The sequence below is a fragment of the Burkholderia sp. BCC1996 genome, assembly GCF_905339955.1.
Classification (GTDB): domain Bacteria; phylum Pseudomonadota; class Gammaproteobacteria; order Burkholderiales; family Burkholderiaceae; genus Burkholderia.
In genome coordinates this window covers 1-57,671 of sequence record NZ_CAJPHM010000002.1, presented here as the reverse complement: position 1 = coordinate 57,671, position 57,671 = coordinate 1, and the positions used below count along the sequence as shown (strand labels likewise).

Below are 57,671 nucleotides of genomic sequence, written 5' to 3'. Positions count from 1 at the left end.
CTGTTTCGTCCGGTCCGCAAGGCGAGCCATCATCGCGAACGACCAGAATTCGGGCGTTAGGTACGGCTTTCCCGATGGAATCGGGGCGACGATCGACCTCTGAGGGGTCGAGAAACGTGGAGCGAAATGCCTCGGTCAGGCCATACATTAGATAGGGTTTGGCCTGCGGAAACAATGCCCTGAGTCGCTGCAAGACGGGCGCCGGCAGCTTGCCGCCGGTATTCGCGAAGTAGCGCAGCTTCCGGCGTGCCGTTTCGGGCCAAGCCGCCCGGGCCAGTTGCATCCACAAGGGCGGTACGCCCGTGATCGCCGTAATGCGTTCGCTCGCGCAGGCATCGATGACGTCTTGCGGTGCCAGATAGTTGATGAGCACGGCGGTGGCTCCCGACGCCCAAGTCGATGTGAGCTGACTCAGGCCAGCATCGAAACTGAGCGGCAGGGCGGCGAGGATTCGATCGGATGAGACGTTGTTCAGATAGTGAGCAACGCTCCAGGCACCTTCGAGCAGGTTGCGGTGGCTCAGCATCACGCCTTTCGGCAATCCGGTCGAGCCTGATGTGTAGAGAATGGCAGCCAGATCCGTGTCGACATTGGCCGACGCCGGTGATTGCGGTGGATTGTCACCATCGCGTTCCGTGCGATTTCCGCTTGCGGACTCGGGCCAGCTTTGAACGTGCGTTGTTGTTCGGAGGTGTCGGCTTGCGGAGCCGGTATCGTCCACGATAATCGTGAAGGAAACGCCGGTAAGACCATGTTCGTCAAGGACCCGCGCGCGCAGCGCGCTGGTAATCAGGCAATCGGCACCGGAGTCGAGCAGGATGTGAGCGACCTGCTGGGGTTTGAGGAGCGGGTTGATGGGAACGAACACGCATTGCGCCGCGGCGGCACCCAGCATCGACACGACCGTCTCGACACGTTTGTCCAGATAAATCGCAATGCGCGCGCCGGCCGTGAACCCAAGTGCGTGGAGGGCGTCGCCCATACCGCGCGCGCGCAGAGCCAGATCTTGGTAGCTTATGCGGGCGGAACCGCAGACGAGTGCTTCCATATCAGGTGTGCGGTTTGCAGCCGCGTCCACGAGGTCGAGTATGTTTCTCATGACGGTATCCGGATCGAATGTCGAGCGTTGAAAGGAAATCGATGGGCTGATCAGTGGCGGACCACCATCGCACCAAAGCACCCTGCTAGGCCACATGAGAACAGCAGCGAGTAACCGCCCGGTTCCCGGTTCGAACATGTCTGGAAGTTAATGAAGGGATCGGCGCCAAAGACGTGGCCGATCGGCGCGAAGTTCGCCGTGAAGAGCCGCTCGCGAGGGATGGCTAGCATTGCCATCAGCCTGGACCAGCCCGGAAGATTGGCGTGGTGAGGCAGTACGTGCGTAATCTCGCGTGTCGTGATGCCCGCTTGCTGAATAGCGGCACGCATGGTCGTGAACGCAGACCAGTAGTATCGATCGTCGGGAACCGGCTGCAGATCCTCGTCCGTACCTCGGAACGATCGTCCGTCTGTATACAAGTGCAAGCCCGCGATGGCATTTTGGTGGCCGCCTCGTTCGAGCAGCAGCGCACAGGCACCGTCGCTATGGAGCGCAAGATCCTGGATTGCCCGCAGCCGGTCGCAGTGGGAACCGATCACGTCGGCGCAGACCACAATCGCTCGCCGGATGGTGAGTTGTCGCGAGGCGAGCGCCTGCAACACACGGATCGCGGCCATTGGTGAGACGCAGTGCTGTTGCATGATTGAAAATGCCAGCGCACGGTTCAGATTCATTTGGGACTGGATCTGTTGCGTAGTACTCGCGGGTGGTGCGATAACGCTGGTCTGAATCGTGTGCGTGTACACGAACGCATCGATCGTTTCGGGTGCTATTCGGGTGTTGCGCAGCAGGGACGATATGGCGTCGACGGCAAGTGTCACGGGCGATTCGCCAGCTGCGTCGTGGAACTGCGTTACGCCGTTTTCGATCAGTGCACGCGCACGAGTCGACGGCTGACCACAGCGCTCCGCCCAGCGATGCGCATCCACAGTCCGATCTGGCAGGCTGAACGCGATGCCAGACAGAGCGAGGGAGCTGGCTTGTTGCGACGCAATCATGATCCACCTCGACGAAATTCAAGGAGAGCGCAACCGGCCTGCCCTTGGAAACCGGCAGACCAAACGAGGGCATGTTGCCCCTCGTTAGGATTGGTCGCTTGCAGCAGCGCGTCGAGTCGCGCGGGCGTGTCGGCTGCGCAGAAATGGCCGGGCGCGTCCATGCATATATGGCAGGCACGTTCGGGCCGTAATCCACAGCGCGTGTGGATTTCGTGAGCCAGATGAGTGTCGATTGGCGCCGGAAGTACCCAGTCGACATTGCCAGGTTGAAAACCCGCGCTTGCGCACGTCTCGCCAATGACATCCGTGAGGGTCGATGTGTAGATGGGTTCGCGCTCGCTTGCCAGAGGTGGGATTCCTGGCGTCCGTACCGTGAGCCCGCGTACCCGCCATCCGGGGCTGGGGTGTCTCGCGATCAGGACGGCAGCGGCCCCGTCGCCCATGTCGACCAGTGCACCTATCCGACGTGAGAATGGCCGGCGCCAGCGCTCCGCGGCGACAATCACGACGGTATTCATTCGGATGTCAGCGGCCATCATCGCCACGGCAATTTCCAACGCCATCAGAAACGACACGCCTTGAAGCTGGCCGACCGCCAGCGGTGCTCGGCTTGATCCAAGTTCGCTGTGGAGACGGCAGGCGCACGACAATGCCAGATCATGCTCGAAGCTCGTTGTGCATACGATGATTTGATCGAGTGTGAGCGCCTCGACCTGAGATGACGAGTCAAGCAGCGTTCGCACAGTGGCAAGTGCCATGTCGGACAATGTCTGGTCGGATTCCGCAGCGACCCGGTTTTCAGTAGCCCGTGATGCTTGCGGCAACGGAATACCAACCACGCCGAATGGGGCACCACTGTCGCGCCACCGCAGCGTATCGGCATACACTGCTTGCATCACGTCCTCTCGCGCGGACCCACCGGAAACCATGAATGGTTCGGAATGTGCATCGGCCGGGACATCGTGCTGTGGGATATATCGCGCCGTGGCGACAATGCGCGGTTCGGCGCCAGTGAAGTTAGCCGAAGGACGCATGGGATTCGACGAAAGAGACGAGATTGCCGAAGCGCAGGAACAGATCGGCGGATAGATCCTCGGGGGCCAGCGTGAAACCGAAGCGCTGTTCGAGTTGCAGCAGCAAGTCCGTCATATTCATCGAATCCACACCGACATCGAAGAGGTTGGTGTCGTCTACGATGAGATCGGTGCTCAGGGTGCTGCCAAGTACCGATAGCAAGCAAGCTTTCACTGTCTCGGACACGCTGGCGGAGCTGGGGGAAACGGGATGGGTTGCCATGAACGATCTCCAGTGCGAAGTTTCGGATGGGTTCAGGATGGGTGCGCTTCTGTAGAGCGGTGCGGCGCGGGAGAGATGACCTCCCAGGGAAGAGAAGCCGAGCGGATTGTGGAGCGAGCAATCATGAGCCGCTGCAGGTCCCCGGTACCTTCCATGATGTCGAAGGCCTTTGCATCGCGATAGCTTTGCTCAAGCGACGGAAAGGCAGCGATACCATCAAGGCCGGCGAGATCGATTGCAGCTCGGGTGATGCGGGCGGCTACTTGTGACGCGTACGCCTTGGCCATTGACGCGTCCTCCGAAGTGGCCATTCCTTGATCTGTTTTCCACGCCGCGTGTCGGCAGAGCAACTGGGCTGTAGTGATTTGCCGATCGATATCGAGCAGAGCGTCGTTCACGTCGGCAGTGCGATGGCGTTGATTCACAGGATGTCCGCCTGCGTCGAAGTAGGCCGCGAGATCGTCGCGTACTCGTCGACATGCGCCCACCATGACTGCGGAAAGCAGGGGACGGAAGTAGTCCCATGCGTGTTGTGCGCCCGAGAATGCGTCGCTGAGGGGCTTTTCGTCACCGCGTCTGAGAAGCGCGTTGTCAGGTACTTCGCAGTCGTTGTAGGAGAGAACCGCGAGTTGACTGGCGCGCAGCCCCACCATTTGCTCGACGCGATCGACGGAGAAGCCCGGGGTATTGCGATCGACATGGAACGCTCGAACACCGAAGCGACCAGCGTGCCGATTGATGGTGGCGAACGTGATGACATCGTCCGCGCGTGCGCCATTGGTGATGAAGCACTTGGTGCCGTTCAGCACCCAGCCGCGAGCCGTCTTGCGAGCGGTGGTCCGCATCGCGGTCGCATCCGAGCCGCAGTCGGGTTCCGTAATGGCAAACGCACCCCAGCGCGGGGTGTCGCTGCGAAATCGTTCGAAGAAGCGGGTCTGTTGCTCGCCGCTGCCGAGTGCGAGGACGGGCGGCATTGCGAGGCCGGGGCCGGGCAGCGCGAGCGCGAGTGCCGCGTCGGCGTACCCGAGATATTCCATCAGTGTGGTGCGCGACATCAGGGATTGCACGTCCACGCAACCTCCATACGCGGCCGGAACGAGATTCAAGTTCAGCACAGGAACGTCCGAGGGTGCACAAACTGCATCTGGAATCTGCCGTGTCCGGTCGGCTTCGGGGCCGTGCAAACGCATGCGTGCAGCAAGCTGATCCAGTTCCAGCCCGTCGGCCGAGAGGTTGGCCCGGATGGTCGCAAGCGTGGATTGCATCTGAGACGACTTCACCGACTGTGACATGAGGGATTTCTCCAGATGGCTACCGACATCGAGTGACCGACGTGCAGGGAAGTGATGGGTACTCGGCGTATGGTGTTCGGATTGCAGCGTAGGACCTGGTCACTATCCCGGCTACTCCTAACCTTGGGAGGGAGGCTTGCATGGAACCGGAAATTTGTCCGTATCGGGCGCGGATGCCCGATAATGGCGCCGGAATACAGCAGTGAATGGCCAACGACGGACGTGACCGATATGGCAGGGCGAAAACCGACAACCGAAAAGAAGATGTCGCCGGCGCAGCCGGATAAACGAGGCTCGCGCGCAATCAAGCGCGGCGACCAAGTGGCCGAGCAGATCAAGCGTTGGATTAACGACGGGCAGGCACGGCCAGGAAAGCGCTTGAACAAGGAGGCCGAGTTACAGCAAATGTTCAACGTCAGCCGCGGCTCGATGCGCGATGCGCTCAAGGCACTGGAGATACAAGGACTCGTGAGCCTGAGTACCGGGCCGGATGGCGGGGCGACGATTACGCGAGTGCCACTGGCCCGAGCATTCCAGTCGCTGCAGAACTATCTGTTTTTCGAGAGCGTCACGCTCGAGGATATTTATGCGGTACGCCGCACGCTAGAACCCATGGTGGCGGCGGGTGCGGTTCCCCATCTGAGCGACGCGGATTTCGAAGCGCTCGAGCGCAGTGTGTCCGTTTGCGAGCCGTTCGAAGCACGTCACGCCGAGGCGCTTGACCAGCGCCATGAGGATATTCACTTCCACGATGTACTGGCTGCGGCGCATCCGAATGCGTTTCTGCGCAGCCTGTGCCAAATCATTAACCAGATGCTGCATACGCTGGTGATCGTGGCAGGAAACGTGACGCAGCAGGACTATCAGGCATTCGGGCGGCACACGGTTGCCGCGCACCGCGCGATACTGGACGCCGCGCGACGTCGGGATGCCGACGCAGTCGCGCAACTCATGACGGCGCACATGGACGAAGCGCATTCGCAGTTGCGCACAGTGCACGCTGCGCTGCAGCAGAAGCTGGTGCTGGATTCAGAGTTGGACCTGGATTCCGATCGTGATGCCGGCTAAAGCATTCAGACCGGATCCGGTCGACTTCTGCTCTTAGCTCATTAGGCAGGGGTTGCGCCGGCCGCGGAGGCGAAGAGCTCGCGTGTCAGCTCGGCGAACGGGGCGCGCCCAAATGCGCGTTCGAGCATATGACTCGCCCACAACACCAACGCATCGGCATGGCGACTGCCTACAATCTGGATGCCGACAGGCAGGCGCGTGGCAGTCATCCCGGCATAGAGGCTTGCCGCCGGCAGTCCCAGCTGATTGCACCATGCCGTGAAATGCGGAAACAAGGCTGTGCTTGAACTCACTTCGGCAAGTGACGGGGCCACGTCGGGATATACCGGGCAGATGAGGAGATCGTGCCGCTCAAAAAACGCATTGACGGCGGCGCCCAACTCTCCCCGTTCGATCAGCGCGCCCAATAGCTCCCCCCGCGAGATGCCGTTGCCGGCATGCGCGTATGCCTGCAGCGACGGGTCGAGTTCGGCCCACCTGTCGGTCATGCCGTCCGTGAGCTGACGGCAGCATGCACGCCAAAGTGTTGTGTGGACCGCATTGCACTGCGCGACGCCAGGCGGATCGGCGACGTGAACGAGTGCTCCAAGTTCGCGAAACATCGCTGCAGTTCGTACCACGGCATCGTGGATTTCAGCCTCGGCGATGACAGGCAATCCGAGCGTGGGACTGCACGCAATACGAATGCCGCCCGGAACGGGAATGCATGACAGCCCGCGCGCATAGTCTGCTCCCTCGAACGGTAAAGCGTACCAGTCGCGGCTGTCCGGGCGGGTGATGATCGTTAGGATCTGCGCGGCATCCGCGACGCAACGTGTCATCGGGCCGACATGACTGAGCAGACCGAAGGGACCGCGAGGTGCGTGGGGTACTCGCCCAAAACTGGGTTTGAATCCGAAGACGCCGGTGAAGGAGGCTGGGATGCGAATGGATCCGCCGCCGTCCGTGCCGATGGCCACCGGGCCCATTCCGAGCGCAACGGCGACGGCCGCACCTCCGCTGCTGCCACCCGGCGTACGCGAGCGGTCCCATGGATTGCGCGTGGTGCCGGTGAGGGGGCTGTCGGTGACGATCTTGTGTGCGAAATCCGGCATGGTCGTTTTGCCAAAGCAGATTGCCCCCGCCTCACGTAGGCGCGCAACGCTGGGACTGTCCGATGCGGCGGCTTCAGGCATCGTTGCCCGCGACCCGTATCGCGTGGGGAGTCCGGCAACGGCGATGTTGTCCTTGATGCTGACCGGGACGCCGTCGAGTTGGCTGAGGGGCGCGCCACGTTGCCAGCGCGCCTCGGACGCCCGCGCCAATTCGAGAGCTTCATCGGCGACTTGGCAGAATGCGTTGACCGTCGGATCCAAAGACTGGATCCGTTCCAAGGTGCTCTTCATCACATCGACGGGCGAAGTCCGTCCGTTCGCATATAGCCCGCTAAGTTCCCACGCAGTCAGTTCACACAGGTCGCTTCCCATGCCATCCTCCAATTAATTATAATAAATTAACGATAGGCGTGACCGTCCGCGTTTGTCAAGCTGCGAGGTATCATGCAAGCGGGAGAAATGCCGGGTAAACGCTTGGATGAGGCACGTTGACGAGTGACCGTGACGAGCGTAGATTTAATGATAATAAATAGGTGATGCGCCAAGCGTGATCCGCAGCAGAGACGCAGAATTCGTGACATGCCGCGTATTTCGGGGGTGCAAGTTGTCCAGTCACCGAAATCGGCGACGCGTCGTTTGCTCGAGAGAACTGGGGGCGTATTGGGAGGGTATGTGGTGTCGTTGCCGACACCGAGGGTGCTGCGATGCGCCCGGTGAGGAGCGACTTTGAGCGCTATTCCTGCGCGAGTGCTTCCGCGCTCGCAATGAGTGCTCTTTTCTTTTCCTTGCTCAGCCGGCCGGCGATGGCAAGAAGGTTTGCGAGCAGGTCGTCGTCCTCATAGAGGAAGCTGGTGGGAACGAGCATCGCGCGCGCCAGACGTTGGCTGGTTTGAAGCGTGGGCGTATGTTTGCCCTTTTCGTACTGATTGACGCGGGCGCTGGCGGAAAATTCGTCGATGCCCGCCTGAATGCCGAGCTGTTCCTGTGTAAGGCCCGAGCGTAATCGAGCCTGTTTCAGGCGCTTGGCAAACACGGAGGGAGAGGTGGCATCGCTGGACATTCACGGAGTGTCCGGGAAAGGCGTGCCGTTTTTACTAAGTAATTCTTAGTCTGCAGGCTAAAAACTACTTGGTCTTGGAGGTCAGGCCGATAGTCTGCGTCAACGCTTCAGCGCTCTTGAGGAGGGCCTTTCTCTTTTCGCGAGGCAACCTTGCAGCAGTTGCGAGAAGGCTCGCGAGCAGGTCGTCTTCTTCGTAAAGGTAACTGGTCGGAACCTGCAGTGCACTGGCCAGCCGTTGCCCCATCTGCAGCTTAGGTGTGTGCTTTCCGCTTTCGTATTGGTTCACGCGCGCGCTTGCGGAGAATTCGTCGATACCCGCTGCGATCCCAAGTTGCTCCTGGGTGAGGCGCGAGTGCAGACGGGCCTGTTTCAGGCGTTTGGGGAAAGCAGAGGATGTCGATGAGGGCCGAGGCATCCTAAGAGTTTCTTTAGTTATTGCAGGATTTTTACTAAGTATCTCTTAGCCTAAAAACTAAGAATGTCTTAGTCTGATGGCGGCGAAGTGATGACTTTTCCGCTTGGTGAAACGAGACTCCGCAGCTTCTCGAGTTGGACAGGATTGGCATGGCGGACATGACATGACGGACTTTTGACGATGGCGACAATCTTGAACATCCTCAGCTACGTGAGCATCCTCGCGCTAGTCGCGCTGGGTCTCGCGATCATCTTCGGTTTGATGGACATCGTGAACCTCGCACACGCGGAATGGGTGACGATCGGTGCCTACACGTTGGCAGTGGCGCAATCGTTGGGCGGGCCCCATGTGTTCTGGCTCGCGTTGTTTGTGGCGCCGGTGGTTGGTGCAGTGCTCGGGTGGTTCCTCGAGCGCCTCGTGATCCGACTGCTCTACGACCGTCCGCTCGACACGTTGCTCGCGACGTACGCGATTAGCTTGATCGTCCAGAAAGCCCTCGAACTGATTTTCGGCACACATCCAATGTTGGTGTACGCGCCCATAGATGGGGCGATTCCCGTGCCGGGGGGCAGCTATCCGGCGTATCGGCTGTTCGTGATTGGCGTTGCAGCGGTGGTGACGACCGGTTGCTGGCTGCTATTCACCTATACGCGCTTCGGAACTCAGCTGCGTGCGGTGATCCAGCACCCAGCGATGGCAGAGGCAGTCGGTATCGACACGCGACGGCTGAACCGATTGGCGTTCTGTGGCGGTGCCGCACTCGCATCGCTGGCCGGCGTACTAGTCGCGCCGATGATATCGGTGGAGTCTCATCTTGGCGTCGCCTACCTGGCCAAGGCGTTCTTCGTGATCGTGTTGGGCGGTATCGGTTCGATCGCCGGCAGTCTGCTGGGCAGCGCCTTCGTCGGCACGGCTGAAACGCTGCTCAGCTATCGCGTGGATCCGTCGCTCGCCTCGGCGATCGTGCTGATTCTGTCCATCGTTCTGATCCGTTTTCGGCCACAAGGCCTGTTGCCCGGTTTCAGCGCCGCCCATCAGCTCCACGGAAAAGGTTGAATCATGCTCCGACAACTTCTTGCGAGTACGCGCCGCTGGCTGTTTCAGCCAGCGATCGGTATCGAAGACATCTCTCCGATGGCAATCGGCGCCGCGATTGTTGCTGCCGCATTGATCTTGCCGTTTTGCCTGGGGAGTTATCCGCTATCGACCGTGCGGGATGCGCTGATCATGGGACTGCTGGCGCTGAGCTACGACCTGCTGTGGGGCAAGGCCGGTGTGCTCACGCTCGGACACACGACCTTCTTCGGACTCGGCGCGTACGGTTTCGCAATCGCCACCGTGCAATATGGACAGACGTCCACCGTCGGAGTGATCGTGGGACTGGTCTGTGCCGTGGTCGTCGCGGCCGTGTTGGGCTATTTCCTGTTGTTCGCCGGTGTGCGGTTGCACTTTTTCGCCATTATCAGCATGGCCGTGCTGATCGTCGTCCAGCAACTGGCGACAAGTTGGCAGTCGGTCACGGGCGGTGACACGGGCCTGCTCGGCATTCCGGGATTGTCCTTCTCACCGGTCGGGCAGACGCTAGATTTGAGCGGAGCGCGCGGATCCTGGTACACGGTCGTGACCGTGCTTGCCGTGCTGCTCGTCGCGACCTGGCTCGTATGCCGCAGCCGATACGGCAAAGTCCTGACCGCGATCGCGACGAACGAATGGCGCGCAAAGGCGTGCGGCTATCACACGTCCGGGCACCTTTTGCTGGTGTTCGTCGCATCGGCCGGACTTGCCGCTATCGCAGGAACGTTGATGGCCGCCTGTTCGGGGGTAGTGGCGCCCGATGTGTTCTCGCCGGTGCTGGCTACCGAAGTCATTCTATGGGTGGCGATCGGCGGTAAAGGCACGCTCGGTGGTCCGGTGCTCGCAGCCGTCGGGTTGACGCTGCTCAAGCAAACGGTATCGAGCGCAACTACTGACGGATGGCCGCTTCTGCTCGGCGCATTGTTCCTCTGCTGCGTGCTGTTCTTGCCCAACGGCGTACGACTCGGGGGCTTGATCGCCGGGGCACGTCGGATCGATCGAATTCGACGGGGACGTAGCCACTTACATCGTGCCGAACGCGTGGAAGGAGGCCGGTGATGGATACGCCGCTGATAAAGGGTGAAGGGTTGCAGCGCGCGTTCGGCGGCATTCATGCGGTCGACAACGTCGATGTGTCGATTGGCTCACGCGACCTGCTGTGCGTGATTGGCCCGAACGGCGCCGGCAAGAGCACTTTGGTCGGGCTGTTGTCCGGTGCGATCGCGCCGGGGGCCGGAGAGTTGTATCTCGCAGGTGTGCGCATGACGGGACGGCCGATGCACCGATTCTGCCGACGCGGCGTGGTTCGCAAGTTCCAAGGCACGAACACATTTCTTTCAATGAGCGTGCGCGAGAACCTCGTCGTCGCGGGCCTCGGTGTTGCGTCGTACCGGGACACGCCGATGCCGAACCCGGACGCCATTCTGGACGAGATAGGACTGTCGGACCAGGCCAACTTATGTGCGATGACCCTGCCGCATGGTGAACGCCAATGGCTGGAGATCGGTATGGCGATGATGTGTCAACCCGCGTTGCTCTTGCTCGATGAACCGGCCGCCGGCCTGTCGGCCGCCGATGCGCAACGGCTCGTACGCCTGATTCACCGTCTGCGCGAGCGCTGCGCGGTACTCGCGATCGAGCACGACCTGAGCTTTGTCGAGGCGCTGCAGTGCGAGACCTGGGTCATGCATCGCGGCCAGATCGTTCGGCGAGGCTCCTATGCGGACATCGCGCGCGATGAAGAAATCCGGCGCATCTATCTCGGTCAGGGAGCGGGTCATGCTACACATTGAGAATCTGTCTGCCGGGTATGGCGACGTCGCGGTGCTGCATCAACTCGACCTCGACGTCGGGCCAAACGAAGTTGTTGGCGTGCTCGGCTGTAACGGTGCGGGCAAGACGACCCTGGTCAAAGCGATCATGGGCTTGCTGCCACGCGTGACGGGCGACGTGCGGTTTCAGGGGCAATCCATCAACGGTTTGCGCACCCATGCGATCGCCCAACGCGGCATCGGATTGGTTCCTCAGGGGCGCTGGATTTTTCCCAAGCTGACCGTGCGCGAGAACCTCATGATGGGCACGCAGGCTGCGGGTGGTGGGGCGATTCTCGACGAGGTGTTCGAATATTTCCCTATTCTCAAGTCCAGACTCTCGCAGCATGGAGGCACGCTGTCCGGCGGTGAGCAACAGGTGCTCGCGATTGCCCGCGCGCTGTGCGGTCGGCCGAAACTGCTGGTGCTGGACGAACCGTCCGACGGAGTGCAGCCGAATCTGGTCGAGCTGATCGGCGAGGTCATCCCAACGTTGTGCCGCCGATCGCAGCTCGCCGTGCTCCTGGTCGAGCAGAACCTCGATCTCGTGCTGCGCAGCGCACAGCGCTGCATCGTGCTCAAGAACGGGCGACTTGCCCATGCCGGCCGCATCGAGCCGCGACGCGGTGCCGCGGGGGCTCATCCGTTGACGCAATACCTGTCGCCGGCCGCCGAGTCTGACACGTCTTCAATCTCTTCACCACATTCGACGCATTCCAACCTGAACTTCACCCAATGAAGAACATGATGAACCGCCGTGCCTTTACCCGAACCGCCTTATTCAGTACCGTCGGCGCACTCACCGCTTCCGCTATGCCATCGTTGGTACGGGCCACCACGCCGCTCAAGATTGGCTTGCTTGCACCGCTGAGCGGTCCACTTACCCGCGTGGGTGAGACCAACCGCAACTGCGCGCAGTTGGCCGTCGACGAAATCAACGCCGCAGGTGGATTGCTGGGACGCCCGTTGCAACTGAGCGTCGAGGATACCCAGATGTCCACCGCTGTGACGCTGCAGAAGGCCCGACAACTGTTGATGCGCGATGAGGTCGCGGTCCTGACCGGCATGGTGCTACCGTCCGAGCGCGAAGCGGCGTTGCAGGCCGCCAAGTCCACTGGGCGGCTCGTGATCTACCCGAACTTCGACGAGGGGCGCTGCGATCCGAATTTGTTCACTACGGGCCTGACTGTCAACCAACGCATCGATCCACTGATTGAGTGGCTGATGCGCAACGGTGGTCGCACGGTGTGCGCGGTGGTCTCGGACATCGGCAGCAACCGCAAGGTGCTGGTGCCCAGACTGCAGGCAGCGGTGAAACGTTACGGCGGGCAGTTTCTCAACGTGTATTGGTTGCCGTTCGGCACGCGCGATTATGGTGCGGTGCTGCAGCAGATCGCCAGCCAGCGCCCACAGATTGTCTGGCACAGCATCGGCGACGACCCGGTCACCTTCGTCAAACAGTACCGCTCGTTCGGCATGAAACCGCAACTGGTGACTGACATTGCGCACGAGTCGCTGTCGATTGCGACCACGGGCGCGTCGACCGGGATCATTGGCGTTTCCTCGTATTTCATGAGTGTCGACAACCCGGAGAACCGGGACTTTCTCGCGCGCTACACGGCACATGAAGCTGGCCCACACGACCCTCGGTTAGGGCAGTTGGCCGTGGTGCTCCCGCACGGCGAGTGCACGTATGCCGGACTTCGCCTGTTTGCAGCGGCTGTCAAGGCGGCCGGCAGCGTCGACGTTGCCCGCGTGAAAGTCGCGCTGCCGGGTGTTTCGTTGAATCTGCCGCGGGGGAAGGCGGGCGTGAGCCAGGACGGCGACCATGTGTTGTGCCAAACCCGTATCGGCAGGGCACTGTCGGACAATAGTTTCGCGGTGTTGGACTCGGCCGGACCGATTTCACCGCAGTGCGAGGGATAGGCATGAGGTAATCAAACACGTTTTAATTTCTCTAGATTATTAAGGAATACATATGAATGACGTACTGGGAATGAACGTCGAGAAGTTAATGGTCGGCTACCGACGCCGCTCGTTCTCGCCCGTCGAAGTTATTTGCGCGGTTCTGGACCGGGTCGCGCTCTTCAATCCCCTTGTCAACGGCGTGTGCAGCCTCGACGAGGACAGCGCGCTGGCCGCCGCACGCGAGTCGGAGCGACGCTGGATGCGCGGGGAGCAGTGTGGATTGCTGGATGGCGTACCGGTTTCGGTCAAGGACCTCGTCGCCGTGCGCGGACTGCCTACCCGATACGGATCGCTCACGTCACCCAGTGCGCCGGAGGCCGATGACGCACCCGCGGTCGCGCGACTGCGACAGGCCGGCGCGCTGCTGTTCGGCAAGACTACGACCTCGGAGTTTGGCAACAAGATCGTCACGGACAGCCCGCTCACCGGCATTACCCGTAACCCGTGGGACCGGCGTCTCACGTCCGGCGGGAGCAGCGGTGGATCAGCTGTAGCGGTTGCGCTCGGCATGGGACCGTTGTCGCTGGCCACCGACGGCGGCGGCTCAATCCGCGTCCCAGCCTGCTGGAGTGGGGTGGTCGGAATGAAACCGTCGTTCAACCTTGTGCCAGCCGGCGCGGCGGTGAGTTGGACGCACCTATCGACGCTTGGGCCGATCGCGCGCTGCGTAAGCGACGCGGCGCTGATGCTGACCGTGATGGCCCGCCAGAGCGATGCGCGAAGACTGGTTTCTGCTTGTCCCGATCTGCGCATCGGTCTGGATGATGGCATCGCCGGGTTGCGCATTGCCTATTGCCCGGCGCCTGCTGGCGTACAGGTTGAGCCTGACATCACCGTGAGCGTCCGTCAGGCGGTGGGCCTGTTCGAGGCACTCGGGGCACGGGTCGAGGAAACGGACGTGAAGCCGCTCGACGGCTATCTGGAGAGTCGCATACATGCCATTCAGTGGGCCGTGTTCTTTGCACAAAGGGTCCGGCAGCTTCATCCCGCTGCGCGGCCGCAGCTCGATCCGGATGTGTGTGCGCTGGCTGAGGCGGGCGATAGCGTCCTCACATCGAGCTTTGTCGATGCGCTTCAGGCGCGCCACGCGCTCACGGTCGCGATGGCCGCGTTCTTTGAAGACTACGACCTGCTGGTCACGCCGACATTCCACTGCGCCCCACCGCTCGCGGAGGGGCGGCCCGAGCACTCACGCATGGCGCCGCCATTGACGTCATGGTGTAACCAAACTGGTTTGCCTGCGGCGAGCGTGCCGTGTGGTTTGCCAGGCGGATTGCCGACGGGCCTACAGATCATCGGGCCACCGGGCGGCGATGCGCTGGTGTTGCGTGTGGCACGTGCGTACGAATCCGCACGCGGACCGTTTCCGGTTCCGACAGAAGCAATGCAGGGCCAGACGGAGGGCGCGGAGGTGCGGACATGAATCCTCCCATTACCAAAATCGTCGTCCAACTCCTCGAACGGCGCGCCGAACTGCACGTACCGGTCGACCCGCCACATCGGCAGGTCGTAGTGGCGGCAGTGCTCCAATTCGACGACTGGCGCGCGGACCCGACACGCGCGGCGCTCGAGCCGCTCTATGAACTCGGCGCTGAGCTGGGCACGTTGCTGACCGGACGGGCGCGATGGGCGCTGGATGTCGCGCCGTCGGCAATTCAGGCCTACGGCAAGGCCGCGCTCGTAGGCAGCGCGGTACCGCTCGAGTGTGCCGCGGCGCTTTTGCATCCCCGCATGGGCAAGGCCATGCGCGAGAGCTTGCCTGGCGCCACGTCGTTAATCCCGTCGGTGACCAAGCGCGGTGCGCCAGGCACGTGCATCGACATTCCGTTGCACGGCAGTACCGACATGTGGAGCTTCGACCACTTCGACACGGTATCGCTCACGCTCGCCGATGCGCCAGCGTCGAACGAGATCGTGGTGGCAATCGCGCTGGCCGACAGCGGTCGGCCGCTCGCGCGGGTACGTCCGGATTGAACAAGGGCGACGCTAAGACACTTCGACACGCACAGACAATCACAAAGACGAAGGAGACATCATGCAGTTAAGGAAATTTCGGGGTAACGCAGGGAAGTGGGCAGTGGTGTTAGGCATGTCAGCCAGTGCGGGGATCGCACATGCGCAATCATCGGTCTCGCTCTATGGACTGGCCGACGCATTCGTTGGCGAAGTGCATCCTGCCGGGGCAGCCGGCAACGCGTGGCAAGTCGGTTCTGGCGGGATGACGACGTCGTATTGGGGGATGTCTGGTACGGAGGATCTGGGCGGCGGCATGAAGGCCGTCTTCACGCTCGAGAGCTTTTATCGTATCAACGGCGGTCAGGCCGGTTCGTTTCCCGGACAGTCATTTTTCGGGCGAAATGCCTTCGTTGGTCTGAGCGGCCATTTCGGGGAGTTGACGCTGGGGCGCAATACTGCACCGCTGTTCGTGTCGACGCTGCTGTTCAATCCGTTCGGCAATTCGTTCGTCTTCTCGCCGATCGTCGTGCACAGCTTCCTTGGCTCGGCCATGGGTGCTGCGTCACTCCAGAGCGATACGGCGATCGACAATTCACTTCTTTATCAGACGCCCGAGGTGGGTGGTCTGTCGGGGAGCCTGCTTTACAGCAACGCCGGCGTCGCCGGCCATGCAGGGCAAGCCAACTATAGCGCGAACGTGTTGTACTTCGCGGGCCCGTTTTCCGCGACGGCCGCCGTGCAGAGTCTGCACACGGCATCGCTGTTTCTCAATGGCGCAACCGCGCAGACCGCCTGGATGGCCGGTGGCGCGTATCGGTTGCGTGCGGTTAAGCTGTTCGCACAGTACGAACGCGTGGACAATAACAATCACGTCACGGACGACACGGTGCAACTCGGGGCACGTGTTCGTATAGGGTTAGGAAGCGTACTGATGTCGTGGGCGGGAACGCGGCGACGACCGTCGGTAGGCGATCATATCCGTTGGTCGACGGTCGCGTTGGGTTACGACTACCCGCTGTCGAAGCGAACCGATGTGTATGCAGCTTGGCGTTATGACACGATCACAGGTGTGTCGACGGGCAATAGCGTGGGTGCCGGGATGCGGGTCAAATTCTGAGCAGCACGACTTCGTTAGGGTAGAACACGGCCGGATCGGGTGTCCGGCCTTCAGTGCAGCGCTTGCTTGGGGTCGAGACCAGGATGCATTCGGCTGGATGTGAGGCGCGGGGTATCATGCCCCAACATCATCACGAACACTTCATGGCTCATGGTTTTGCCGAAAGTCCGACGCGCGGGGCGCAAGGCGCTTACCAAAAGCGACCTTCTGCCGTTGCCGACCGCGAAGGTCCGAGCGCTGTCCCTTGAAAATCATATGGCACTGGCCGCTGTAAGGGCCGGCCACGGGGGAGAAGAGCAAATCAGTTGTCTGCTACGGGTCGTCTATCTCGCATTCTATATGCGCAACGAGACGGAAGCCGGAGCGGATTTGGACCTGTACCGGCAAGCCGAGGCCGCTTTGGAGGCCTGCATTGCACGTGCGGAGCAGGGCGCTGCCTGGTTGTTGCTCGATCGCGAGCAGTCCGCGATCGAGCAGATGTTGGTCGTTCATGACGAGCAGTTGGCGGCGGTGCCGATGCACAGGTACTGCACCGCTTGGGAAGACCTCCAACGATTCATGACCGGACAGATCCGGTCGCCCATTCCGACGTCGGGCGCGGCGCCGTGAAGCCAAACAGCCTACCGTAAGCGCATCCTGAGATCATCCTCCCAGACTCCACGTGACCAATACCACATCGGTCACAGTGGAAAGGTTGCATCGAAACGCGATGGCGTTGTCAGGCTTCGCTGCGACGGATCACGGGCATGCCGTGTGCAATCCCTGGAGAGACACAATTTTTTACCGACGGAATGTCCCGTCGGTAAGACGGGTTTGGTATCTGGTCATCCTTGCTGCTTGAATGCCTTTCAGTTCTGGCCATGTTCGTGCCGGATATGGAGGGCCAATCATGTCTTGGAATGATGACGGAATGCGGACGATCTTGCGCCGCCGACAAGTCGAGCGGTGCACGGGCCTATCGAGGTCGACAATCTATAAGCGCATGCGAGACGGAACGTTTCCGCCCGCCATTCCGCTTGGTGGGCGAATGGTAGGGTGGCGGGCGACCGATATCGAACAATTCCTGGCCGATCCGTCGCGATATCGAGCATCCCAGGCGCACGAGGCGGAAGACAGGGGAGATGGCGGTGAAGCACGATGAGCAATCGCCGTCACTCGATGAGCGTCTTCGCAATTGGGGGCAGTCGAATCGCGGCGCGTACGATCCCAGCGATGCCGAACGTGTAACCCGGGCGTGGCGAACGCTGCAGCCACGACATCGAGAGGTTCTGCGGATGGTCTACCTCTGGCATGCGAGTCGGGAGGTCGTGTGTCGACGGCTGAAGATCGTTCGCTATCCACGTCATCTGTTCGATCTAGAACTCCATGCTGCGCGGTCCGCGCTTACCCGCGCCCTTGAGGAAGGCAAGTACACACAATAGCGTTCGCGGGATGAAAGTTCGGCGATGTCAGTTGCATAGGCGCTCACGCAGCGCGAAGCGCAGGCGCATCGTGATGATGCGTTGTGGACAAGATCACGTTCTCGATGAAAAAAAATAAATTTAGGAACATCAAGGAATCTTGCGGCGCGACTGGGAACGAGATGCGTTCTGTTCGCGAGCGTCGGCGCTTGAATCGGCGTGACGGCTGACCTACAGTGAAGCCAACAATCTGATCCGGTCAACGTGCGTGGCACGACCGAGTACGCGTTAGCGGCCCCGATGCATCGATGTCTGTGAAAGGTGTGCCGTAGCGCACATGAGAAGGCCTGCGATTGGTTCGTAATCGCAGGCTTTTTGTTTGCTGGTTGGGTTTCAAGATTCCCCGTTGAACCCGCGGTGGTCTTTGTAACGCCGCGGGTTCTCTTTTTCATGGACGGCCGTCGACGCTCGGAGCTCATCCGAGGAAAGACGGTCATGAAATCGCTTCTGGTGGCTTCGGCCCATGGTGGTACTGGCAGAACGACGTTCGTGTGTCAGTTCGCCCATTATCTTCGTCTGATACGTGGATACCGGGTGTTAGTGCTTGATCTGGCCGAGCCGGCATGCAGTGCCATTTCGCTCACACGCGGCACCTGCGCGCGCATGACGAAGTGCCCGTCATCCAATGTTCGGCGCGATCGACTGTCTGACGCAGCCAGACCGTGCATTGGGGTGCTCGCCGCAGCCACCATCGCCGGCATTGCGGATCGGGACGATCCGGTCGGCGCGCGTTGTTACGCCAACTTGCGACACTTGTTGTCCCAGGTCGACGCATTGTTCGACATCTGTCTGATCGATAGTTCACCGTGGCCTGATTTGCGTGCCGTATGCGCGGCAGCGCTTACGGATGCGCTGATCAGTCCAGTTACGTTGTCGCCAGATGCGCTGGAGCGGATCGTCGACTTCATCAACAGCGACAAGGGCGTGCGCGATGTACGCGCGCGCCTCAATCCATCGCTCTGTTTTATCGGCATCGTGCCCAACTGCATCGAGCCGGCTTCGCTGCAGACTCAGCTTAGGCGGTTCGAGGTGCCCATGGGCGCATGGCTGGTTCCGCATGATCAAAGTCCAACAGGCCATCTGTTGCTGCCTCGGCTCGACGCCGTTCCGCGGGCGCAGGCATGTGGGATATCGGTAGCGGAACTTGTCCAGGGCGATTTGACTGTTCATCGCGAATGGATGGCCATGAGCGCGTGTTTCGATGTGATCGCTCGACGACTCGATTCCATACGCGAAGTCCCGTTGCAGTCGGAATGGAGCGAGGCGTGTCATGTGTAAGTTCACGTCGATTCCGAATATACGTCGAACTGTGCGGTGCGGTGTGGTTTCGCTTGCCGTCGCGCTTGGCACGTTCATGGCATGGCCCGATGTGACGCATGCGGACGATTGGGGCTGTCAGGTGATGTTGTGTCTGTCTAATCCGGGTGGCCCGGAGCAGTACGCAGAATGCGAACCGCCAATCGAAAGATTGTGGGACGCGCTGCGACACGGTGATCCGTTTCCAACTTGCAATTTCGCTACAGGTGGCGCGCGAGGCGGATCGGTGACCAACACGTTCGCCGACGCCAGCTATTGCCGAGAACCCATGTTGTACTGGGCCGGGTCGGAGCCGAGCGAACGTATGTGCCGGGCAATTGGTGCGATCAACGCCAAAGTCGACAATCAACTCGATGTTCGTGTCTGGTGGCGTGTCGGAGACCAGAGACCGACGGTCACGAAACTCTGTGGCGCAAGCAGCGCGTCGTCGATCTATGACCTTGGAAATTCGACAGCGCATCACCTGCAGCAGGTCAATCGACTTGGTTGGAGGAATCGATGATGCCGCTCGATTTCTTGTCCCTCGCGCAACGCTGTGCGCCGCAGATCGACCCGACCACGATGGCGGCGATCGTGCGGACCGAATCTGGATTCAATCCCTACGCGATTGGCGTCGTACACGGTCGGCTGCGTCGACAGCCATTGAGTGCCGCCGAAGCGGTCGCGACAGCACGTGCGTTGGAGGAGACCGGCTGGAACTTCAGCGTCGGACTCGCGCAGGTGAATCGGGAGAATTGGCCGGCCTACGGCATGACCCCCGAGAACGCGTTTGAGCCGTGCCGCAACTTGGCGGCCGGTGCGGCGATCCTCCACCGTTGTTTTAGCGCGGCGGCGAAGGCCAGCGAGTTCCGTGTACTGACCGATCATCAATCTGATGTCCAAGCCGCGCTGCGTGCGGGTCTGTCCTGCTATGCGAGCGGTAATTTCTCGACCGGCTACCGGACGGGATACGTACAGCATGTTGTCGAGAACGCCGCGACGCTGAAGTCTTCCGTATCGGAGATCGTACCTATTCCAGTCTTACCGATCGGTTCTGTGCCGCCTATCCGTTCATCACGCTCCCGATCTTTGATTCAGCAGCCATCGCGACGGGATTACGACGGAGTGAATGCGGTGTCGCCCGCTGCGGATCCGGAGCGCGAACCGGAAGCGAGTGCAGTGGTGTTCTAGCTCTTCATTTTAGGAATCAGGTGGTGATCAATCGACGCGGAGTCGGACATGTACTTAGGAATGCGATGCAATAAATGCGTGATCGATGTGTGGGTGGTGAGACTGCTATCCGGGCGAAGAACGGCTCGCGCAATCGCTCTGGCCGCTTCGTCCCTGATGTTCGTTGTTCCGGCATGGGCGCAACTCTCTCAGGTCAATGCGCTGCTGAACATGATCCAGACAACACTGTTGAGCGTCGGCGGCGTGATCTGTTCGATTTCCATTATCTGGGCGGGATTTCGAATGATGTTTCAGCACGCCCGATTCGGTGATATCGCGAATGTGTTTATCGGCGGCCTGTTCGTCGGTTGCGCGACGGTCATCGCCGGCATGTTGATCCCGACGAGTTGATCTGGGCGGCGCCGAACCATGCACGCACTCAAAGATCCCGTCTTCAAAGGCTGCACCCGTCCCGCGATGCTGTGGGGGGTGCCGCTGGTTCCGTTCCTGATGATCGGCGGCGGCATGCTGATTCCGGCCATCTGGGCACTGCTGGCCAGTCCGCTGCTGGGCGTCGCGATCCTCTTTCTGATGATTCCCGTGTTCGTCGCGATGCGGTGGATCACGCGCCATGACGACCAGCGACTCGCGCAGCACGGGCGACGCGTTCGTATGGCGCTGTGCCAGCGCAATCGCCGCTTCTGGGGCGTGCATGCCTATGTGCCGGTGCGCCTGAAGAGGAGGGTGTGAGATGGCTGAAAAAATGCCGATCGTGTCCGTCTCGAACCGGGAAGTACCGCTTGCCGGCTATATCCCGTACTCGACACATGTGACCGACCACGTTATCAAGACGCGCGAAGGCGACTACGTGCAAATCTGGAAGATCGCCGGCATCGCCTTTGAGGCGGCCGATCCCGCCGATATCCTCGCGCGGCATGACGGGTTCAACCAGTTCGTGCGTGGACTCGCGGGCGGCCATGTGTCGCTGTGGTCGCATCGTTTGCGTCGGCGGGTGTCGGACCAGTTTTCGACCCAGTACCGCAATCACTTCTGCGAGGAGCTTGCGACACGCTACTACGGGAGCTTTTCGGGCTACCGGATGATGGCCAACGAGTTGTATCTGACGGTGGTCTACCGCCCAAACCGCACGCGACTGGGACGTGTCTTCAGCCGTGCGGCACGCCGCACGCGCGACGATATCCGACGCGATCAGGTCGACGCATTGAAGGTCATGACGGAGCTCTCCGCCCAGGTTGAATCCAGCCTCAAACCGTACGAGCCGATTGCGCTTGGCGTTTATCGCCGGCCCAGCCCCGTCGGGCGGACCTCGCGTCGCTATTCGTCAGCGCTGGAACTGCTCGGCTATCTGATCAACGGGGTCTGGGAGCGTGAGCCTGTGCCCACCGGCTCGATTCGCGAGGCACTGCCGATTTCGCGGCTTTTCGTCGGTGCCGAGAAAGTCGAGATTCGTATGCCGACGAAAACGCGCTTCGCGGCGATGCTCGACCTCAAGGATTATCCGGAAGACACCGAACCAGGCATGCTCAATGGCTTGCTGTACGGCGACTTCGAGTATATCGAGACGCAGAGCTTTACGATCCTGGACAAACCCACAGGGAAGGAAGCGCTGGAGCGGCAGCGCAATCAGCTCATCGCCGGCGAAGATGTCGCTGTGTCCCAGGTCGAAGCGATCGACCAGGCGCTCGATGAGCTGATCAACGGGAATTTCGTTCTCGGCGAGTACCACTATTCGCTGGCGGTGCTCGGTGACACGCTGGACGAAGTGTCACGAGGCATCGCCAAAGCCCGTACGCAACTGGCCGATGCCGGCTTCCAGACGGCACTGATCGACCTGGTGGCTGATGCGGCGTGGTTCGCGCAACTGCCGGCCAACTGGCGCTACCGGCCGCGCGAGGTAAAGCTCACGTCGCGCAATTTTTGTGGCCTTGCGAGTCTGCACAACTTCGCGACCGGCAAACGCGACGGTAATCCGTGGGGCGAGGCGATCACGATCGTCAAGACGCCGAGCGGCCAGCCGCTCTATCTGAACTTCCACGCGACACCGGACAAGCAGGACTCGTTCGACGAGAAGGCGCTTGCCAACACCCAGATCATCGGCCGAGCCGGCGCGGGCAAGACGGTGCTCGAGCTATTCCTGCTGGCCATGGCGACCAAGTATGGCATCACAGCCGTGCTGTTTGACAAGGACCGCGGCACGGAGATCGCGATTCGTGCGATGGGTGGGACCTATACGGTATTCCGCCGCGGTGAACCAACTGGGCTGAATCCGTTCCAGATGGCGCCGGATGAACTGGTGATCGACTTTTGGGAGCGCCTTGTGCGCAAACTCGTCGACATCGGTGCGCCGCTGTCGGCGAAGGACGAACTCGACATCTCGCGTGCTGTTCGCGAGGTCGCGCGTATGGATAAACCGCTGCGCCGCCTGTCGATGGTACGGCAGCTTTTGCCGAACGTCGGTGAAAACAGCTTGCACGCGCGACTGGCGAAATGGTGTGCGGGCGGGCGTCTGGGTTGGGTGTTGGACAATCAGGCCGATCGCATCGATCTGGCGCACGCGGACCTGTTTGGTTTCGACGATACCGAGCTGCTGGACGATACCGAGGTGTCGACGCCCGTCACGATGTACCTGCTGCATCGGACCGAGCACTTGATTGACGGTCGACGCTTCATTTACGTGATGACCGAATTCTGGAAGCGGCTCAGCGATCCTGTCTTTACGGATTTCGCCAAAAACAAGCAGAAGACGATCCGCAAACAAAACGGGCTTGGGATTTTCGACACTCAGTCGCCGGCCGATGTGTTGCGTAGTGACATCGCGAGTGCGCTGATCGAGCAGAGCGCGACATTCTTGTTCCTGCCGAATCCGCGTGCCGACTACGACGATTACGTGCATGGCTTCAAGCTGACCGAAGCGGAATTCAATATCGTGCGCAACCTGGGCGAGAGCAGCCGCCTGTTCCTCGTCAAGCAAGGCCATCGTTCCGCGATCGGCCGGCTCGATCTCGCCGGGCTTGGCGATGTGCTCGATGTGCTCTCTGGCACGACCGACAACGTGGAATTGCTCGACACGATTCGCGCTCAGGTTGGCGACGCACCGCAGGATTGGCTGCCCGTATTCCATGATGAGCTCGCGAAGCGCCGCGCGGCGCAGGTCGGAGCGCGACCGTCTTCAAAGCCAGGTCCGGGAGGTGCGTGATGAGCGGCCTCTTTACCGCCGTGGGTGGCACCCTTGAAAACGGCATGTCGAGCTACGTGACGAATGTGTCGTCGGCGCTTTCCGGGGCACTCGTGCCCGTTGCGACCACGGCCGTGACGATCTGGGTGCTGGCCTATGGTCTCGCGGTGGTACGCGGCGAGGCCCACGAGGCCGTGCCTGCCTTTGCCTGGCGAGGGTTGAAAATGGCGATCACGCTGGCGTTCGCGCTGAGCGCCGGGATCTACCAGCAGCACGTCGTTGGTGCGGTCAACGGTGCGACGGCGGGGCTGGCCCAGACAATCCAGAATGCGGCGAACACCACGGGTGGGGGTAATCCGGGATGCGGTTCGACCAATGGCAGTAGCGTAACAGGACAGGCTGCTGCGACCAGCATTTATGAGACGCTCGACTGCTACGACCAGCAGGTTGACCTCGTGATGGACGCCTACTTCAACAAGGCGACGCACGAGGGGATCAGCCCGAGCGGTCTGGCCGCCGCGATGGGGGATTTCCTCTGCGGCCTGATTGCCGCGCTCGGTGGCTCGATCTTTTTGATTGTCCTGGCCTTCGAGGTGGTGATGGCGAGGATGCTGCTCGAACTCGTGCTCGGACTGGGCCCGATCTTCATCGCGTGCGGGGCATTTGCGCCGACCGCGCGGTTTTTCGAAGCGTGGACCGCGAAGCTTGCCAATTACGCGTTGCTGCAGGTGCTTGTCGCAGCGTTCCTCGGTATGGCGCTCACAGCGTTCTCGGCCGAGCTCACCTCGCTCCATGCGACGAGCAGTTCACCCGGTGCCGACTCGTCAGCCCTGATGCAAGCGATTTCCGCCTCCCTTGACGATGCCGCTCCGGCCGCCGCCGCGATTGGCATGTTTGCGACCGGCTTGTTCCTCGCGATGGTCGGTTGGCAGTTGCCATCTGTTGCGGCTGGCCTGTCTGGTGGCGCAACCCTATCGGGTTTTGGGGCGTTTGCAGCCGGCATGGCGTCGCGAAGTCTCGTCACGGCGCTCGGCCGGGTGCTCGTCCGTAACGGACAAGGACCGCGCTCCGGTGGTGAGATTCGCGACCGGACCGGTTTAGGTGGCGGATCGAGTGGTGGATCGGGCGGCGGCGCAGCGCCGGCTTACCAGCGCGTGGCGCGCGCGAATTTGGGCCAGCAGAACAGTTGAGAGGGAGGTGACGACCATGAACGGACGAACCAGATGGTTGCGTGCCATATGCATGTGGGCGGCGTGGTGCGCCGGCGCTCACGCGCAAGGGATCCCAGTCTATGACGCGCAGAACGTGGTGCAGGCCATTGCGACTGTCGGTCAGCTCAAGCAGCAGGTGCAGCAGGAAATCCAGATCTACCAGTCGACGGTCGGTACACGCGGCTTCGGTGCGCTGCTGAGCAATCCAGTCGTCGCCAACTCGTTGCCGTCGAACTGGCAGAGCGTCTATACCGCCATCCAGAACGGTGGTTACGCGGGCCTGACCGGCAGCGCGCAGGCGTTGCGCTCGGCCAGCCAGATTTACAACTGCGAGGATCAGACCGGAATCGATCGACAGCTGTGCCAGCGCGCGCTCAACAAGCCCTACCAGGATAAGGCGTTTGGCCTGCAGGCATACCAGACCGAGTTGCAGGAGCTGAACCAGATCCAGAGCTTGGCGCAACAGATCAATGCGACGCAGGATCCGAAGGGCGTGGCCGAGTTACAGGCGCGCATTCAGACGGAATCGACAGCGGTCGGCAACGAGATGACGAAGCTGCAACTCTTCCGGATGCTGGCCGAGACCGAGGACAAGCTCGTGGCCGAACAGCGGAGCGAGCTGGTATTGAGCCGAGCGGGCAGGACCAACCGGCCACAGGACCGTATGGCGCCTGCGTCATTCGGAAACTGAGGTGACGCCATGTTCAAGCTGAGCTCACTGACGTTGGCCGGGTGCCTCGCCTGGAGTCTGGCCGCGTGCAGCAGCGGGCCACCGAAACCCGTGTTGCCGGACGGTTTGCATCGCGTGCCGATCAACCGCGTGCCGCCCGTCCCGGACAGGCCAATGGCGGTGCCCACCGCTCCGAACCAGCCGGCATCGTCGGATGTCGGAGACCGATCATGAACGCGTCGCACGATTATGGTCGCGTGCTCGACATCGAGGCGTCTCTGACTGACCTCCAGGAGCGCTCTGAACGACGTGCGTGGTATGTCGCGTATGCGGCGGTCGGTGTCGCGGTGTTTTGTGCCATTGCGCTTGCGGTGATGGTGCCGTTCTATCGCGTGGTCCCCTTGCCGATCGAGGTCGATCGTCTCACGGGCGAATCCCAGGTGATCGACGTGCTCGACGCGCGCCATGTGCACACAAAGGAAATCCAGGACAAGCACTGGGTCGAGAACTATGTGCGAGCCCGCGAGCGCTACGACTGGGGACTGCTGCAGATGGACTATGACAGCGTGCTCGCGATGAGCGATGACGCCGTCGCCCGCGATTATCGCGGTATTTACAGCGGTCCGGACGCACTGGACCAGCAGTTAGGAGCGGGCATCGAACGGCGCGTCCGGATTCTTTCGATCACGCTGCCACCCGACGAACCGGGCCATGCGGTCGTGCATGTCGAGCGCACGTCGTTCAAGAACGGCGAGGCTCATGCCGAGCCTGCGCAGCGTTTCGTGATCACGCTGGCTTATACCTACCGACCGCCGGTGTTCACGCGCGAGAGCGTGGCGATCGCCAATCCGTTCGGCTTCAAGGTCACCGCCTATAGCCGCGATGCGGAATACACGCCGCCAGCGTCATCAGCAGGAGGCACACCATGAAAGCGCTTCCTTTGGGAGCTGTGCTGGTAAGCATGTTGTTCGCAGGTGCAGTGCAGGCTGTCGATCTCCCCGGATGGAATGAAGACTCGCGTGTCCGCCAGGTGATCTATCGAGCGGATGACGTGGTGCGCGTCGAGGCCCAGCGTGGCTTCGCGACGCACATTGCGTTGGGGCCACACGAGCATATTCAGGTGGTCGCACCCGGAGATCGGGATGGCTGGCAGGTGGTGGCGAGCAAGGGCGATCATGATGTGTACCTGAAGCCGCAGCTCGCCGCGCACGACTCGAATCTCGAAATCCGCACCGATCGTCACAGCTACAGCTTCGATCTGGTCGTGCTTCCGCTCAAGTCGAAATTCGGCAATGGCCGTGTGATGTATCGCGTGACGTTCGTCTATCTTGACGAGTTGGCCAAGCAAGCACAGGGGAATTCGGATGTCGAACTGGTCGCGAAACGTCTTGCGCAGCCAGCAGCCGTGCGTAACGCACAATATTCGATGCAGGTCATGCCGAACTCCGACGATATCGCACCGACCGCGGCATGGGACGACGGACGCTTTACTTATTTGCGCATTCCGAAAAATCGACGCATGCCGGCGATTTTTCGCGTGGCAGACGACGGCACGGAGAGCGTCGTCGACAAGCACATCGACGGCGACACGATCGTCGTGCACGAGGTGGCGAAGCGTTTCGTGTTGCGGCTGGCAGGAGAGGTCGTTGGAATCTGGAACGACGCTTACGACATGGACGGCGTACCGCCCCGTGACGGCACGACGGTCAATGGGGTGAAGCGCGTGCTGCGGAGCCATCGTGATGAATGACGATAACCCGCGCAAGGCGATCGAGCCCGACGATGCCGCTGGCCCGCAGTCTCGACATGACCAGAACGAGGGGACATCAAGTATTTCCGCAGATCGCGGTATGCCGGAACTGGGGCAATACCGCGGTGCTCGTCCGCGCGCCTGGTGGCTCACGCCCGTCGGGATCGTATTGGTCGTCGGCGTCGGCGCAGTGTGGACCGTGCACGGTTTCCTCGCGCGGCACGATGCCGAAGCGAAGGCGCGGCGCGATGCGATGGCGGGCACATCTTCTCAGGGACGCCTGTTCAAGGAGCTGCCCGCGTCGTCGGCTGGTGGCGCAGCTTCGGCGCCGGTACCCGCAAGCCCGATTGCAGTTCTTCCCGCGTCGACGGCCGGTGCACTCGCGCCTGCGCGTACCGTACGTGCCGCGGCGCCCCGCAGCTACTACGATGCACCGTTGCTCGAAACGGTCGGTAGACAGGATTCGGCGGGTGCGGAACCCGGCGTGCTGGAGCCAGGTGGGGTGACGGACGCAACTTCCTCAGCTGCAGCAGGTGTCACGAGGGCCGCAGGCGCGTTAGCTCCACGGTCGGGGCAAGCTGGCGGCTCACTCGCTCAGGCGCTGACGCCGAGCGCTACACCGCGAGTTCAGGCTGGAACGCTCGGCAATCGAAGTCTGGTGCTCGCGCAAGGCGCCAAGATCGACTGCGTGGGTGACACGGCGTTCGACTCGACGGAGGCTGGCCTGTCGACCTGTACCGTGAGCAAGAACGTGTATTCCGACGATGGCAGCGTCGTGCTGATAGAACGGGGTTCGCAGATCAACAGCCAGTACCGTTCGAACCTGTCCCCGGGCCAGAAGCGGGTGTTCGTGCTGTCGGCCCGCATCAAGACGCCCTACGGCGTCACGGTCGAAATCGACTCGCCGGCGGCCGATGCGCTCGGCCGAATGGGTATTGACGGTTACGTGGACAACCACTGGCGCGAGCGCTTCGGCGCGGCGCTGCTGCTCGGCTCAGTTCAGGACGCAGTCGGCTATCTGTCTACACGCGGCGGCAATACCAACGGCTCGGTGGTGTTCCAGAGCACGCAACAGCAGGGTAACGACATGGCCACGCGCGTGCTTGATAGCACGATCAATATTCCGCCGACGCTCACCCAGAACCAGGGTGCGGAGTTCACAATTGTGATTGCCCGCGATCTGGACTTCGGATCGGTGTATGCCCTGCAGCCGGAGGGGATGCGATGACGATTCGCGCACACGGGCAGGATTCGTCACGTGACCCCGAACTGGTTCGGCTGCCGGAGGACGCATCGGTACGTGAACTGATGCGTCCATTTGCGCTGCTGCTCGACGATCCCGACGTGACAGAGTTGGTGATCAATCGGCCACAGCGTGCCTTGACCGAGGACTCGCTCGGCTGGCATGGCCATGATTGCGAGGATCTTGACTTTGACCGGTTGATGTCGTTCGCCGTAGCAGTGGCCACGCTGACCCACCAGGAAATATCGTCTCAGTATCCGGTCCTTTCAGCGCTGCTGCCGAATGACGCACGTATCCAGATCGTGGTGCCACCGGTCGTGCCGCAGCGAACGGTGTCGGTCACGATCCGTCGTCCGTCCTCCGACGAAAAGACGCTCGATGCGTGTCGTGACGAGGGGTTGTTCGACGAGACGGTATGGCGCCGGCCAGACAGACTCGATTCAGCGTTGTCGGCATTGCGAGCCGACGATCGCGAGCTTATCGAAACCCTAGACGCGCACGACTGGAGCGCCTTCTTCGATCACGCTGTCAGGGGCCGACTCAATATCGCTGTGGTCGGCAATACAGGGTCTGGGAAGACCAGTTTCATGAAGACCTTGTGCCGTTCGATTCCGGCCACCGAGCGGATCGTGACGATCGAGGACGTTCGCGAGTTGTTCATCCGGCATATCGAGAACTGCGTGCATTTGCAGTACAGCAAGGGTGGGCACGGACACGCACGCGTAACACCCGCAGATCTGATCGCGAGTGCAATGCGCATGCGTCCGGACCGTGTGCTGCTGGCTGAGCTACGCGGTGCCGAAGCCTACGACTTCCTGAAGCTCCTGACGACTGGGCATGCGGGTTCAATTACGAGCTATCACGCCCCCAATGCGGCCGTCGCAATCGAGCGTTTCGCGCTGATGGCGAAGGAACACCCGGAGGCTGTCGCCTGGGACGATGCCGCGCTCAAGAGGCTGCTGTTCCTGACCGTCGATGTTGTTGCGCACATGGAGTCACGCCCGATATTCAATGCGATGGGCGAACAGATCGGTAGGCGCTGGGGCATGACTGAAGTCTGGTTCGATCCGGTGCGTAAGGCGCGCACCGCATTCGTGTAGGGGCGAATATGGACCATATCGCTCCCCCTTTGCTCGAGCATACCCGGACGGCAGCCTTGACGGTGGCGGTGCTGGCTTGCCTGATGGGGGGAATCGCTGCGTCGCTCTGGCTCGCGTCGTTCTTCCTGTATGCCAGTCTGCGAATCAATCCGTTATACGCAGGACTTTGGGGCTGGCTCGATGCGGCGCTGGCATGGCGAGACGGGATGATGCCGAATATCGGCCGCCAACTCGCGGGCGCTGCGCTGTTGGCCGTACTCCTGTCCTTCGGCGGTCCGGTCCTGGGTCTGCATGCGCTACGGGCGGGAGCGAGTCGACGCCATCTGTATGGCAGCGCGCGCTTTGCGAGCGAGTCAGAAATCCGCCGGGCGGGGCTGCTATGACGACCCGATCCCACCTCAATACTCCGCCGGCGATTGTCGTGGGGGTCTGGCGTGGGCGCTACCTGCGGTTTGCCGGCCAGCAGTTCGTGCTGCTCGCGGCGCCGGCCCGTTCGGGCAAGGGCGTTGGTGTCGTGATCCCGAATCTGCTCACCTTTCCCGATTCGGTGGTCGCGCTCGATATCAAGCAGGAAAACTATGCAGCCACTGCGGGCTTTCGCCGAGCACATGGGCAGGATGTGTACTTGTTTAACCCGTTTGCCGAGGACGGCCGCACGCATCGCTACAACCCGCTGTCGGCGATCACCAACGGCTTGTTTCGGGTGGGCGACATCCTCGCCATCGGTTATGCGTTGTATCCCGCTGGCGGCCACGACGACTTTTGGAAGGATCAAGCAAGAAATCTGTTCCTCGGCATCGTGCTCCTGCTGTGCGAATGGCGCGACGCGCGCCGAGTCGGCAAGGGAGCGTCGATCCCCGACTTTCCCGTCACGATGGGGGAGGTGCTACGGCAATCGTCGGGCAATGGCATGCCGGTCAAGAGCTACTTGCAACGTGCGCTGGTCCGGCACCGTGGACTGCTCTCGGGACAATGCATCGATGCGTTGAATCGCTTCCTGTCCAACGACGACAAGGTACTGGCGAGCGTGCTGGCGACGTTCAACGCGCCACTCACGATTTGGGCCAATCCGCTCGTCGACGCGGCGACCAGCGCGAACGATTTCGATTTGCGCGACGTGCGCCGTCGTCGCATGTCGATTTATATCGGAATTACGCCCGACCATCTGTCCGAAGCGGCTTTGCTCGTCAATCTTGTGTTCTCGCAACTCGTCAACCTGAACACAAAGCAACTGCCTGAAGCCGATCCAACGCTGCAATTCCAGTGTCTTCTGCTGCTCGATGAGATGACCTCGATCGGGAAGATCCAAATCATTGCACGCGCGGTCGCTTATATGGCGGGCTACAACCTGCGCTTGCTATCGATCGTCCAGTCGATCGCGCAACTCGAATCGGTGTACGGGCGGGCTGACGCGCGTACGTTCATTACGAACCATGCAATGCAGATTATCTATGCACCGCGCGAGCAGAAGGACGCGAACGACTATTCGGAAATGCTCGGTACGTTCACCGGCCAGTCGCACAGTGTGAGTCGCCCCAATGCGCTCTTTGGCCGCGGTGGCTCGAGCGAAAGCGTATCGGAACAGCGCAGACCGTTGCTGTTGCCGCAGGAACTGAAGGAACTGGGGCGTGACAAGGAAATCATCTTGCTCGAAAACACCAAGCCGATCCTGGCCGACAAGATCTGCTACTGGCGCGATCCCGAGTTTGCGTCGCGCGTCCTGACTGCGCCGTCCGTGCCGGCCCTGAACATGGCCTATTTCAGTGCGGTTGTCGAGCGCCGATTGCGCGATCTGCATCCCGCTGAGATCGATCCGGACGGTGCGGGGCTCATCAGTCTGCCGCCCGAATACCTCGAAGTATTACAGGCATGGGATCCACGTGACCTGCCGCCGAACCTAAACGACATCAGTGAGGAGGACGCCGTGGCTTACGTGGAACGGCATTTCACGCTGCTGGGCGTCCCGGCCAGCAAGGTTGTCCATGCAAGTCGTCACCTGAGCGTGGCCGATCTGGACGTGGCTGAACTCGATTTTGTTGAGTCGGCGCGGCATGCAGCCGCGAGCGGCTCGCTCAGTATGGGAGCCCGGCAATGACGACATCTGAAGTGCATGATGCAGACCGTGCGCGTGCTGCACTTGCGGTGATTCCGGCCGACGACTACGAGACATGGGTCGATATGGCGTTCGCGCTCAAGCAGGGCTTCGGCGAAGAAGGTTTTGAAATGTGGGATGCGTGGAGCCGGACGGCCGCCAACTATAACGAGCGTGCGGCTCGGACCACGTGGCGCTCGGTCAGCGCATCGGGTGGCAAGACGCTTGCCACGTTGTTCTGGCAGGCACGCCAGCATGGCTTTGACCTGAAGCGAACGCATTATCCCGACCGCGTGACAGCCATACTCGCAGCCTCGCCCGAGGTGCTGGCGCAGCGCGCAAAGCAGGAGGAGCAGCGAGAGGCGCGTCATGCAGCAGTAGCTCGCGAGGCAGCATCAATCTGGGGGTGGGCGAGACCAGTCGGCCCGGAGCATCCCTACCTTGTGCGCAAGCATCTTGATCCGACCGTCACGCTGCGTGAGCTGGATGCGCTTGAACTGCGTGCGCTGCTTGGCTATACGCCGGCCAGCGAGGAGGAACCGCTGACGGAGCGCGTGCTGATCGTGCCAGTCTGGAACGGGCCCATCTCGACACTGGAGCTGATCGACGAGCACGGGCGGAAATCGTCGCTGGCCGGCGGTGTGAAAAAGGGTGGCTACTGGATGACGGCGCCGACGCTCGTTCTCGGACACGAATCGTCGCAGATTCTGATCGCAGAGGGCATGGCGACGGCATTGTCCGCTTCGCGTGCGACGGACTGGTTCGCAGTGGCGGCGTTGTCGAGCGGGAACCTGAGGCTGGTGGCGCAGAGTCTGCGTGAAAGATTTCCCGATGCGAACCTGATCGTGCTGGGTGAACTAGGCCGCGGTGAGACGCAGGCGCGACAGGCCGCGGCGGCAGCGCAGGCGCGTGTGGTCTGGCCGAAGTTTGCTCCTGAGGCGCGCATCGACGGCAACGTGCCGAACGACTTCAGCGACATGGCGGTGTTGTCGGGGTTTGATGCCGTCGACGCATACCTGCACGCCGCGGTCCGTTTCGTTAAGAAGGCGAATGGTCCACCCGATATCTCCACCGTATCCGGTATGACAGTGTTTGAGGTGGACCAGCATGAGGAGGGCGAAAAGATGGGCAACGTCAAGGAAAAGCTATTACCCGACGACGAAGGGACGCCGCGTCGCCGGTCCTCGAAGCGCAGTACGCGAAAACAGGCTGCACCAGATGTGCCGGCAGCGGATGGCGCGCCCGGTTCGGCACTACCATCGGCGGATCCTTCCGCTGCTGTATCGCCGGCTGTTGACCCTCCGGTTGCCGATCCGCCGAGGTTTGCATCGTCGCGACCGCCGGTCGGTGAACCGCTGTTCGAGGTGGGCGACGTTCCGAACGAGGTCAGGGCGTTGGCTGAACACCGGTTCGGTTCGCCGCTCAGGATGGCCACGCCGCGCGAGAACGGCGGCCTCTATCGCGGCGAGGTATTCAACACGGAACACTATCTGGTGCAGGAGGTCGCGACGCGTAGTGTCGTGTTCCACCGCAAGGATCAGATGACGTTTGTGTCCGAGCGGCTGAAATGGATGGACGAACACGCGCGGCTGAACGGGGCCGAGTTACAGGTAGGTTACGACGGCGGCCAACCGAAGGTCTATCCATGGGACCGGGCCCGCGACCTACTCGAACGCATGGTCGGTTCGCTGAAGAAATCCGCCCGCGAGCTGAATTACAGCCCCAATCTGGAGGGGATGCTCGATCAGCTGCAGGCGAGATCCTGGGCACGCATCCGGGAGGCGCGGGCCGCCGCGCTCGAAAAGTCGAGGGAACAGGAGGCGTCCCGCGAAACTGGGTCGAGGCCCGACCGATAAGGCTCGTCAGCATAGCGCACGTGCAATGCCGATCTTGAAAATGCGAGGTAGTTACATGGCCCAGAGAATTGCCGCCGATGAAGCCGATCCGGTTATCAACATGATTGAACAGGATTTAACGGGTGATAGTGTAGGTCCAGCTGCGGTGGACGAACGTCATGAGAGGCTGAATCTGGCCGCGAAAGAAGCAGTATCGGCTCGACGCCGACGGGACTTCGACGTTGCCCTGGCTAGATTGCGAGAGAAGGCGATCCGCGATGATGCCACCGTCGCCCAGCATGCCGAGACTCCGTCGCCGAACGGGATACCGGACGAGACGAATCGAGGCCGTGCGCTGCTCGACCAACCGCCTGAACGAGTACGCAAGCGCTACCTGCGTACCGGCAACCAGTATTTCCTGAAGGACGCGCCGTATCAGCTGGCATTTGAAGATCTGGGGCCGTATCTCGTTACCGAGCACAACCGCCCGGACGTAGTCGAGTCCATGATCGACATGGCGCATGCGAAGTCGTGGCGGCGCATTCGAGTGTCCGGGCACGAGGTATTTCGCGGCGAGGCGTGGCTGCAAGGCACGCTGCTCGGCATCGAGGTGAGCGGCTACGAGCCAAAAGCGGCTGATCTGGCGCGTCTGGCGGATGCACGGCAGGCGCGGTTGGACAATCGCATCGAGGTGGCGGCACACGTCGGGTCACCGCCTGTCGCGAACGCACCGGGTCGCCTAGATGATCGAACGATGGTTTCATCCGCGCCTCGCGTCGACGCAAGGATGGCCGTCAACCCATCTCCTTCATTTGCACCACGCCGTCCGGCCGCTTCTGAATCGGCTATTCCCGAGGGAAACCAGAACGCTGCACACGACGAGATCGATGGTCCACGGCGCTACGTCGGGGAACTGCGTGAGCATGGTGGCGCACCATACCAACACAATCCGGCGCGCAGCGGCTCGTATTACGTCGTGTTTCGCGACGAGACTGGAATCGATCAGGTGGTGTGGGGTGTCGATCTCGAGCGCGCGGTGCGTGAAGCGAATGCTCAAATCGGGCAGCAGGTGATGCTCGAGAATCTCGGCAAACGCCTCGTCACGGTTCGAGTGCCGATTTTGAATGACGAAGGACGGGTGATTGGCGAAGACGAGAAAGACGTTTACCGCAATACGTGGCAGGTGGAAGTCGCGCAGCGGGGGCGTGATGTTTCTGTCGCGCGGCAATCAGAAAACCCGCCGGGCGAAGAAGCCCGATCTGCGGATTCACACGTTGCCCCGGTCGGGGAGCCAGAGCTTCAAGGCCGTTACGACGCGCCCTATTCAGGAGATGAAGGGGCACTGCATCTGGCCGTGCTGACGGCAGCTATGCGCGAGCAGGGTTTCAGTCAGCGTTCCGTTGCTCGGGTACAGAAGCGTGCGGAGCGCATGTTGGTCGCGTTCCAGCGCGAGGGCATCCCGGTACCGACGCCGAAGGTGTTTGATCCGAACGCGCCATCGGACCGGAATCGTCGCAAGCATCGGACCTCCGAACGCACGCCTACCCGAGAGATCGAGCGAATGCCTGGCGAACCGTCACCGCCATCACCATCTCGCTGAGGTGAATCGTGGTCGGCCGCGAGCGTCTGTGCGTCGAGCTCGGTGCACTCAGGTCACACTGGGAAGACTGGTGTGCGCGCCGAGGTTTGACCGCAGGCGAGGGCGTGCGCCAGCTGGTTGCAACCGCTATCCGTGAAGATGCGGCCCGGGAACCTGGCACGACCACGTGCGGCTTACCTCGGCCGGTGGTCGGGGAGCCGCGCACGCGTATCGAAATCCGGCTGACTATTGCAGAACGGAGTGCTGTCGAACGACATGCGATGGCAATGGGCCTGCACGGTAATCGCTGGATCGTGTCGCTAATTCGTGCACAATTGACACGAGAGCCGCAGTTGGGCGAGCCCGAATTGCATGCCCTATCCGTATCAAATCGGCAGCTTGCCGAGATCGGCCGTCTGTTGGGCCAACTTGCACGGGCCGACGAGGCAGAGCCGGCCCGTTGGGAGTTGAGGTCCGAATGGGTAGGGTTGCGTAGGCGCGTTAATGAACACCTGCGTACGGCGGCTGTCATCATTCGCGCGAATCTTGACCGATGGAGCCGCTGACATGCCATATCCGAGGATCTACATCGATGCGATGCTCGTGAACTGGGGTGACCGCCTGTTTCAGGAGCCACTACGACATGCGCGTGCCGCGCGGCTCTCACATGTGGATATTCGCAATGCCGCCGCCCTCATGCGCGCTCGGGTCGCCCGCACGCTCAGGCGTACCCCGGAGGTCATGGTCAAGATCACCAACAAGGCGGGGAGTGCGCAAGGCATGGGAGCAGTACGTCGGCATTTGCGCTATATCTCCCGTAACGGCCGGATCGAACTGGAAGATCAGAACGGCAACCGTATTAAAGGCAAGGATGCGCTGAGCGATCTCGTAAAGACATGGCAACTGGGCGGCTGGGGCATCCCGGAGGCCAGTACGCGGCGTGAAACTTTCAACATCCTGCTGTCGATGCCGCCCGGAACGGATCGAAAAGCCGTGCGTGATGCGGCGCGCGATTTCGCGGCACTTGAGTTCGGCGACGGGCGTGCGTACGTTTTCGCTGCACACGACGACGAAGCGCATCCGCATGTTCATCTGAGTGTCCAGGTACATGGCCCTAACGGGCGCCGCCTGAATCCGCGCCACATGGACCTGCAGCGATGGCGCGAGCGTTTTGCAGAGCAACTGCGGGAGTATGGCGTCGAGGCAAATGCGACGCCTCGGCGTGCTCGCGGCATAACGCAACGCTATCCGAAGCAGGCTGTCGTTCATATGGTCGCACGCGGCGAAACGCCGAGGTACTGGAAACCGCTGCCGACCGATGCTCAGCGCGACGCACAATGGGTCGCACAGGGCGGTATATTCACCGCGTGGCGGGAGATGGCCTACGCGATGGCAAGGTCGCGCGTGCGCGAGGATCGCTTGATGGCCGTTGAAATGGCGTACTTCGTGGGGGCCATGCCGGTGCAACGAGAGCGGCCAGTGGTAGGGCGCAATCCGGATAATGGACGCGAGCAGCCGACCAGACTGGGACCGGACTCAGATCGTTTAGACGACGCGACTCGGGATATGGAGCGTTGATGTCCGTGCGTGGGGTGACAGCGATCATGCTGCGATACCCGATCTTAAGTGTAGGAAAATCCAGAACACGATCAGTTGCGTGGCGTCATTTGTTCAACCTGGGCCGCGGTCTTCTGGAGTCGTGGAACCAGGGGGTGATCCGTTGAGCCATGTTCTGATGGTGATTCGACCGGTTGCGAGGATCTTGCTCATGGTCAGCTGCATCGGCACTGCGGCCCCCAGGCACCTATTTATTCACGATCAGCGAACCATGCTGGTCCGGCCTTGAATGTCGCAAAGAGCAGAAACAGCAACGCAATCGCAAGAAGCGGGATGCCGTAGAGTGCCACCGGGAAAAACAATATGAGCTGCAGCACTGATCCGCAGAAACCGTATGTCGCACCTGTACCCCGAACGTTTTCGTAGATCAACCGGATCACTACCGCAAGCCCCGTTGCCATCAGTACGAGGCCGCTCCACGTCGGTTCATGGCGCAGCAGGGCGGCGCCCCATCCGAAATATCCCCAACACACGAGATTGATGCCGATCGCGGCGAGCCAAAAGCCACGTACCGTGAAAAAACTGTAGCCGTACTGGCGTCGAACGTGATGGCTGAAGAGCTGAATGCCCTTCGCAATGGCAATGATTGTGCAAAAATCGATCGCAAGTTTAAGAAATTCCACGGAATGTTCCTCCAGAGCTGGTCCCGGTGGTGCCTCGTTGGTCGACATGAAAGCGCAGCGAAATGCGGCGTGCTGACTGCCACTCCTTCAAATATAGACGTCCGTTCCGTGAGCGCAACAATATCGTTATCCAGATTATTGAAAATCTGCGTTCATGGTGATGACATTCAAAATTTCCCAGTGCCTGGTGCTGCGTGCTCACGCTGCAGGTGCTGAATTCGAAAGTGATGTGGTTGGTGGAAAGAGAATGTCTTGTCGCGGTGAAGTGCAATGGCGCCAAAAACCGGCGCAAGCCTATCCTGCTGTAAGGACTTTCGCTGTGTGTCAATGAGTTTGTGGGCCGGCGATGTTCGTGGCCGGAAGGGTTCTTGATCCACGCGGCTTGCACGATCTATTTGTGTTGCCAGCACGCAGTTCCTGCGTGACGTGTGCAGGATTGCTGGACGCGTGATGCATTCATTGGTGTATTTTTTCTGCGTCATGCGATCGCAGCGTTTGTGCTCGATGTGCGTCGCATTTGTGCAGTTCTACTTGTTATTGGCTTTTCGGACGCAAGCGGGAGGTGCGCGAAGGTGTGAACCTTTACGCAGGACGTTTGCGCGGTACGGTGTACGACGTGTTCAATCTGTGCGTGGATCGCTGCTCCGTTGTCGTGAGGCGGTAGTCGCTGCGTATGTGCTTAGCCGTAGAGGTGGCAGACTGCATCCCTGTAACCGGCCTTGTCACGCCCAGAACCACCGGCGCGGGCCATCATATCGAAGCCGCCCGGGAGCTCCCAATTCCATCCGAGACGCAGCCTGCGCAGCGGCGATCAACCGCCGCGCATGGGGCTGGCCAGCAGGATAGCCGGGGTTTTCTCCCGTTCGGTCTGACCTCATGTTGCTATCGCACGGTGCAGCAAGGAGGAAGGAACTACGTGGTACTACACGGTCGCCGCCGGCGCGCGGTAGCGCTGCCAGGCGAGCGGATCGTAGGTTTCGTCGTGGGCCAACATCGCCCATAGCATGCGGGCGTGTTTGTTGGCGATCGCGACGAGCGTCTTGTGATAGCCCTTGCGGTGAAACAGCTCGACGATCCAGCGTCCGAGGCGGGAGAGGCGCTCGGGCAGACAGCGCAGGGCCGACTGCAGGGCACTGCGTGCGCCTTGCACCAGCAGACCGCGCAGGTAGCCGTCGCCGTGCCGGGTCACCTTGCCCAGTCGGGATTTGCCACCAGAACTGTGCTGCAGTGGCGTCAGGCCGAGCCACGCGCCGAACTGTCGGCCATTCTTGAAACTGGACGCATTGGAGACCGTGGCGACGAGCGCGCTGGCGGTAAGCGGCCCGATGCCGAGGAGGGCGCGCAAGCGTTGAGCCGGGGCATTGTCGACCAGATGTGCGGCAATCTCGGCGTCGCAGCGCGCCACGCGTACGTCGAGCGCGGTGAACTGCTCGCGTGCTTCCAGCAGCAGCGCTCGGACTTGCACGGGCAGTCGTGCGTCCTCGGTGAGGTGGGGCAGTGCGGTGCGCAACGTTGAGCGGGAGCGGCCCAGCACGATACCGAACTCGGCGAGCAGGCCTCGCAGGCGGTTGATCAAGGCGGTGCGCTCGTCAACCCATCCCTGACGGGCCCGGTGCCAGCTCAGGATGGCCTGCTGTTCGACCGTCTTGATGGTGACGAATCGCATCGTGGGTTGGCGGGCCGCGACCGCGATGGCTTCGGCATCCGCGGCATCGTTCTTGCCGCCTTTGCGGAACGGGGTGACGAATTCCGGCGCGATCAAGCGGACGGCATGACCTCGCCTCGAGAACCAGCGGCCCCAGTGATGGGCCGAACTGCACGATTCCATGGCGATGGTGCCTGCGGGCGCCCGGACCGCCCAGCGTTCGAATGCGGCCCGCCGCAGTACGCGTCGCTCGCGGACCGCGCCGCATTCGTCGAGCACGCAGATCGCGACGACTTCCTTGGCCAGATCAATACCGATTGTGAAGGGACTGTTCATGAGCTCACCTCGTCATTCGAGAGAAGACGGCACATTGTGCGACGTGGGCCGTCGCGTGCGCTAGCGGTGCGCCGCAGCGCCGAAAGTCCCTGATATTCCATCCCTTATCTTTTTGTCTTTATTCTCGCTGTTCGTCAATTACGGAGCGTGGCGAGCTGTGGATGTGCAGAAAGATGCAGCCGTGGCTGCAAAAAAGACACGTTCATACACGCAGGAAAATGGCCCGTGTCGCGCGATAAAACGAACTGAAGGAAACGAAAAAGATCGCGAACGACACGAGTCGTGTCATGGCAATCCGTAGGCCACCTGACGTAGGAAAACTCATCGTTGAGCGAGGCGTCAGCGATCGAGTCGGTCTCTCGTGGCGCAAGAAAAGCATGGTGTCGAGTACGCCAGTTTGTCGGCACGAGCGCAAACAGAAAAGCTAGTGTCCAAGCGCCGGTCGCGTACATCGCCGTAGGCATGTGCTGCATCACGCTCATGACCGTGGGCGTCCCTCGTAAACAGCTGTTCGTCGGCAATGCCCAGTCCGTGTTGCCCGTACGCGACGACGCAAAAATAATTTTCAATGCCGTGCTATGTCGGTCCGTTCTCAGGCATTCCGATGTAACCAATCAGGCCTGTTTTCGGGCATTGACGGCTCTCACTGCCATCCGCAAGATGGCATAAAGGCAGTGCGTCGAGGCGGATGATGCCGGTCGTGAAGCGTTTTACTCAGGCCCAATGGGACGCCGCCGCGCGCCGTCTCGACGCGCTGCCGGACAAGCCCACACACGAGCATCACGTCACGGTGCGCGATGCGGTGCAGTCGATGCAGCCTCAGATCCGTGGCGCGCAACACAAGGGCTACACGCTCGACGAGATTGTTCAGCAACTGGCGCAAGAGGGTATCGACATCAGCGCCAGCACCTTACGTTACGCAATGCAACGCACTGCGAAAGACTGCAGGGGCGAGACAGCATCAAAGACCGGCCCGGCGGATCGGACGACTGCATCACCGCGCATCAGGAAGTCCAAGCACACGAGACCGCCGCGCGCGGATCACGCAGAAAATCAAGGTGGACAGGACGGAGGAACGGCAGCCACCCAACCGGGGACCATGGTGATTCAGGACGCGTTCTCGTTCGAGATCGCGCCGGACACCGAGAACCTGTAGAGGACGCGTATGGCGACGACTTACCCGATCTATCTAGTGGGCGGCAGCAAGGGCGGTGTGGGCAAGAGCCTGGTCTCGCTCGCGCTGGTCGACTACCTGCAGCGCCGCGATCTTCCCGTCGCGTTGGTCGAGACCGATACGTCCAATCCCGACGTAATGAAAGCGGTTCAGGACGAGCTACCGTGCATCGCCTATAGCCTGGATGAAGCCGAGGGCTGGATCGGCCTAGTCAACTTCTGCGACGAGCGTCGGGATGCTGCTGTCGTCGTCAACACCGCGGCGCGCAGCCAGACGGGCGTCGCGCGCTTCGGCGCGACACTTAGCAGTACGCTCGGCGAACTGCGGCGTGAGCTCGTTGTGCTGTGGGTGATTAACCGGCAGCGCGACAGTCTGGAACTGTTGCGCGCGTTCAGCCCCACCTTTCCCGACGCGACGATCCATGTGGTGCGTAACGGCTATTTCGGTGCGCCGGACAAGTTCGTGCTGTATCAGGCGTCGCAGCTTCGCAAAACAATCGAAGCGCGAGGACATACGCTCGACTTCCCGGATCTGGCAGACCGCGTCGCCGACGAACTGCGCAGTCAGCGGATGTCGATTCGCGCGGCATCGGAAACCCTGCACATCGGCGAACGGGCGGAACTGCTGCGCTGGCGATCGCGGTGCGACGCGATGTTCTCGACCATGATCGGCACCGCCAGGGGCGGGTGATGAGCCGTCGGCGGTCAGTCGATCCGCTCGTTGGTTTGTTTCAGGAGGTGTCCGGCGAAGTGCCGGACGAGGCAAGTCTGGCCCGTATGCGTCGGGTGTCGAGCGTCCTGAATCTGAAAGACAACGACGCGCTCTGGTCGATCCTCGCGGTGCTGGAATACTACGCGCGCCTGTATGAGGCGATGCCGGAGCGTATTCGATGGGCGGGCAAAGGGAGTCTCGACGCGGTGCGGCGAGAGGTCGGAGGTGTCACCGACGCGCTATTGCAGCAACATCGCGACGCGCTAGAGCGGTGCAAGGCAACGATCACGTTGGCGGAAAACCTGATACAGGAACATGAGGCGCGGTACCGTGAAGCGTTGGGCACGCTCAACGAGACGGCACTGACCGCCCTGAGCGAACGATTGGCCGGTCAGGTCGCGCGCTCGGCGGGCAATCGGCTGATCGGCGCGGCGGCGATTTCGGGGCGCGAGCAACACGCGCGGCTGGAAGAGGCGATAGGCGCGTTCGAACAATCGATCGACACGGCGGCGGCGCGGGTGGACGCGTTGGCAGCGGCGATGGAGCGGCGTTTTGCGCGCACGATGCGCTGGCTCTGGCTGGCAGGTATAGCCATCCTCTGTGTGATGTTGCTGGTGACATCCGGCGGGTGGTGGGGGCACCACCCGCCGGGTGCGAATCGCCAAACGGGACAGCCGGGTTACGCGACGTCCGAGTCAATGCGCGCGGCCGTTACCGATTCGCTGGTCGGGAAAGGCCACGGCGGCCGTTCGGCGGTGTCTCTCGATGGCTCGATATCGTGAGCCGCGTGATTGACGCGCGTGTCGTCATGTCCCGCATCCTCATCGCCGTCGATTTCCTCGGTGCCGTCGCATTCCTCGCCGCCGTCCTCGTCATCGTCCTCGCAGATCGCCCATGAGGGCGTCGCCGGAAGTGCACGATCGGTAAGGATTTCCGGGAGCCGTGTGTCACGAACGCAGGCGCGAGCCTGCGGTGCTGTACTGAAGATGGGAGAAGGCCTCCCGAAGTCGGCTTTCAGGAGCAGGCTTCAAACCGCCCGGTGCTGCTGCGTCCAAAAGGCGTGGTGGTGAGCGACCGTGGAAAAGTCACCCGGGAAGGGTGGCAGGTACGTGTTGAGAAGATGAGCGCAAGCGAACCGTTCGACGACGCATCGTTAGAAATCTAAGGTGCTGCCAAAACTGGAGCAGGGCTCCCGCTCCAGGATCAGTCGGGACGTCACCTGATTACGGACCCGATGGCAGTCGGTGTATAGGCGGCATGAGCTCAACACAGGCTTTGGTACGGAACGTGAGAACCTTGTCCTGAATGTAAAGGGAAATGACAAGTGGCAGACACCATGAGGAAGAATACCGATGTCAGGGCAAGGGGCGGAGTTGCTCGTAGTAGTGTTGAAACCCTTGTAATGAGGGTGGAGCGAAGGGGCAACGTTATCCAGTTGACGAACGTCGCCAACCTGCATCAGCGGGGATGAGCGGCATGAAATCAACAAAACCGTATGAGATTGCGAAGCGCACGGTGTGGGAGGCCTATCAATTGGTAAGGGCCAACCGCGGGGCTGCCGGCGTGGATGATGAAACGATCGCCATGTTCGAGCAGGACCTGTCAAGGAATCTATACAAGCTTTGGAACCGGATGTCGTCGGGGTCGTACTTCCCGCCGCCAGTGAAGCAGGTAGAGATTCCGAAGGCGAAGGGCGGAACCAGGAAACTGGGGGTGCCTACCGTGTCGGATCGGGTTGCCCAAACCACCGTCAAGCTGATGATTGAGCCGACTCTCGATCCGCTATTCCATGAAGATTCGTATGGGTATCGGCCGGGTAAGTCGGCGAAACAGGCGATTGCGGTAACGCGTGAGCGTTGCTGGCGATATGACTGGGTCGTTGAGTTTGACATCAAGGCAGCGTTTGATCAGATCGATCACACGCTGCTGATGAAGGCGGTGAGGCGACACATTAGGGAGGACTGGATTCTGCTGTACATCGAACGATGGCTGACTGCGCCGTTCGAAACGGCAGAGGGAGTTACGCCACGCACGCGCGGGACACCGCAGGGCGGGGTGATCAGTCCGATCCTGATGAACCTGTTCATGCACTACGCATTTGATAGCTGGATGAAGCGCGAGTATGCACGCTGCCCGTTCGCGCGTTACGCGGATGACGCAGTGATTCACTGCCGAACTCGGGCGCAGGCGGAAGCCGTGATGCAGGCCATCGCATCGCGGCTGGACGCATGTGGACTCATGATGCATCCAGAGAAATCGAAGGTAGTGTATTGCAGGGATAGCAATCGCACCGGAGAGTATCCGGACGTGCAGTTTACGTTTCTGGGCTTTACGTTTCGTCCGCGGGAGGCGATCAATAAATACGGTCGGCGATTCACGAATTTCTTGCCGGCAGTAAGTAGCGATGCGCTGAAGCGGATGAGACAGACGGTGCGTAGCTGGCGGCTGCACCGACGAACGTCGGTAACGCTGAATGATCTCGCAGAGCAATGCAACGCGACAATAAGAGGGTGGTGGAATTACTACGGGACATTCTATCGGACGGCAATGCTCAAGCTTTCGGCGTATTTAGACTGGAGGCTGGGGCAATGGGCGAAGCGCAAATACAAGCATCTGTCGCGGAGAAAGCGGCAGAGTGCGCACTGGCTCGGCAAGATGAAGAGAATTTCTCCGAGGCTGTTCTACCATTGGCGAGTTGTTCGTAATGCAGTTGGATAATGGGAGCCGTATGAGGTGAGAGCTTCACGTACGGTTCTGGGAGAGCCTCGGGGTGCAATTCCCTGGGGCTACTCACCAGGCCGCGTTCGCGAGGCGCAGTTCCGCAGCGGCCGCCGCGTCGCCTTTTTTCATCTTGGCGAGGTCGGCCGCTACCTTGGGCGACACGGCATCGGACACGACGTCCACGATGCGCGCCTTGCTGACGTGGTCGAAGTACGCGGCGCGGGGTCGGTGCCCAATATCGCGTCATGTCGAGGTTCAGCGCGTCGGCGAGCCCGTTGATCGCATGCGGCATGTCGGATGTCGCGATGCCGTCAAGCAGGGTGCCCGTACAGAAGGCGAGCAGGTCGAGCAGCGTCGTATGCGCATCCTGTCTGAGCAACCACGGTAGCAGATCGGCCGGATTCGCCGGTAATTCGCCGATCCAGCGCGTGCGCTGCGTCTCGATGGCGTTCCACGTAGGGCTGACTGGCAAGTCGTCCGCCGCGTGCAGCAGGCGGTCGTGGTTGTTATCGCCCGTCAGCGCCAGATAGCGCGGCGCGAAGGCGGGGCGATAGTGCTCGGGCAGCGCCTGCGGAATCAGATGGCGCAACAGTGCCGCGAGCGCGACGGCAGGCTGCGCAATCAGTTCAGCATGGACGGCGGCGGTACGGTGCGCGCTCAGCCGCTGGCAGAGCGTCGCGCTATGGATCGGCTTGGCCTTGGCCGGCGTGTCAGCTGCATCAGCCGGATCCGTCGTGTCCGGTGCATCCGCTTCGGGTGTGCCGGTCACGGTCGCGCCTGCTGCGTCGAGTGCCGCGCAGTTCTCGCGTCGCACGAGACCCCGCTCGATGACCAGCTCGCCCTGCGGGCCGACGATCACGAACGCACCGGATTCCGCCATCTGCGACGCATCCCACTCGATGGCGCAGCTTGCGAGCGCACGGATCGCGGTTTCCACGCTCCCGATTTCGGCATCGAGGCGCTCGGCTTCCTCGTAGGCATCCTCGTCGTCCTCCGGCAGCGCGTCGAGCTTGTCGCTCAATTCGGTGCGTTGCGCGGTGAGGGCGTCGATTTCGCGCTGCTCGTCGTAGGTGTACGGGCGCTGACCCTGACGCAGTCGGCCGTAACGGTTCAGTTCCAGTACGTCGCGCTCCACACGCATTTCTGTCCAGCCCCAGCCTTCGGCACGCACCGTTGCAGCCGCCGCATCGAGTTTCTGCGCGACCAGACGCTGCAGCAGGTCGGCCTCGGCAATATAGCCCGCGTGCTCGTCGTCGGAAAAGAGATCGCGGCGCACGTAGCCGCCCGCTGCCTCGTAGGCGGCGAGGCCGACAAAACGCACGAGGCGGTTGCGGCTCGCATCGATCTCGGCGTGGGTGATCGTCTGCCGCAGATAGTGTGGCTGGCGCTGCCACTCGTTCGCCTCGAACCACAGGCGTTGATCTCGTGGACCACGAGGTTTTGCAGCAGGCCTTTGGCACGGATATTGGCGGCCAATCCGGCAATGCCGGATGGTGCCTTCGTGCGTACATTTAACGGGGAACGTTGCAGGCTGGAATACGGCACGGTCACGACCGGCTGTTCATTGCCGAAGTTCGTTTCGCGCGCGACGGCGGGTTCGGCGGCGAGATCGGCGGTGTCGAGGGCCGTGGTGACGGCTTCAACAGATTGGGCTTGCATATTCGACTCCTGAGAGTAGAAAGATGCCGGGCCAGTAAGGGGCGAATGCGTCAGGACGTGACCCGACGGGCGTCATGGCGCAAAGCTACGAAGCAGGGCAACGCAAATGCGTCGCCCTGAAGTCGCTACGCCTTCATCTGGCGCATGGCGTCCGCGAGCATCCACAGCGCGCGGTTGAGCTTCACGTTCTGGTCGATGCCTGTAATGGGGCGGGTGGACATCGCACGGCCCGAGCGGGAACGGCCGTGCAGGCCACCCTTGGTCAGGTTCTCCTGCACGCGGTTGAACACGGTCCAGAGATCGTCGCGGCGATCCTCGAAGCGGCGCGGGGCCAGCAACTGGCTTTCGCGGATGGGGGCTGGGACGTCGGCATCGGTCGAGTCATAGCGCAGCGCGAGCGCGGAGCGCGCGAACGCATACTGTTCGTCGCGCTCGAGTGACACGGCACGCATGCCGTCTTTCTGCTCGCGGATCAGGGTGAAGCCGTCGAGCACGTCGAACGCGCCGTTGATCACGTTCTGGACCACATTGCCTTTGTGCGGCACGCGGATATCGGCGATGTTCTCGCCCGCGACCATGCCGTTCTGGCACACGAACCGGAATGTTCCGGCGAGCATCTGATAGCTGCTGGTGCCGTCGTGCGAGTTCAGCAGCACGATCTCGTCGGCTTCCTCGCCGGTGATCTGGTCGGCATGGCGTAGCCGGAGCATGTGCTTGGTGAATTCGCGCTTGCTGGCATCGCGCACGCGGGTCTGGCAGATCATGAACGGCTGGAAGCCTTCGTTGCGCAGACCGCGCAGCACGTCGATGGTGGGAATGTAGGTGTAGCGCTCCGAACGGCTTTCGTGCTTTCCGTCCGCGAAAATGGATGGGGCGACGCGTCGAATCTGATCGTCCGAGAGGGGCGACTCGGCGCGCAGCATCGGGGCGCTGTAATGGAAAGAGGAAGCGAGTTGCATGGTGATCTCCACAGTCAAGGTTGAGGACCTGAACCGGGCGAGGAGAGGTGCCTTGCCGTTGCGGCTGGACACCTCCCGGTGGAACTCGGGGTTGGTCTTGCTGCTGCCTGACTCCCGGGTTCCCGCCCGTGCGACTGGGGGAGCCGATAGCGGGCAGGCGTCAAGGAAAAAGGCGAGGGAGGGGTGCGGGCAACACGGTCCCTCGCCCCTTGATGTCTGCCCGCTATTGGCTACGGTCGCGGGTCAAGGGCGGGAAGTTGGGAGTCGGGTGCATGCCATGCCGCGGGTTGGCCGGGTACTGGGGAGGCTGGTGGCCGGGCACTGGGGAGGCTGCGTTTGCATCGAAGTCGACGGGCGAGTGCTACCGCACGAGGAATCGCCAACGAAGCGGGTTCGAACAAAGAATTTTCAGCTGAGTACCGTGAGGCAGGGCTGGCTGTGCGGCGCCGTCGCAAGCGCCACGGCGTAATGATTGAGCGCGAGCAACTGGCATTGCCGGGCGCACCCAACGAGGTGTGGTCAATCGATTTCGTGATGGATGCGCTTTCCAACGGCCGGCGCGTGAAGTGCCTGACCGCCGTCGACGATTTCACGAAAGAGGCTGATCGCGAGAACCAATCGAGCGAACGCAAATTCGTGGCCGCACGTGCCATGCTCTGCGCTGGAGGGCTCATGGCCCGCAAGCCTAGGGAGGAGGCCGATTGGTCGTCGCTGCAGATCTTCATCGCGGCACGTTCCAGGGGCCGCGCGTCGAAGCGCTCCTCGTACGGCCAACGCGCGGCATCGACTTGCCGAGTCCCATGGCTCTCACGGGCCGGTGAAAAAATCGTATGAGTAGGCTTTGGGGTCGAGTGCATGAGAATGTGGCGAGAACGGGTAAATTGGGACCCGGCTCACCGCAATCGCAAGTTCTGACGCGAACTGCATGATGTGGCGGTGGTCGTCGTTCGCAGGCAGCCAACGAAGACCGCAATCGGTAGGCAAGTCGTCGTTGGTGCCATGAATCCTCTTCACCGTTTGGACTGGGTACGGGTAGGGTATAGAGCGCACATTATCGCCAGATTCATCTGGTATGCTAAAGAAATACGAAAGGAATCCTTGTTTCAAGCTAAGAATGAAATTCTGTCGCAAGGGTGCGCTTCCGGCACTTCTGATGAGTTCCTTGATGTTTCGATCGAAGTTAGCTTTTTCGCTTCTATTCGGATCAGGCGCAGGAAACTCGATCTCCTCGCAAACAAGGAACGTTACCAACGCTTGCTCCTCAATCTTGTCGGGGGTGTAGAGAGACGACGCCGCCTCAACCCGATGCAGAGGGCCCGAATTGTAGTCGTCGTATTCTCGATCGATGGCCAGAAATCGTTCCCTGTCGATGACGACGGCGACAGTCGGCGCTACAGGGAGCGAAAAAACGGTCATGTCGTGTCGCACCTTCTTTGCGGCACTGAGCTTCGCAAGCGCTTCTTTAGCCGCGTCGAAAGACAACTTCGATTTCACTTCTCCTACCGCAGCACAGACCTCGGGCGGGAACATGACTAGTCCGCCTGGACTTTCCAGTTGCGGAGAGGTGTCGCGGTCGTAGATGATTGCGTCGCATTGGGTACTCCGGCGCTCCAAGAAGGGCACCAAAAACCCATCGCCGACAGCGAGTCGTGCCGGCAGGAACTGTTTCAAGAAAGATTGCAGCAGCTTTTCTCGGAACCGTCCGAACTCACCCGCGTGGGACAGGCCGTTCTTGACATCCCTGCTTTCGAACATCGAACGACTGAGCTGCAGATAGTCATCCTTGAATCTCCTCGCGCTGTTCAGGGCAACCTGAGCGACCGAGGATATGATTGCATCGTCAGGTCCGAGCATCTGTCCGTTTTTGAGGGTCGAGAATTCACTCATTGCATCTTCCTATCCGGCAAAGGGAACTTGGTGATCGTGCGCTTGCTTGCTGTGGCATGTACTTGTGTGGGCACACAGTTCCGCTCGCGTGAAGCGAGGTCATTGTACGATTGACTGCGAGGCGCCAACTTGGAAAAATCACTCACCGATAATATGACGCGTTCAGTGAAGGCGACGTTCGACAATGGGAAGGAGTCCTGTCGTCTGCAGATCATCTGAAGCGATTGCGCATGTGCCGGTGTCCGCACCTTGAAGCCGGCCTCGACGCGGCCAGCAGGGTTGCCATCACCCGGCTTGCTGCGGCCGTTCCTGAGCGCAAAACCATGCGTGACAGATTTGATGAGGTTGGCTATGACGGGATGACACGCTAACAATCAAGTTTGCGGATCTATGCGGGATCAGAGGTGCTGCTCCTGAAAATCGCGTTGCTTTTCCGGCTGTGCGTTTTCACAGATTGTTTTCATTTTTGCGCGCAACGCAGTCCATATTTCCGATTGCCACTCGCTTTCACGCAACTGATCGGCGTATTGTCGAAGTACGAGACGCAACGAATTCGCAAATGCGGTGGCATTGATTGTCTTTTCCAGCAGCATTGGACCAGATCGACGTATGCGCCATCCGCCGGTGGTTTCCGCCTGATGGAGGATACCGCAGCGTATATGCTCGTAAAATTCGTCGGCGACGGGGACGAAAGATTCAAATGCTGGCCATCGTGAGAAGAACCCCTTGAACGCTTTCCTAGACCGTCCGTTTGACTGTCCCCAACCTCGAGCAAAGCACTCGATAGCTTCGATCATTAAACAGCTCACTGCCATGATCGTAAAGCCGTTTTTCTTCGAGGGGGCGACCTGAATCGGAGTCAGGTACCGTTCGGTGAAGCGTTGCTCGATGAAAGCAGCGATCGCGTTCTGGTCACGAGCTTGCTCGAGCTTGCGATACATCGCTACGGTGCACGAGCTGGAGAGAAAAACGGGGCCCGTGGGATGGATGATCAGTTTGTTCTCGTGCATTCCGAGCAGAGGTATTGTGGTGGCGACTTTGGCGTACCGATGCCGATATGAGCGGCGCGTTTTTTAAGGCCTGCGCCGCCGCCGCGATCGACCAGAGATACAACTCGGCATCGCCGATCTGCTGGCCAATCTGGAAATCGGGGGTAGGGGCGCGCGGGTGATCAGCGCGTGTCGGAGCGGCGCGGCCATTCGGTTGGAATCAGTGCTTCTCCCGACGCGCGCGTCCAGCGATACTTCGTCGCATTCACGTAGCGGGGATCGTCAAAGAAATAGGCGTGCTCGAGCAGAAGTACCTGGAGGTCATCTCGTCTGTCGACTTCAGAGAATAGGAAATCAATATGCTGCCGCATAGCCTGAAAATCCTCGTCATCCGCACTGATGGAAACAACGTCCGGTCCATCGGTGTCGTCATCGCCCTCGTCGGCGTAGTCGACAACTTTATGGACCTTGCTGCCCTGCTTGATGGCAGCCTGCGCTGTGCGGTTCGGAAAATAAGGCCGACTGATCTGGTCGAGCACAAGAAGTCCTGGCACCGGACGACGCTCCTTCTCAAAATATCGCTGCAAGCCAAAAGACAATGCGACATGTACAGCCAGACAGTTCGCGTCTGACCCGACATCGGTCATCGAAAGGATGGCGCCAGCGGCACCTGGCTCGGCGACGGAGACACGAGGCTCTCGGGACGAGAAAATGAGCTCTGCATCGATGCAGGGCTGCGCTTTGGGCAGTCCGGAAAAAGCCTCGGACGCGAACTGCGATATCGTGCTTTCTGCGCGCTGCAGACGCACGCGTCTGTTCGCCACGTCGACAAGCCCTTCGAGGCGTGCAATTTCGTCATGCAATGAGCTGAAGTCTTTTGCCGGTGCGAGCAGTCGATCATCCAGCGTCTCGAGGAAATACGTCACCTTTCCTCGTACGTAGGACTGAAGTTGTGCAAGATCTGCCAGTCGCTGGCTTTCCTTGATGCGTGCGAGGGCGGCAGCAATCGTGGCGTCGAGCTCCCGTAGTTCACCGCTCAATTCCTGCGCGCGCTCGTCAAGCTGTGCCGCCTTTCCGTCAAGTTGTGGCCGGATTCGTTGAATGGAACTGCTCTCGGCTCTTATCGTGGATATCGTTCTCTTCAACGCGGTCGCTATTTTCACCCCCTCATCCGTCGGCGACCGGCATACTGGACAGGAGGCGGAGACGTCATCAAGATTCAGATGTTCGACTATCCGTAACTTGTCCAATTGTCGGCCTATTGCGCTCTCGTATCCGGCTGACTCGCGAGCGGCGACGACCGCAGCCTGGTAACTCCGCTTTGTCCGGTTAAATTCGGTAAGAACGTTGCGCCGCCGCTCGTGCAGGATGGCTACCTCGCCCTCATTCGGATAGGGGGGAGTGGGAGACTGGGTGGTTACGGCGGCGTTCAGGAACTCGACCAGTTCCAGTTCGTTCGCGTCAGCAGGAGGGGGCGCGCTGAGCCCGACCTCATGTGCCTCCAGTAGCAGAATTCTCGCGCGTTGTTTGAGGAGATTATCGTTTGATCGTCTCGCGTCCTCACGCGCTGTCTCCGCCTCAAGCTCCTTGCGACGAAGACGCAGTTGGCGTTCAGCTGCTACCGATTCTTCGGTGCTGACGCCGAGAAAGTAGGGCATCGTTGAGATAATGCCGTTGGCCTTGCGGCTGTCATCAAGACCGTGAAAAAGTACCGTTTCGCTGTCGATGACTTCCTTCGTCACAAAAATATAGGGCGTGACATGACGTACTGTGGCGCGGTCGCGCTTCTGATATTGAAGGGTGGAGGATTCGCTCGAGTCGCCAATACCGAATGCTCGTTCCAGCATTCCTTTGGCGGCTTCGACGTTGGTCCTGCCTTCGAAATTCTCGACGCGTCGTGGAACGTCCAGGGCCTTGCCCGTGGTGACATACATGTATTCACTCGCGCTACGCCCTACGCCGGGGATCAAGCGACACGCGATGAGTTCATCTCGCCCACGCACCCATTTGACGCCGACGGCAAGGCTATGACGTCGGACGTACGCAGGCAGGGTGCACTTTGACGAGCCGAGGCAGTAGTCCAGCGCCTTGATGATGGCAGATTTGCCTGTTCCAGATGCCCCGGTGATCACGTTGACACGTGCGGGTTGCAGAACAATCTCGCGAAAACGATCATCGACACCGAGAAAGAAGATTCGTTCGACGTTCCAGCGGTTCATACAGAGACTCCAAATCCTTCCATGACAGCCCGAGGCGATCCCGCTTCGGCGATCCAGGCGCCAAGCAGACGCGCGCGTGAAAACGCGGGGTCGATCGCACCGTCGCTCGTTGTTTTTGGCAGCTTCCTGTTAAGCGATGAGAGTAATCCATCGGTACCAAGAAACAACTGCTTTGAGATGCAACCAAATCGTATCGCGTCCGAGGTAACCGAGAGGGTCCCGTTGATGCGTTTCGCGAGGCCATCGCACAACTGTGGATTGCGATGAAGCCAAACCGAGAATCCGGTCCGGGCATTGGTGCCTTCGAAAGTTGACGCGAGATCCTCGGACATCGTGATGGGCAGAATAAGATAGGCTGTAACCAGAGACGGCGAAGTATCGATGCGCTTTCGATAGGTCTCGCAGAATTCCGCAAGCACCGCGGCACAGAACGCGGGATTGGTTTGGGCGTAGAGGTCGAAGGCGATTCTCATTTTCCTTTACCTAGCAATTTTTCGAATTCCGGATGCCATCCGACGCGCAGCTCAATAGCAAGTGTTTGATATGTACCTCTGACGTAGTACGCAGCACTCCAGTTTCGTGCAAGCGGGGGGAGTTCCTTGTATGCGTCGTCGTTGGACCAGCGCAGTAGCGCTTTCCCAGCCAGACGCTTTCCGTTGCTATCAAGCTCCTCGCAATCTTCGACCATACGTTCGTGTTTGTCCTTCCACGCTTCCTCGAGAATGCTGTCGTATCGGGTGAGACGCGCAGCCATATCAAGGCGGGTGGTGGACCATATGTAACGTTGTTCGTGAGCGCGCCATTGCTCCCGTCTGGCTGTTGTGTAATCGCTCCTCGTTCCATTGACGAGTTCAATCTGTCGCGCCAGCATCGAGTCCGGTTCGTGTTCGACGGGAGGCAAGAGGGTTTCGAAGTCCGGCGCAAGTTCATCCCTTTCCAGCTCGGCAGCTATTTCAGAAATCTGCTTGAGAACCTCTATCTTGCTAATGAACCTGTCGCGTGATCCGGCCAACGTATAGACTGTCTGCCTGTCCCACCAACCGATGAGTCGCTGGGCAATGGCGACTCTATTATCGGGCAGGAAAAGAGTCAGGGTAGCGGCGATGTCATCCTCAATCTGAACAATATTGGAGAATCCCGTACTGATTCTCACTTGTTTCAGTAAGGCGTATCGTCTGGATTCATCAAGTTTGAGGTATGCCTGGCAGCCAGGAAGACGGTCGACGTGAGGAAGCGGGGACTGCTTCGCAGTTTTTGCGGTCGTGTGCTCCGAAATGACGCGTTCGGCTTCCGTTACCAGTGCGTCGTGAAGATCAGTCCGGCTTGCTGTGTCGTCTAGCAGGCATTGCAGTGCCTTGTCCTTACCGAGGGGAGCGACAGCGACCAGCTGAAAGGTGGTATCAGTCACGCTAACGCGAGGCAGGACGTCGATCCACGCCTTCAAAGTTTTCCACAATGCCCGCGAGGACAGGGTGATCGGCGGCGGCGAGGCTGACATTGAATGCTTTAGCTGGCTCAGGAGCGGCTGTCCGTTCACGTGTATTTCGACGTCGTCCAGCCGTTCGAGGCAAACCGTTGCATCATCGTGGGGTTGCTGGAGCAGAGCATATAGCGCATAGAAGGCCTGAAAGTAAAAGCCCAATGCGGCGTCGTCAGCGGAATGGTCCTTTGATCCTGAATAGTTCATTTTCCGCTCCCGGGAAAGGGCCATGCATTTGTCCACGCTCGCCCCGCATTCAAAGTGGTCTCGTCGGCTTGTTTGGCATCTCACTTGACACAAGCCAGGCTGTCGCGCGGCATCGTTCCGGGAGATGCGGACTTCCAACTGTCGATATCGAAGGATCGGAGAACCGAGCCTCCCCCCAAATGGTGGCCAATTATGCCGCGATTTACCATGCCGATGTTAACGTGCCAGGTTGTGTCGCGGTTATTCGAGAGTCTTTGCAGTCGGGAAAAACAATGCAGATCGCATCGCTGCATCGGTCTCGCCCTGGCAGGTAACGCTGCTTCGGGCGCGTTGAGTTGGCAATGTGTCGGTTCCGCAGCCCAACCTAACTGAACTTAGTGCGCGATCTGTGCGGATAGTCAGGCAGCAGCCGCTCCAGCCTAATGAGAGCAAGGTAGAATCTGCAACGCTGCGGCGATCGCTGCTTTGCGTGGCCTTGCCTGTCAGTGGACGGAGGCAGGCGTTGAAAATGAGATCTTTGGCCCGAAGACGGTAGCCCTAGCTAGCGGGTAATCTTGGACGACGGAGAAACATGTCAAGCATGACGAGTCTCGAAAGTTTCAACCTGGATAGTCGCCAGCTTGCGCGAATCGAGGCTGTGCATCGCGGCTTCCTTTACCAACACCTTTACGCCTTGGCCTGCCTTTTTCAGGCGCCAGGTGCTGGTGTTACGCAAGTTATCGTCGAGAACGACGAAGACGTCGAACTGGTGCTCTCAGCTGCACGAATCTATGCGCAGGTAAAGACGCGTAGTTCGCCTCTGATCTTCAGTGATATTGATAGCGCGCTTACACGCTTCAATTCAATCCGGGCCGAACACGAGGTGGGTCGCAGGAGCGGCGAGGCGAAGTTCGCAATTGTTGCAAATAGCGAACCGGGACCGGAATTGTCAGAAAGGTTGAGGAGCCAAGGGTGGCCATCCGATGTCTCGCTCCATTGGCCGGGCAGCGTCGGTGTAAAAGAGCCTGCGCTGCCGGCGCCATGGCGTAGTGTTTCTGATGGATTCGCTTCTTGCCGAGCGACAGCCGAGACGTTACCTTTTTCGATCCTGGCTCCCGAAACGCTCGTCTGGAAGCTCGCGGGTCGGATCATGGCGGCGTCCGCAGGGATAGCGCCCAATGCCAACCACGCCTTCATTGTCGAAGATCTGCCGGTGATTTTCGAGCAGTTGGTCATACAATTGCAGGATTTCCCGGCGCCGCCGATTCGATACCGCCCCCAGGACAAGGAGCCCCCGCTCGTATCGGCCGATCGAGTTCGACTGGTCACTGGCTTTTCGGGGGCTGGGAAGACATCTTGGGTGTCACAAACGGCTTTGCATAGTATCGATAGGCTGATCTATTACGACGCCACCGACGTCTCCGGAACTGCTCTCGCGACGGCTCTCGCCCGTGAACTCGCAGCACGGCTGTTTGGGACGAGCAGCGGGAAGTTAGGCCAGATTTTGTTGCCGGGAGCGACCGGGAAGGAAATTCTTTTCGCAATTGGACGCCACCTTGCGGGAGATAACCTTAGTGCAACCGTAGTGCTGGACAACGCCCACAACATACCCGCCAGTGATCTGATTTCGGTGGTCAATGCCTCGTCGCAGCTGCATTATGTTTTGCTCGCACGTCCGAATTCGGCGGTCGCGCGCATAGAGGCAACATTGGGCATCCGATCGGAGCCACTTCTCGGGTGGAACAACGAGACCGTCGCGGCCGAGGGTGCGTCGCTCGGGTGTCGAGCCGACTACACAACGTATGAACGCATCCTGAAACTGACGGGTGGACTGCCGTTGTATGCGCAGAATGCGCTAAAAATCGCGGCTGAAAATTACGAAGGGGAGGTCGCCCGGTTTTGCTCGGCGCTCGAGGAGCGGACGCACATCGTTGAGACCGTCCAAGAACTGATTCTGGCTGAAGTATTCGAGAGCTACAGCGCCAACGAGCGCCTCGTGGTTGCGGCGCTTGCTCTCAGTGACGTTTCGCTCAGTCAAGCTGAAGCAGGTGCAATTCTTAACGCCACATTCGGAATGGAGAACCCCGCCGCAGCCACAGCATTTAGACAACTGCGATTGACGGGTGCCATTCAGGTTTTTGGTGTCGATCGATTCAAGATCCATGATGCAATAGCGCCACTGGGTCGTGCTCATCTCGATAGTCTCGGAATCGAAGTTGTTCGGAAAGCGCAGGCAGCGATCCGTGATCTCCTCATGACGGCGCTTCCCCAGAATCATGATCGTCAGCGTGTATTCTTGTTGTTGAGGATGTTCGTCGCATTAGGCGACATCAAACCATTGGTTCAAGTGGCGACCGATGAGCTCTTTCACGAGCTTGGCTATATGGAAGAGATTTCCGATTATCTCAATCAGGCCGTTGCGTCAGGGGATATTTCTGCAGAAGATCGGTTCTGGGCCTTGGACGGACTGGTCTTCGCGCACTTCAAGCAAGGTGACGAAGGTGACATCCGTCGCATGCTCGACCAGATGGACGAGTTGGTGCGACAGAATGATTTGGGGCTATCGGAGCGGCTCGCCGTCGGCATGAAGCGCATGATCTTCGCCGCGCGAGAAAAGGATGCAGCGACTGTGAAGGCTACGATGACCGAATTGAGTCGCGTGTTGCCTCAAACGCCCCAACATCTGCGTGTTGCCAAGTATAACTACGCGCATGCGCTGTTCGAGCTGGAGATGATCAACGAATGCGTCACGGTGACGCTTGATCTGATTGTTGAATACTACGACCTCCTTGGCCTCACCTTAAGTAACGTCATGGCAAAGAGCCCGGAGTATATCTTTCCTCTTCTGGAGCAGGGTCACGATCATTCTGACGACCTCAAACACCTGGCCGATACCTTGGATTTGCAGGCTAAGGCGATCAACGCAATAGGCGGACATGCTGGGCTCGCTCGGATCCATGCGTTGAAGTTTTATTCAATGGCCAACTCCGTAGATTCGTTTGTCCGAGTAGGTCAAGACCTTGTCGACGAGTTCATCGCTCGACATGATTACGTTGGCGCGAGGGAATTTATCGAACGGAACTTGATGCCCACTATCCTCGGGCTGAAGCTCGCAGGACGCGTGATTGCCGTCCGCAGTCAGTATGCCGTGGTCCTTGCCTATTGTGGTGCATTTGATGCGGCGGATGCTGAGATGGATCGATTAACACCCTACGAGGGAGGCCTCGATCTGCGTGACCGGTCTGAGCTACAACAGCAGCGCGAACTTATTGCAAAGCTAAAGCTTCACCCACCGCCACCACAGTGGGAGATGCCTGCGCGGCTCAACAAATCGATAGGTGAAGACTGACGCAGGCAGGGGCTAATCTAGGATTTGCTTCCTACGATGCGATGAATCGCCGTAGAAAGTAGTCGACCTCAGATTGCGCCGAGCAGTGGTATGTGTCACTGATCATCTTCCTAATGGTCTCGCCACGGGGGCCGGCGCGTTGGTCCCCTTCTGTAAGATCGACAGCATCCAGGTCTGCCTTCGAAAAACCTTCCGCCGGCATCGGATTTACGGTCCAGATCTCATTCAGTCCCGCTGTCGCTCCGTTGGAGAATTCAATTTGCGTCAGCAGACTCGGAAGGATGCTGTCGAGCCCATAGAATCGCGCCGCGGCGAGCTTGGTACTGACACGCACGTCAAGAATGGGCCTTCTTCTGTAGAACGTGACGTCCGTCGGCTGTCCCGACGCGGACAAAATGGTTAGCGTATGCGCCAGCATTTCTTCGCGAGAGCCGAAGTGCTGCTCCAATCGCTCAATTGCTTCTTGCGGAGTAAGATCGTGGCTCAACCGGGTAACCTCTTTTGTACGTGCCGGCCCATTCGCGAGACTGAGTGCTACACGGACGCTCGGGTTTGGCACAGCATATTGCTAAAAGCATCATCCGTCGCGGAGCGTCGCGATACCGAGTCGTTGGCTATCGCCGACAGATTGTTCGAACGCTACAAAATCCGCCGGTGATCCAAATCACTGGCTTCAACCGCTTGTGTCGATTCCTTTGTTCGGGGCGAGCCGAACTCAGATGATTGTAGCAATACTCGTGTGTTAAGTATCGACAGGTTGACATTGCCGCGTGGTTGCAGAGCGCGTGTGCTCCATGGTGCCGCTGCAGAGTGCATGCGGAGCGCGCCTTCCCCACGATATTATTATCGGCGTGCGGCAGCCGTAACGTGACGCGTTGACGTTCCCACCTCATTGGACGCGTTCTGATTGTCGAGAAATCGTTCGCGATACCCAGGGAGGCACGTGCAGTCGCGCGACCGCTCTACGCCTATGAGTGCGATAACGTCGTCCACACTTTCCGATGGAATCCGCATGCGGCCGTCGCGTAGGGCGTGATAAAGCGCGTCGACAGCGTGTTGAACGCCGAGTGTGGCGATCACCGTCGGATGCCGAAGAAGGTCTAGCGACCAGTGCGGCACTAACGCTGGCAGTAGTGTGCTGGCGCGTGTTCGCCCCCTTCGTTCATCAATAACCGGCCGAAGCCTTCTGGAGGCGGCGACGGCAATCGTCGCGGCCTCACCATCGTCCAGCGACGGAGATGTCGAGGTTAGTTCGTGGAAAATCAG

50 protein-coding genes and 2 pseudogenes (1 of these 52 running past the window's edge) are annotated in these 57,671 nt (G+C 60.4%); 33 read left to right on the top strand and 19 right to left on the bottom strand.

Features of this window, described 5'->3' with window-relative positions:
- From U4Z64_RS02375 to U4Z64_RS02355, 5 genes are all read right to left on the bottom strand, one after another.
- Positions 1-1,099, bottom strand: partial view of an acyl-CoA ligase (AMP-forming), exosortase A system-associated gene (locus U4Z64_RS02375; RefSeq protein ID WP_321819161.1) — the 5' portion only. It extends 521 nt beyond the left edge of the window; the window shows 1,099 of its 1,620 coding nt (coding positions 1-1,099); its start codon is at positions 1,097-1,099; the stop codon falls past the left edge of the window.
- A 50-nt stretch (positions 1,100-1,149) separates the two neighbouring features.
- Positions 1,150-2,097 (bottom strand): 3-oxoacyl-[acyl-carrier-protein] synthase III C-terminal domain-containing protein, encoded by a 948-nt coding sequence (locus U4Z64_RS02370; RefSeq protein ID WP_321819160.1) that lies wholly within the window; start codon positions 2,095-2,097, stop codon positions 1,150-1,152.
- Complete coding sequence (locus tag U4Z64_RS02365) at positions 2,094-2,993, bottom strand: 3-oxoacyl-[acyl-carrier-protein] synthase III C-terminal domain-containing protein (protein WP_321819159.1); 900 nt, start codon at positions 2,991-2,993, stop codon at positions 2,094-2,096. The genes U4Z64_RS02370 and U4Z64_RS02365 overlap by 4 nt, the downstream gene beginning before the upstream one ends.
- Positions 2,994-3,114: 121 nt before the next feature.
- Positions 3,115-3,393: an acyl carrier protein gene (locus U4Z64_RS02360; protein ID WP_175686237.1), complete on the bottom strand. Its 279-nt coding sequence runs from the start codon at positions 3,391-3,393 to the stop codon at positions 3,115-3,117.
- A 32-nt stretch (positions 3,394-3,425) separates the two neighbouring features.
- Complete coding sequence (locus tag U4Z64_RS02355; RefSeq protein WP_321819158.1) at positions 3,426-4,685, bottom strand: acyl-CoA dehydrogenase; 1,260 nt, start codon at positions 4,683-4,685, stop codon at positions 3,426-3,428.
- 231 nt (positions 4,686-4,916) lie between these two features.
- Between U4Z64_RS02355 and U4Z64_RS02350 the strand changes: the two genes are divergently transcribed.
- A complete protein-coding gene (locus U4Z64_RS02350) occupies positions 4,917-5,753 on the top strand; it encodes a FadR/GntR family transcriptional regulator (RefSeq protein ID WP_321819323.1) in 837 nt (278 codons plus the stop codon).
- Between the two features lie 41 nt (positions 5,754-5,794).
- Here U4Z64_RS02350 and U4Z64_RS02345 read toward each other — a convergent pair whose 3' ends face one another.
- The 3 genes from U4Z64_RS02345 to U4Z64_RS02335 all read right to left on the bottom strand — a co-directional run bounded on the left by U4Z64_RS02345 (position 5,795) and on the right by U4Z64_RS02335 (position 8,322).
- Positions 5,795-7,219 (bottom strand): amidase family protein, encoded by a 1,425-nt coding sequence (locus U4Z64_RS02345; RefSeq protein ID WP_321819157.1) that lies wholly within the window; start codon positions 7,217-7,219, stop codon positions 5,795-5,797.
- A 361-nt stretch (positions 7,220-7,580) separates the two neighbouring features.
- On the bottom strand, positions 7,581-7,907 hold the full coding sequence (locus tag U4Z64_RS02340) for a helix-turn-helix transcriptional regulator (protein WP_321819156.1): 327 nt from the start codon (positions 7,905-7,907) through the stop codon (positions 7,581-7,583).
- A gap of 64 nt (positions 7,908-7,971) precedes the next feature.
- Positions 7,972-8,322 carry a helix-turn-helix domain-containing protein gene (locus tag U4Z64_RS02335; RefSeq protein ID WP_059708336.1) on the bottom strand — a complete coding sequence of 117 codons (351 nt, stop codon included), beginning with the start codon at positions 8,320-8,322 and terminating at the stop codon, positions 7,972-7,974.
- A gap of 180 nt (positions 8,323-8,502) precedes the next feature.
- Between U4Z64_RS02335 and urtB the strand changes: the two genes are divergently transcribed.
- The 26 genes from urtB (at position 8,503) to U4Z64_RS02205 (ending at position 36,428) form a co-directional block, all read left to right on the top strand.
- Entirely contained in the window at positions 8,503-9,378 is an 876-nt protein-coding gene (gene urtB / locus U4Z64_RS02330; protein ID WP_321819155.1) for an urea ABC transporter permease subunit UrtB, read from the top strand.
- Positions 9,379-9,381: 3 nt separating this feature from the next.
- Positions 9,382-10,455 carry a branched-chain amino acid ABC transporter permease gene (locus U4Z64_RS02325; protein WP_321819154.1) on the top strand — a complete coding sequence of 358 codons (1,074 nt, stop codon included), beginning with the start codon at positions 9,382-9,384 and terminating at the stop codon, positions 10,453-10,455.
- A complete protein-coding gene (locus tag U4Z64_RS02320; protein ID WP_321819153.1) occupies positions 10,455-11,189 on the top strand; it encodes an ABC transporter ATP-binding protein in 735 nt (244 codons plus the stop codon). Before U4Z64_RS02325 ends, U4Z64_RS02320 begins: the two co-directional genes overlap by 1 nt.
- On the top strand, positions 11,176-11,946 hold the full coding sequence (locus U4Z64_RS02315; RefSeq protein ID WP_321819322.1) for an ABC transporter ATP-binding protein: 771 nt from the start codon (positions 11,176-11,178) through the stop codon (positions 11,944-11,946). Before U4Z64_RS02320 ends, U4Z64_RS02315 begins: the two co-directional genes overlap by 14 nt.
- Before the next feature lie 8 nt (positions 11,947-11,954).
- Positions 11,955-13,133: an ABC transporter substrate-binding protein gene (locus U4Z64_RS02310; RefSeq protein WP_321819321.1), complete on the top strand. Its 1,179-nt coding sequence runs from the start codon at positions 11,955-11,957 to the stop codon at positions 13,131-13,133.
- Between the two features lie 52 nt (positions 13,134-13,185).
- Complete coding sequence (locus U4Z64_RS02305; RefSeq protein WP_321819152.1) at positions 13,186-14,598, top strand: amidase family protein; 1,413 nt, start codon at positions 13,186-13,188, stop codon at positions 14,596-14,598.
- The gene (locus U4Z64_RS02300; RefSeq protein WP_321819151.1) at positions 14,595-15,149 is read left to right on the top strand and encodes an amino acid synthesis family protein; all 555 of its coding nucleotides are present in this window, start codon (positions 14,595-14,597) and stop codon (positions 15,147-15,149) included. Before U4Z64_RS02305 ends, U4Z64_RS02300 begins: the two co-directional genes overlap by 4 nt.
- A gap of 115 nt (positions 15,150-15,264) precedes the next feature.
- The gene (locus U4Z64_RS02295) at positions 15,265-16,248 is read left to right on the top strand and encodes a porin (protein WP_321819150.1); all 984 of its coding nucleotides are present in this window, start codon (positions 15,265-15,267) and stop codon (positions 16,246-16,248) included.
- Positions 16,249-16,398: 150 nt separating this feature from the next.
- On the top strand, positions 16,399-16,857 hold the full coding sequence (locus tag U4Z64_RS02290) for a hypothetical protein (protein ID WP_321819149.1): 459 nt from the start codon (positions 16,399-16,401) through the stop codon (positions 16,855-16,857).
- Positions 16,858-17,089: 232 nt separating this feature from the next.
- The gene (locus U4Z64_RS02285) at positions 17,090-17,389 is read left to right on the top strand and encodes a helix-turn-helix transcriptional regulator (protein ID WP_415750550.1); all 300 of its coding nucleotides are present in this window, start codon (positions 17,090-17,092) and stop codon (positions 17,387-17,389) included.
- 754 nt (positions 17,390-18,143) lie between these two features.
- On the top strand, positions 18,144-18,986 hold the full coding sequence (locus U4Z64_RS02280) for a ParA family protein (RefSeq protein WP_321819147.1): 843 nt from the start codon (positions 18,144-18,146) through the stop codon (positions 18,984-18,986).
- Between the two features lie 537 nt (positions 18,987-19,523).
- Positions 19,524-20,195 carry a lytic transglycosylase domain-containing protein gene (locus tag U4Z64_RS02275; RefSeq protein ID WP_321819146.1) on the top strand — a complete coding sequence of 224 codons (672 nt, stop codon included), beginning with the start codon at positions 19,524-19,526 and terminating at the stop codon, positions 20,193-20,195.
- A 48-nt stretch (positions 20,196-20,243) separates the two neighbouring features.
- On the top strand, positions 20,244-20,585 hold the full coding sequence (locus U4Z64_RS02270; protein WP_321819145.1) for a TrbC/VirB2 family protein: 342 nt from the start codon (positions 20,244-20,246) through the stop codon (positions 20,583-20,585).
- Positions 20,586-20,603: 18 nt separating this feature from the next.
- Positions 20,604-20,924, top strand: a complete 321-nt coding sequence (locus tag U4Z64_RS02265; RefSeq protein WP_321819144.1) for a VirB3 family type IV secretion system protein — start codon at positions 20,604-20,606, stop codon at positions 20,922-20,924.
- 1 nt (position 20,925) lies between these two features.
- A complete protein-coding gene (locus U4Z64_RS02260) occupies positions 20,926-23,391 on the top strand; it encodes a VirB4 family type IV secretion/conjugal transfer ATPase (RefSeq protein ID WP_321819143.1) in 2,466 nt (821 codons plus the stop codon).
- On the top strand, positions 23,391-24,560 hold the full coding sequence (locus tag U4Z64_RS02255; protein ID WP_321819142.1) for a type IV secretion system protein: 1,170 nt from the start codon (positions 23,391-23,393) through the stop codon (positions 24,558-24,560). The genes U4Z64_RS02260 and U4Z64_RS02255 overlap by 1 nt, the downstream gene beginning before the upstream one ends.
- A gap of 16 nt (positions 24,561-24,576) precedes the next feature.
- A complete protein-coding gene (gene virB5 / locus U4Z64_RS02250; RefSeq protein ID WP_321819141.1) occupies positions 24,577-25,272 on the top strand; it encodes a P-type DNA transfer protein VirB5 in 696 nt (231 codons plus the stop codon).
- Between the two features lie 209 nt (positions 25,273-25,481).
- On the top strand, positions 25,482-26,180 hold the full coding sequence (locus U4Z64_RS02245; RefSeq protein ID WP_107313257.1) for a virB8 family protein: 699 nt from the start codon (positions 25,482-25,484) through the stop codon (positions 26,178-26,180).
- The gene (locus U4Z64_RS02240) at positions 26,177-27,001 is read left to right on the top strand and encodes a TrbG/VirB9 family P-type conjugative transfer protein (RefSeq protein WP_321819140.1); all 825 of its coding nucleotides are present in this window, start codon (positions 26,177-26,179) and stop codon (positions 26,999-27,001) included. Before U4Z64_RS02245 ends, U4Z64_RS02240 begins: the two co-directional genes overlap by 4 nt.
- Positions 26,994-28,229: a type IV secretion system protein VirB10 gene (gene virB10 / locus U4Z64_RS02235; protein WP_321819139.1), complete on the top strand. Its 1,236-nt coding sequence runs from the start codon at positions 26,994-26,996 to the stop codon at positions 28,227-28,229. Before U4Z64_RS02240 ends, virB10 begins: the two co-directional genes overlap by 8 nt.
- Positions 28,226-29,344, top strand: coding sequence for a P-type DNA transfer ATPase VirB11 (gene virB11 / locus U4Z64_RS02230; RefSeq protein WP_321819138.1), 1,119 nt, complete (start codon positions 28,226-28,228; stop codon positions 29,342-29,344). The genes virB10 and virB11 overlap by 4 nt, the downstream gene beginning before the upstream one ends.
- A gap of 8 nt (positions 29,345-29,352) precedes the next feature.
- Positions 29,353-29,727: a hypothetical protein gene (locus tag U4Z64_RS02225; RefSeq protein ID WP_321819137.1), complete on the top strand. Its 375-nt coding sequence runs from the start codon at positions 29,353-29,355 to the stop codon at positions 29,725-29,727.
- Entirely contained in the window at positions 29,724-31,439 is a 1,716-nt protein-coding gene (locus U4Z64_RS02220) for a type IV secretory system conjugative DNA transfer family protein (RefSeq protein ID WP_321819136.1), read from the top strand. Before U4Z64_RS02225 ends, U4Z64_RS02220 begins: the two co-directional genes overlap by 4 nt.
- Complete coding sequence (locus U4Z64_RS02215; RefSeq protein WP_321819135.1) at positions 31,436-33,292, top strand: PriCT-2 domain-containing protein; 1,857 nt, start codon at positions 31,436-31,438, stop codon at positions 33,290-33,292. Before U4Z64_RS02220 ends, U4Z64_RS02215 begins: the two co-directional genes overlap by 4 nt.
- A gap of 55 nt (positions 33,293-33,347) precedes the next feature.
- A complete protein-coding gene (locus U4Z64_RS02210) occupies positions 33,348-34,871 on the top strand; it encodes an LPD7 domain-containing protein (protein WP_321819134.1) in 1,524 nt (507 codons plus the stop codon).
- 546 nt (positions 34,872-35,417) lie between these two features.
- Positions 35,418-36,428 (top strand): relaxase/mobilization nuclease domain-containing protein, encoded by a 1,011-nt coding sequence (locus U4Z64_RS02205; RefSeq protein ID WP_321819133.1) that lies wholly within the window; start codon positions 35,418-35,420, stop codon positions 36,426-36,428.
- Positions 36,429-36,658: 230 nt separating this feature from the next.
- Here U4Z64_RS02205 and U4Z64_RS02200 read toward each other — a convergent pair whose 3' ends face one another.
- Together U4Z64_RS02200 and U4Z64_RS02195 are read right to left on the bottom strand one after the other, a co-directional pair.
- The gene (locus U4Z64_RS02200; RefSeq protein WP_321819132.1) at positions 36,659-37,090 is read right to left on the bottom strand and encodes a hypothetical protein; all 432 of its coding nucleotides are present in this window, start codon (positions 37,088-37,090) and stop codon (positions 36,659-36,661) included.
- 922 nt (positions 37,091-38,012) lie between these two features.
- Positions 38,013-39,071, bottom strand: a complete 1,059-nt coding sequence (locus U4Z64_RS02195) for an IS110 family transposase (protein WP_321819131.1) — start codon at positions 39,069-39,071, stop codon at positions 38,013-38,015.
- A gap of 688 nt (positions 39,072-39,759) precedes the next feature.
- Between U4Z64_RS02195 and U4Z64_RS02190 the strand changes: the two genes are divergently transcribed.
- From U4Z64_RS02190 to ltrA, 4 genes are all read left to right on the top strand, one after another.
- A complete protein-coding gene (locus U4Z64_RS02190; protein ID WP_321819130.1) occupies positions 39,760-40,227 on the top strand; it encodes a hypothetical protein in 468 nt (155 codons plus the stop codon).
- Positions 40,228-40,236: 9 nt separating this feature from the next.
- Positions 40,237-40,935: a protein mobD gene (locus U4Z64_RS02185; RefSeq protein ID WP_321819129.1), complete on the top strand. Its 699-nt coding sequence runs from the start codon at positions 40,237-40,239 to the stop codon at positions 40,933-40,935.
- Positions 40,887-41,738 carry a hypothetical protein gene (locus U4Z64_RS02180; RefSeq protein WP_415750549.1) on the top strand — a complete coding sequence of 284 codons (852 nt, stop codon included), beginning with the start codon at positions 40,887-40,889 and terminating at the stop codon, positions 41,736-41,738. Before U4Z64_RS02185 ends, U4Z64_RS02180 begins: the two co-directional genes overlap by 49 nt.
- 685 nt (positions 41,739-42,423) lie before the next feature.
- Entirely contained in the window at positions 42,424-43,674 is a 1,251-nt protein-coding gene (ltrA, locus tag U4Z64_RS02175) for a group II intron reverse transcriptase/maturase (RefSeq protein ID WP_321819128.1), read from the top strand.
- A gap of 1,113 nt (positions 43,675-44,787) precedes the next feature.
- Here the strand turns inward: ltrA and U4Z64_RS37580 are convergent.
- A complete protein-coding gene (locus U4Z64_RS37580) occupies positions 44,788-45,336 on the bottom strand; it encodes a ParB N-terminal domain-containing protein (RefSeq protein ID WP_415750548.1) in 549 nt (182 codons plus the stop codon).
- A gap of 125 nt (positions 45,337-45,461) precedes the next feature.
- Complete coding sequence (locus tag U4Z64_RS02165; RefSeq protein WP_321819127.1) at positions 45,462-46,295, bottom strand: DUF932 domain-containing protein; 834 nt, start codon at positions 46,293-46,295, stop codon at positions 45,462-45,464.
- 417 nt (positions 46,296-46,712) lie between these two features.
- On the opposite strand from U4Z64_RS02165, the pseudogene U4Z64_RS02160 reads away from it, so the two are divergent.
- Positions 46,713-46,898: pseudogene (locus U4Z64_RS02160) on the top strand (IS3 family transposase); the annotation flags it as partial.
- 204 nt (positions 46,899-47,102) lie between these two features.
- Here the strand turns inward: U4Z64_RS02160 and U4Z64_RS02155 are convergent.
- The 5 genes from U4Z64_RS02155 to U4Z64_RS02135 form a co-directional block, all read right to left on the bottom strand.
- Positions 47,103-48,182, bottom strand: a complete 1,080-nt coding sequence (locus U4Z64_RS02155; protein ID WP_321819126.1) for a DUF6602 domain-containing protein — start codon at positions 48,180-48,182, stop codon at positions 47,103-47,105.
- A 398-nt stretch (positions 48,183-48,580) separates the two neighbouring features.
- Entirely contained in the window at positions 48,581-49,123 is a 543-nt protein-coding gene (locus U4Z64_RS02150; protein WP_321819125.1) for a hypothetical protein, read from the bottom strand.
- Positions 49,124-49,353: 230 nt separating this feature from the next.
- Positions 49,354-51,390: a DUF3732 domain-containing protein gene (locus tag U4Z64_RS02145; RefSeq protein WP_059708107.1), complete on the bottom strand. Its 2,037-nt coding sequence runs from the start codon at positions 51,388-51,390 to the stop codon at positions 49,354-49,356.
- A complete protein-coding gene (locus U4Z64_RS02140) occupies positions 51,387-51,863 on the bottom strand; it encodes a three component ABC system middle component (protein ID WP_155635515.1) in 477 nt (158 codons plus the stop codon). The genes U4Z64_RS02145 and U4Z64_RS02140 overlap by 4 nt, the downstream gene beginning before the upstream one ends.
- Positions 51,860-53,077, bottom strand: a complete 1,218-nt coding sequence (locus U4Z64_RS02135; RefSeq protein ID WP_059708103.1) for an ABC-three component system protein — start codon at positions 53,075-53,077, stop codon at positions 51,860-51,862. The genes U4Z64_RS02140 and U4Z64_RS02135 overlap by 4 nt, the downstream gene beginning before the upstream one ends.
- A gap of 580 nt (positions 53,078-53,657) precedes the next feature.
- Here U4Z64_RS02135 and U4Z64_RS02130 point away from each other — a divergent pair.
- On the top strand, positions 53,658-56,405 hold the full coding sequence (locus U4Z64_RS02130; protein WP_321819124.1) for an ATP-binding protein: 2,748 nt from the start codon (positions 53,658-53,660) through the stop codon (positions 56,403-56,405).
- Positions 56,406-56,436: 31 nt separating this feature from the next.
- On the opposite strand, the gene U4Z64_RS02125 is transcribed toward U4Z64_RS02130, so the two are convergent.
- Together U4Z64_RS02125 and U4Z64_RS02120 are read right to left on the bottom strand one after the other, a co-directional pair.
- A complete protein-coding gene (locus U4Z64_RS02125) occupies positions 56,437-56,892 on the bottom strand; it encodes a hypothetical protein (protein WP_321819123.1) in 456 nt (151 codons plus the stop codon).
- A gap of 356 nt (positions 56,893-57,248) precedes the next feature.
- Positions 57,249-57,671: pseudogene (locus tag U4Z64_RS02120) on the bottom strand (hypothetical protein); the annotation flags it as partial.

Bases quoted from the DNA above. Each gene is read 5' to 3' on its own strand.
- U4Z64_RS02130 (WP_321819124.1), top strand. From the start codon at position 53,658: ATGACGAGTCTCGAAAGTTTCAACCTGGATAGTCGCCAGCTTGCGCGA.
- U4Z64_RS02210 (WP_321819134.1), top strand. From the start codon at position 33,348: ATGGCCCAGAGAATTGCCGCCGATGAAGCCGATCCGGTTATCAACATG.
- U4Z64_RS02135 (WP_059708103.1), bottom strand. From the start codon at position 53,077: ATGAACTATTCAGGATCAAAGGACCATTCCGCTGACGACGCCGCATTG.
- U4Z64_RS02245 (WP_107313257.1), top strand. From the start codon at position 25,482: ATGAACGCGTCGCACGATTATGGTCGCGTGCTCGACATCGAGGCGTCT.
- virB11 (WP_321819138.1), top strand. From the start codon at position 28,226: ATGACGATTCGCGCACACGGGCAGGATTCGTCACGTGACCCCGAACTG.
- virB5 (WP_321819141.1), top strand. From the start codon at position 24,577: ATGAACGGACGAACCAGATGGTTGCGTGCCATATGCATGTGGGCGGCG.
- virB10 (WP_321819139.1), top strand. From the start codon at position 26,994: ATGAATGACGATAACCCGCGCAAGGCGATCGAGCCCGACGATGCCGCT.
- U4Z64_RS02370 (WP_321819160.1), bottom strand. From the start codon at position 2,097: ATGATTGCGTCGCAACAAGCCAGCTCCCTCGCTCTGTCTGGCATCGCG.
- U4Z64_RS02310 (WP_321819321.1), top strand. From the start codon at position 11,955: ATGAACCGCCGTGCCTTTACCCGAACCGCCTTATTCAGTACCGTCGGC.
- U4Z64_RS02360 (WP_175686237.1), bottom strand. From the start codon at position 3,393: ATGGCAACCCATCCCGTTTCCCCCAGCTCCGCCAGCGTGTCCGAGACA.
- U4Z64_RS02335 (WP_059708336.1), bottom strand. From the start codon at position 8,322: ATGCCTCGGCCCTCATCGACATCCTCTGCTTTCCCCAAACGCCTGAAA.
- urtB (WP_321819155.1), top strand. From the start codon at position 8,503: ATGGCGACAATCTTGAACATCCTCAGCTACGTGAGCATCCTCGCGCTA.
- U4Z64_RS02300 (WP_321819151.1), top strand. From the start codon at position 14,595: ATGAATCCTCCCATTACCAAAATCGTCGTCCAACTCCTCGAACGGCGC.
- U4Z64_RS02275 (WP_321819146.1), top strand. From the start codon at position 19,524: ATGATGCCGCTCGATTTCTTGTCCCTCGCGCAACGCTGTGCGCCGCAG.
- U4Z64_RS02225 (WP_321819137.1), top strand. From the start codon at position 29,353: ATGGACCATATCGCTCCCCCTTTGCTCGAGCATACCCGGACGGCAGCC.
- U4Z64_RS02280 (WP_321819147.1), top strand. From the start codon at position 18,144: ATGAAATCGCTTCTGGTGGCTTCGGCCCATGGTGGTACTGGCAGAACG.
- U4Z64_RS02295 (WP_321819150.1), top strand. From the start codon at position 15,265: ATGTCAGCCAGTGCGGGGATCGCACATGCGCAATCATCGGTCTCGCTC.
- U4Z64_RS02270 (WP_321819145.1), top strand. From the start codon at position 20,244: ATGTACTTAGGAATGCGATGCAATAAATGCGTGATCGATGTGTGGGTG.
- U4Z64_RS02220 (WP_321819136.1), top strand. From the start codon at position 29,724: ATGACGACCCGATCCCACCTCAATACTCCGCCGGCGATTGTCGTGGGG.
- U4Z64_RS02140 (WP_155635515.1), bottom strand. From the start codon at position 51,863: ATGAGAATCGCCTTCGACCTCTACGCCCAAACCAATCCCGCGTTCTGT.
- U4Z64_RS02190 (WP_321819130.1), top strand. From the start codon at position 39,760: ATGATGCCGGTCGTGAAGCGTTTTACTCAGGCCCAATGGGACGCCGCC.
- U4Z64_RS02350 (WP_321819323.1), top strand. From the start codon at position 4,917: ATGGCAGGGCGAAAACCGACAACCGAAAAGAAGATGTCGCCGGCGCAG.
- ltrA (WP_321819128.1), top strand. From the start codon at position 42,424: ATGAGCGGCATGAAATCAACAAAACCGTATGAGATTGCGAAGCGCACG.
- U4Z64_RS02195 (WP_321819131.1), bottom strand. From the start codon at position 39,071: ATGAACAGTCCCTTCACAATCGGTATTGATCTGGCCAAGGAAGTCGTC.
- U4Z64_RS02260 (WP_321819143.1), top strand. From the start codon at position 20,926: ATGGCTGAAAAAATGCCGATCGTGTCCGTCTCGAACCGGGAAGTACCG.
- U4Z64_RS02255 (WP_321819142.1), top strand. From the start codon at position 23,391: ATGAGCGGCCTCTTTACCGCCGTGGGTGGCACCCTTGAAAACGGCATG.
- U4Z64_RS02365 (WP_321819159.1), bottom strand. From the start codon at position 2,993: ATGCAAGCAGTGTATGCCGATACGCTGCGGTGGCGCGACAGTGGTGCC.
- U4Z64_RS02290 (WP_321819149.1), top strand. From the start codon at position 16,399: ATGGTTTTGCCGAAAGTCCGACGCGCGGGGCGCAAGGCGCTTACCAAA.
- U4Z64_RS02165 (WP_321819127.1), bottom strand. From the start codon at position 46,295: ATGCAACTCGCTTCCTCTTTCCATTACAGCGCCCCGATGCTGCGCGCC.
- U4Z64_RS02155 (WP_321819126.1), bottom strand. From the start codon at position 48,182: ATGAGTGAATTCTCGACCCTCAAAAACGGACAGATGCTCGGACCTGAC.
- U4Z64_RS02265 (WP_321819144.1), top strand. From the start codon at position 20,604: ATGCACGCACTCAAAGATCCCGTCTTCAAAGGCTGCACCCGTCCCGCG.
- U4Z64_RS02345 (WP_321819157.1), bottom strand. From the start codon at position 7,219: ATGGGAAGCGACCTGTGTGAACTGACTGCGTGGGAACTTAGCGGGCTA.
- U4Z64_RS02325 (WP_321819154.1), top strand. From the start codon at position 9,382: ATGCTCCGACAACTTCTTGCGAGTACGCGCCGCTGGCTGTTTCAGCCA.
- U4Z64_RS02315 (WP_321819322.1), top strand. From the start codon at position 11,176: ATGCTACACATTGAGAATCTGTCTGCCGGGTATGGCGACGTCGCGGTG.
- U4Z64_RS02185 (WP_321819129.1), top strand. From the start codon at position 40,237: ATGGCGACGACTTACCCGATCTATCTAGTGGGCGGCAGCAAGGGCGGT.
- U4Z64_RS02285 (WP_415750550.1), top strand. From the start codon at position 17,090: ATGCCTTTCAGTTCTGGCCATGTTCGTGCCGGATATGGAGGGCCAATC.
- U4Z64_RS37580 (WP_415750548.1), bottom strand. From the start codon at position 45,336: ATGCAAGCCCAATCTGTTGAAGCCGTCACCACGGCCCTCGACACCGCC.
- U4Z64_RS02215 (WP_321819135.1), top strand. From the start codon at position 31,436: ATGACGACATCTGAAGTGCATGATGCAGACCGTGCGCGTGCTGCACTT.
- U4Z64_RS02205 (WP_321819133.1), top strand. From the start codon at position 35,418: ATGCCATATCCGAGGATCTACATCGATGCGATGCTCGTGAACTGGGGT.
- U4Z64_RS02320 (WP_321819153.1), top strand. From the start codon at position 10,455: ATGGATACGCCGCTGATAAAGGGTGAAGGGTTGCAGCGCGCGTTCGGC.
- U4Z64_RS02355 (WP_321819158.1), bottom strand. From the start codon at position 4,685: ATGTCACAGTCGGTGAAGTCGTCTCAGATGCAATCCACGCTTGCGACC.
- U4Z64_RS02150 (WP_321819125.1), bottom strand. From the start codon at position 49,123: ATGTATCGCAAGCTCGAGCAAGCTCGTGACCAGAACGCGATCGCTGCT.
- U4Z64_RS02340 (WP_321819156.1), bottom strand. From the start codon at position 7,907: ATGTCCAGCGATGCCACCTCTCCCTCCGTGTTTGCCAAGCGCCTGAAA.
- U4Z64_RS02240 (WP_321819140.1), top strand. From the start codon at position 26,177: ATGAAAGCGCTTCCTTTGGGAGCTGTGCTGGTAAGCATGTTGTTCGCA.
- U4Z64_RS02305 (WP_321819152.1), top strand. From the start codon at position 13,186: ATGAATGACGTACTGGGAATGAACGTCGAGAAGTTAATGGTCGGCTAC.
- U4Z64_RS02145 (WP_059708107.1), bottom strand. From the start codon at position 51,390: ATGAACCGCTGGAACGTCGAACGAATCTTCTTTCTCGGTGTCGATGAT.